This window comes from Roseicella aerolata (assembly GCF_020523605.1).
Classification (GTDB): domain Bacteria; phylum Pseudomonadota; class Alphaproteobacteria; order Acetobacterales; family Acetobacteraceae; genus Paracraurococcus; species Paracraurococcus aerolatus.
In genome coordinates, this window is sequence record NZ_JAJAQI010000006.1 from 1 (window position 1) to 53,408 (window position 53,408).

A 53,408-nucleotide genomic window follows, 5' to 3' on the forward strand; every position below is an offset into this window, starting at 1 on the left:
CGTCCACCGCCTGGAAAACCCAGGCATGATCCCGCTCACCCTCATCGAGGTCCAGTCCGGCGCCTATCTCGGCGAGGACGACATCGTCCGCATCGAGGATACCTACGGACGAACGTGAGCATCCATTCGTCAATACAACCATTGCGCGTAATTGCGGTGGACCTTTAAGGCGTTGTATGCGAGGATGATCACATTGAGGTGACGGAGTGGCAGGTGTTGCTGATCGGTGCCGCGAAGCCCGGGTGGATCCGCATCGCCATGGCAACGGCGCTTGCGCTGGGTACCCTGGGCACGATCGGCTGGCTGAGCATCAACGAGACGCCGGCCGCCCAGCGTGCCGCCGAGAAGATCAGGCCTTACGACCCGCTGCAGTAAGGGGCATCGCCTGACGCCCTGGGGCGGCCCTGATCAGCGGCCGTTGATGGTGACCCGTCAACGGCCCCAGGACGGGTGCCCATCCGGGCGCTTTCCCTGAATGGCACGGCCATGCCGCTGGCGTTGCGCGGCGGGATGGTCGGCCCTTTCACCGGGCCACCCGTCATCCCGGCTATTCCCGGCCGCGACATGCCCCGAGGCGGCCGAGAGCCTTCGGCCTGGACCTTGGGCGGTTCCTGCTGACGCGGCCCGGCTCTTCCCGGCCCGGCACACCGCTCCGGCGCCCATCCCCCATACCTGCGATCCCGGCCGGGATCGCAGGCCTGTTGTTGCGCGCATGTGGCGTGAAATAATACATGTGCGCATAGGAGTTCGCTTTTTTGTTGCGGGCGGAAACCACGCGATGTGATGCTGGATCATATCCGCCGGTCAGGGCCGCAGGATCCGCACCGGGGGCAGGCCGCCATGGCTGGGACAGGCAGGAGAATGTCCCGATGACCGCATTCGCCCGCCGCGCCCTGCCGGCCCTGGCCCTCGGCCTGGCCGGCGGCCCCGCCCTGGCGCAGCCGCGGCAACTCCTGAATGTCAGCTACGACCCCACGCGGGAGTTCTACCGGGAATTCAACGCGGCCTTCGCCCGCCATTGGCAGGAGCGCAGCGGCCAGGCCATCCGCATCAGCACCTCGCATGGCGGCTCCGGCCGGCAGGCCCGGGCGGTGATCGACGGGCTGGCTGCCGATGTCGTGACCCTTGCCCTGGCCTATGACATCGACGAGATCGCGGCGCGCGGCCTGCTGGCGCGGGACTGGCAGCAGCGCCTGCCGCACAACAGCGCACCCTATACCAGTACCATCGTCTTCCTGGTGCGGCAGGGGAACCCCAAGGGGATCCACGACTGGGGCGACCTGGCCAGGCCCGGCGTCGCGGTCATCACCCCGAATCCGAAGACCTCCGGCGGGGCGCGCTGGAACTACCTGGCCGCCTGGGCCTGGGCGCGGCGCCAGCCGGGCGGCAGCGACGGCAGCGCGGCGGAATTCGTGACGCGCCTCTATCGCAACGTCCCCGTCCTCGACACCGGCGCGCGCGGTTCCACCACCAGCTTCGTCCAGCGCGGCCAGGGCGACGTGCTGCTGACCTGGGAGAACGAGGCGCATCTGGCCCTGCAGGAATTCGCCGGGGCCCGGCTGGAGATCGTCACCCCCGGCCTGTCCATCCTGGCCGAGCCGCCGGTCGCGGTGGTGGATGCCCATGCCGACCGCCGCGGCACGCGGGCGGCGGCCGAGGCCTATCTGCAGCACCTCTACACGCCGGAGGGGCAGGGGCTGGCCGCGAAGCACCATTACCGCCCGCGCGACCCGGTGGCGCTCGCCGCCGCCCGGCCACGCTTCCCGGCGCTCGAATTCGTCACCGTGGATGCCGATTTCGGCGGCTGGCAGGCGGCGCAGCGGATGCATTTCGCCGATGGCGGCAGCTTCGACCGGATCTACCGTCCTGGCCGCTGAAGGATTCTTCCCGCGGCTCCGCCTGGCGCCGCGCAGCGCCATCCCCGGCTTCGGCCTGGGCTTCGGGATCACCCTGGCCTGGCTCTCCCTGCTGGTCCTCATCCCGCTGGCGGCGCTGGTGGCGCGGCCCTGGGAACTTGGTGTCGCGGGCGTCCTCGGCGTGGTGACGGAGCCGCGGGTGATGGCGGCGCTCCGCCTCTCCTTCGGCGCGGCGCTGCTGGCCGCCGCCATCGACCTGCCGGGCGGCCTGCTCACCGCCTGGGTCATCACCCGCTACCGCTTCCCGGGCCGGCGGCTGCTGGACGGCATGGTGGACCTGCCCTTCGCCCTGCCGACCGCGGTCGCGGGCATCGCGCTCACCGCGCTCTATGCACCGAATGGCTGGCTCGGCGCGCTGGTCGAGCCGCTCGGCCTGAAACTCGCCTTCGGCCCGGCCGGCATCGTCATCGCGCTCGCCTTCGTCGGGCTGCCCTTCATCGTCCGCACAGTGGAGCCGGTGCTGCGCGACCTCTCGCCGGCCGCCGAGGAGGCGGCGGCGACGCTCGGCGCCACGCGCCTGCAGACGGTCACGCGGGTGGTCCTGCCGCAGCTCGCGCCGGCGCTGCTCACCGGATTCGCCCTCGCCTTCGCCCGCGCGGTCGGGGAGTATGGCAGCGTCATCTTCATTGCCGGCAACATGCCGATGGTGAGCGAGATCGCCCCGCTGCTGATCACGGTGCGGCTGGAGCAGTTCGACTATGCCGGCGCGGCGGCGATCGGCCTCGCCATGCTGGTGATCGCCTTCCTGCTGCTGTCCCTGCTCGGCCTGCTGCACCGGCACATCCGCTGGGCCCGGCTCTGATGTCCGCCGCCACCGAGGACCCGCCCTGGCTGCGCCGCCTGCTGATCCTCGCGGTGGTCGGGCTGCTCGGCCTCTTCCTGCTGTTGCCGCTGGTCGCGGTCTTCACCGAGGCGCTCAGGCGCGGCTGGGCCGTGGCGCTGGCGGCGCTGGCGGACCCCGACGCGCTCTCGGCCATCCGGCTGACGCTGCTGGTCGCCGCCATCGCCGTGCCGGTGAACACGCTGGGCGGCATCGCCGCCGCTTGGTGCATCGCCAAATACGACTTCCCCGGCCGACGCCTGCTGACCGTACTGGTCGAACTGCCCTTCGCCGTCTCCCCCGTGATCTCCGGCCTGGTCTGGGTGCTGCTGTTCGGCGCGCAGGGGCTGTTCGGGCCCTGGCTGCAGCGGCATGGCATCGGGATCATCTTCGCCCTGCCGGGCCTGGTGCTGGCCACGATCTTCGTCACCTTCCCCTTCGTCGCCCGCACCCTGGTCCCCTTGATGCAGGCCCAGGGGCGGGAGGAGGAGGAGGCCGCCGCGACGCTCGGCGCCAGCGGCTGGCAGGTCTTCCGCCGCGTGACCCTGCCGAACATCCGCTGGGCGCTGCTCTCGGGCGTGCTGCTCTGCAATGCGCGGGCGATGGGAGAATTCGGCGCCGTCTCCGTCGTCTCCGGCCATGTGCGGGGGGAGACCAACACCATGCCGCTGCATGTCGAGATCCTCTACAACGAGTATCAATTCGCCGGCGCCTTCGCGGTCGCCGCGCTGCTCGCCCTGCTGGCGCTGGTGACGCTGGGCGCGAAGGCGCTGCTGGAACGGCTGGGCGGCCGGCGGATGGGAGGCGCGCTGTGAGCGGCATGGCGGAGGCGCCCGGGAGCATCCTGGTCGCGGGCGTGACACGGCGCTTCGGGCCCGGCGTCGCGGCGCTCGACCGGGTGGATCTCGCCATTGCGCCGGGCGAGTTCGTCGCCCTGCTCGGCCCCTCCGGCTCCGGCAAGACCACGCTGCTGCGCATCCTGGCGGGGCTGGAATTCGCCGATGCCGGGACGGTCGCGATCGGCGGCCGGGATATGGCGGGCGTCCCGGCACGGGAGCGCAACATCGGCTTCGTCTTCCAGAGCTATGCGCTGTTCCGCCACATGCGGGTGGCCGACAACGTCGCCTTCGGCCTGCGGGTGCGCCCGCGCCGGCTGCGCCCCCCGGCGGCCGAGATCCGCGAGCGGGTCGCGCAACTCCTCGCCCTGGTGCAACTGCCGGAACTGGCCGATCGCTGGCCGGAGCAGCTCTCGGGCGGGCAGCGGCAGCGGGTGGCCCTGGCCCGCGCCCTGGCGACCGAGCCGCGCCTGCTGCTGCTCGACGAACCTTTCGGCGCGCTGGATGCGCGGGTGCGCAAGGATCTCCGCCACTGGCTGCGCCGGCTGCATGACAGGCTGGGCATCACCACCGTCTTCGTCACCCATGACCAGGATGAGGCGATGGAGCTGTCGGACCGTATCGCCGTCATGCGCGCGGGACGGATCGTGCAATGCGCGCCGCCGGCCGAGCTGCTGGCGCGGCCGGCCGATGCCTTCGTCGCCGGCTTCCTGGGCGAGGCCATGAGCCTGCCCTGCCAGGTGCAGGATGGCCTGGCCGCGATCGAGGGCTTCGAGCCCGTGCCGGTGGCGGTGCCGCCGGGCCCGGCCATCGCCGTGCTGCGGCCGCATGAACTCGGCGTGCAGCGGCCGCCGCCGGGGGAGGCGGCGAACGGCACCATCCGCACGCTGCGCAGCCAGGGTGCGGCACTGCGGCTGGGCCTGGAGGTCGGCGGGCTGGCGCTGGAGGCGGAGGTGCCGGAGAGCGGCGACTTCATCCGAGGAGAGGCGGTGCGCGTCACCATCCGCACCCTGCGCCATGTCTTCCCGCAGCTCGAGGCCGGCAGCGAGGCGGGGCGGCCCCCGCCCGGTCCGGGCTGCCGCCTCGACCGGGACCCGGTGGCGGGGACCTGCGGCGCCGCCGGCCAGCGCGCGCCGGCCTGACATCCGGCTGACGCGCCGTGCCGGCGCCGGGCAGGGAAGGGGGCGGACGACACCCTGGCCACGCCGGTGCGGCGCAACCTCCGCGCCCGGGATTCGTTCTGTAGGCATTCCAGCCCGGGGGACGGAGGCCCATCCATGCCGCGAAGGCTGCCGGCATTCCTGCTCGCGACCATCCTGCTCGGCGCCTGCGGGCCGCAATTCCGCCTGCCCGATCCCGGCCAGACGGCCCTGGTCGCGGCGCAGCGCGAGATCGCCACGGCGCCGCCATTGCAGGAGCATGCGCGCGGCCCGGCCGAGCAGCGGGAGATGCTGCGCCGGGTGGCGACGCGAATCGCCGCTGCCGCGCAGGATATCTGCCGGGCGCAGCGCGGCGGGGATTGCGCCTTCCGGATCGGCTATGACCCATCCGGCGCGGTGAATGCCTATGCCTCGGGATCGGGGGATGTGGTGGTCACGGCCGGCCTGCTGCGGATCGTGGACAATGATGCCGAGCTGGCCGCAGTGGTGGCGCATGAATTCGCCCACCACATCGCCAACCATATCGGCCGGGCGCGGACGCGCACCACCATCGGTGCCCTCGCCGGGGCGGTGGTCGGCGCCTATTCCGGGCTCGGCGACCTCTCGGGCCTCGGCGCCCAGGCCGGGCGCCTGGTCTATTCCAAGTCGGATGAGCGGGAGGCGGACTACCTGGCCGCCTATATCACGGCCTGGGCCGGCTATGACCTCGACCGCGCCGGCGGCAACTGGGCCAAGCTCGCCGGGTCGGGCGACCGGCGGGTGACGGCCGGGCTGCTGGACACCCACCCCGCGGGGCCGGAGCGGCTGGCGGCCTGGGAACTGGCGAAGCAGGAGATCGCCGCCTCGCCGGAGCGGCGGCCGCAGCCGAGGGCGGTGCGCTGAGCCTGCGCGGGCGGGGCGGGAATGGTGCCGGGTGAGGGGATCGAACCCCCGACCTTCGGTTTACAAAACCGCTGCACTACCGCTGTGCTAACCCGGCTCAGAGCTGGAAGCGACGCGGAAGCCCAAGAAAACCATGGGATTCCGGACGCGCTGGTGTTTACCAGAGAGCGCCCAGTTTGCCCATACGTTCCCTCTACGTGGTCCACGGGTGGTCCACGGACCACGCCATGCCCGCCCGCACCCTTCGGCCGCTAGGCGGCGCCATGCCTGGTCTGGCAACACAGGCGAGGCCCTGTCACCAGGTGCCCTATACTCCACCAGACGCATCTCCAGCGCCCTGCCCTCAGCGAGTGGCAAGCGCCGGCGTTGCCAACGGGGGCGTATCTGCCCTACGCCACCCCCCTCCTGGCCCCCCCTTAGGGGCCTCGTGCGCCATCATCCGCGAAACGCGGACAATCGCGGATTGTTATGTTATAACATCCTCATGTCGCGCCGCTGCCACGCCTGCATCCATCCCCATCGCGCTGCCATCGACGGCCTGCTCGCCGCCGGCACCCCCGCCGGCCAGGTCGCCGAGCAGTTCGGCCTTGGGCCGGATGCCGTCGAGCGCCACGCGAAGAACCATCTGCGCCGGGCGCTGAACACCGTCCGCGCCGCCCTGGCCCCGCCCGCGCCCGCAGCCGAGGTCATCCCGCCTCTGCCGCTCGCCGGCCTGCTGACGGTGCATGGGCTGGCGCAGCGGCTGGGTGCCCTGGTGGGGCGGGCCGAGGCCCTGCTGGAGGATGCCGAGCGGGACGGCAACCTGGTGCTGCGGGGCGGCGCCATCCGGGAGTTGCGGGCGACCATCACCGACGCCCTGCGGGCCGCCACCATGCTCCAGCCCGAGGCGGCGGCGCCGGTCCAGGTTGCCGGCATCGACCCGAACACCCTGGCGGACCGGCTGCTGGCGGCGCTGCATGACCAGCCCGAGGCACGGGCCAAGGTCGCTGCTGCGTTGGCGGAGCTGGCGCAGTGATCCACCCCCTGCTTGAAGCGGCATACCGGCTGGACCCCGCGCTTTGGGCAGAGCGGGTGCTGGGCTTGCCGCTCGACCCCTGGCAGGCGCGGCTGGTGCGGGCCTCGCGGGGCGCGCGGGCCATCGCCCTGGTCCACCGCCAGGCCGGCAAGAGCACCGGCGCCTCGGTCGCGGTGGCGCATACCATGGCGCACCGGCCGGGCAGCACCAGCCTCGCCCTTGCGCCGACCCAGCGCCAATCGGCCGAGATCGTCCGCAAGGTCCGCGCCCATCTGAAGGCGGCCAGCGCCCGGCTGGCGGTGGACAACGCCTTCTCCGTCGAGATCGAGGGCGGCGCGCGGCTTCTGGCTATGCCGGGCAGCGACGATGCCTCGATCCGTGGTCTCTCGATTGACGGCGACCTGGTGGTGGACGAAGCGGCGCGTGTCGCCGATCCGCTCTATGCCGCCGCCCGCCCGATGCTGGCGCGGCACGCCGACAAGGGGCGGATGATCCTCGCCTCCACCGCCTGGGCACGGCGCGGCTTCTTCTACGAGACCTGGGCCGCCGAGGACCCGCTGTGGCTGCGGATCGAGGCCCGGCCGGAGGAGACTGGCCGCATCCCGGCCGACTTCCTCGCCGCCGAGCGGCGGGCGCTGGGCGAGCGGGCCTATGCCCGGGAGTACGAGAACAGCTTCGACGCGACGGACAGCGCTGCCTTCATGCTGGACGCCATCGAGGCCGCCTTCGCCCCCACCGATCCCCGCCCGGCGCCGCCGCCTTTGGTGGAAGGCGAAACCATCCTCCGGCGTGAGCCGGCCTTCGCCAGGATTTGAGCCATGACCGAGCGCCCCTACAGCCCCGAGGACCCCGCCACCTGGCCGCATGTCGCCGCCGACTGGATCGGCGTGGCGCACGACGTCGGCTACAGCCAGGACCACTCGACGATCATCGTCGGCGCCGAGCACATGGTGACGGGGGCGCGGCGCCTCGGGGTGATCCACATCGAGCGCCTGGCCCTCGGCACCGCACCGTCCCTGGTGCGCGAGCGGGTGGCGGAGGTCGCCCGGCAGTTCATCATCCCTCGCGCCACGCCTGTCATCGTCGTGGATGCCCGCTCGAACCCGTCGCACTTCCAGTCTCTGGTGGCCGAGGCGGCGTTGCCGGTAGTGGGCTTCTCGATGACGGCGGCCGAGGCGCATGCGCACCGCCCGGTGCCGCAACTCGTGCCGATCCCCGGCCGGCGGCCGGTGCCGGCGCTGGTCTGGGGCTTGAGCCGCAATGCTATGTTCTCGGAGGTGGAGGCGGCGCTGGACGCGCGGGAGCTGCGGATGGCTCGCGTCGGAGACTTCGACGCTCTGCGGGCCGAGCTGCGCGACTTGCAGCGCATCACCAGCGACGCGGGCCGGATGCGCTACGAACCGCCGCCGGGCGGGCATGACGACCTCGCGGTGACGCTGGCCGCGCTGGTCTGGGCCTGGCGGCACCTGCCGCGTCTGCGCCGTGTGGTGACGCCGCGTGTCGTGCCGCCATCGGTGCGGTCGTGGGCATAGATGCATCATTGCCGGGGGTCGGCCATAATGACCACCATGAAGCGCACACTGATCCTCGTCGCCTTGATGCTGCCGCTGTCCGTCTCAGGAGAGGAAGCGGACATCTGGAGTCGTGAGGCTGGACGGTGGAGGTGGTCGCTTACTCAAGGCGAGAGGGAGGTCATGTGTGTTGCCACTAATGGGGGGGGCAGCACCGGCTTTTTTGGTCTCCTTCATCAACATGCCGCCGCGAGAGGACTGGCTACTTATGCTTCGCGGCGCCGAGTGGCCCGTCGGCCGCTTACGGCAGGGTGACGCAATCAAGCTAGTCCTGAAGGACAAAGCACGTTCACTGTCAGTCTTCAGGGCCTGGAAGAGCAACGACGGCCATGCTGCCTTGGTCCGCATACCCCTAGATCGGATAGCAGCCGTAGAACTTGTCGTCGAGCTCATGGCCACTGACCGTGGCTTCCTGCACATGCCGGATGGCGCCGTATTGCCCTTCGAGACGTTTGGCCTAACGGGGGGTATGGCGGTTGACTGCGAGCGTCAGGCGACGACGCTCAACCGTGCCCGCCAGGGGCCCCCGCCGCCCGCCGAACCGGTCCGACCGCGCTCCAATCGTACCTGACGGACGGCCCCAACGGCGCGACGAGGGCGCCATCAGCCGATGATGCCCCGCCGCTCCAGCTCGCATGCCACCTCATTCATCGCCTTGGCGATCATGCGATCGTCGCCGACGCGGAGCATCGCCCAGTACGTATCCAGCTTGTCCCGCAGCAGCCAGGCGCGTTCGGCGGCGGCGCGCTCGGCGGGGTCCATCTCCGGCTCAGGCGGCGCGTAGCGGCCGATCTCGGGCCATTCATGGCCGGGCAGGCGGCCGTGCAGGACAAGCGGCGCCAGCTTCTCGATAGCCTCTTCGCGGCATCCGAAGCGCCGTGGAAACTTGTTGCCGCGCCGCCGCAGTACCGAGAGCACGATGCTGCCGTCCTCCTGATAGGTGCCGCGCCAGCACCGCGATCCGGCACCACACCGCCCCTGGGCCGTCACGATCAGGAAGGAGGGCAGGCCGTCGCCGGGCAGCAACGTGGCGTAGATGATGAGCTGCTCGCCCAGCCGGCGCCAAGGTGCCCAGCCAAGGGCCTCGACATCGGCGGCGGCTCCGGGGAATGCCACCGGCATCGTCTCGTACAGCAGGCCCCGGCCGATGACATGCGGATCGGGCAGGGTCGATGGCAGCAGGGGTTCGGTCATCGGAAGCTCCAGTGTTGTGGTCTGCCGTGCCCAATAGGGCGAGCGGCGTGATAGGCATGCCCCGCGCCGCCACTAGGATTCGCGCTGAGGCCGGCATGGCGTCGGAGGCTGGTAGGTAGCGCCGAGCACCGGCACCGCTGTCGGCGCGAAACCTGGTGGCGGTGCGGGCCATGTCGTCAGCTCCAGGCGCGCGGGTTCGGCGCCCGCTGCTTCAGGCGGCGCGTGCGACCCAGCAGCAGGTCATGCTCTGCCAGGGTGGCGGCGGTGCCGGCGGAAAGCACCACGGGCTGGCCGCGATGATCGACACCGTTGGTGGAGCCGAACCCCGGCAGGGTCAGCGCCTCGGGTGGCGCGGGTTCGGGTGGCTGGGTGGTTTGGTCATCGTCCATCGGAGTTGTCCTTCCTGGCCTCTGCGTCGTCGATCCTCACCCAGCGCGAGTAGCTGACGAACATGCCGCCTTCCCGGCGCCGGCGTTCGTCCTGGCGAACGCGCTCGTCCCACTCTTCTTTGGTGGGGTAGCGGTAGCCCGGCGGCGGGGATTTGAACTGGAGGGGCTGGCCGCGCCGCCGGGCGATGCCGCGCTTCACCTGCCAGAGAAACACCTCCGTCCACAGGGCGATCGGCAGGCGGGCAGCGAGGGTCGCGGGCAGCTCGCGCAGCCGGCGGAGCGCGCGGTGGGCCAGGCTGGGCTGCGGTGGCAGCAGCGGCGACCTGGTGCTGTCGGTCATGGTGGGCCTCCTGTTGCTCGGGGGGTAGTCATCATTCCACGGGTTACTTTTCTGAATGGCCAGTGCGCTCGGCCTGCGCTGCGCTCAACTCCCCCCACACCCCCCTGGCGCTGATGAGCGCGCCTCCAGGGGGAGGCGGCTCGCCCGCGCGCTTGATGCTCTCGATCTGCTCTCAAGCGGGTTGAGCGCATTGAGAGCAGGCAATGGAAATGCCGCCCGACTGCTCCAGGAGATACGCTCTGGAGCTGTGGCACGTTGACAGTTGAGGCGAAGAGGTGGCCGGGAGGCGCGGTCACGTCGTCGCCCCGCCATCGGGTTTGGCTGCATCCGGCCATAGGGTGCGGTCCCAGTGGACGACCAACCCCTGGCGGCCATTGGTGCCCCGGCCCTTCTTCGGCACCTGGACCGTCTCCTCCGTGATCCAGCCACGGCCCATCACATCGGCCAGCACCTCCTTCGCCAACTGCTTGTGCTGCTCCTCCGAGAACTGCCCGAAGAAGGGCGCGATTGCTGCGGCTATCACCGGCATGGCGCTGCGCTGCCCCGCGTTGCTGGACGGGCTGAGGGGCATCACCGGTCCACCTGCTGGACCAGGGCACCCGGCGGCGACGGCCCGCAGGACGGCCTGCCGCACGGCGTCGGTGAGCAGGCTGGCGGTAGGCTGCGGGGTGAAGCGCTCGACGGCCTGCACCTTGTCGCCCTCGTGGTAGCCGTTTGCCGGGTCGGCATTGGTGAGCTGCACCGAGACCAGGTGGAACCAGCGCCGCTCCGAGGGCGGGGCAAGGTTGGCCTTCAGGTTGTCGAGGCTGAAGTGGAGCCGTGCCAGGTCCGGCGGCACGCCCAACTTCAGCGCTTCCTCCGGGCGGAGCGTGGTGATGCCCAGTGCCACCCGGGCCGCCGCCACGATGGCGCTGCTGCCGCGCACAGCATCGGCTCCATCTGCGTCGGCGCGGGCACCCTTGCGGGTATGGTGGACAGCCAGCACCGCAACCCCGGCCTCGCTGGCGACCCGCGAGAGCGCCGCCATCAGCATGTCGGCGGCGGCTGCGTCATTCTCGGATGCTTCCGAGAAGCGTACCAGCGGGTCCAGCACCACCACATCCACGTCACGGGCCAGCGCTACCAGGTGATCCAGCGCCTGGACATTTACTGTCGGGGCGCGGGTCTGCGGGTCGATCACCACCAGCCGCAGGCGCAGCTTGTCGGCACCAGCCGGGAACAAGCGCCCGTGCAGCGCCGACATGGCTACCCGATGATGGATGGCGGCCGCCTGGACCCGTAGCAGCAGTTCGTTCGTCCCATCTTCGCCATTCACCAGCAGCACCCGCTGGGGCGAGTGTACCCAGTCGCCGAGTAGCGCCTGCCCTGTCGCCAGTGCCAGACCCGTGGAGATCGTCAGCGCGGTCTTGCCGGCGCCACCTGGAGCAGCCAGGACGGTCACATAACCCCGCACGAGGTCGGAGCCGTACAGCCATTGCCGCTTCGGCAGCACGGCCGGCATGGTTGCCACATCAAGCGCGGCCAGCGCCGGGAGCGCCGGCTGTTGCAAAAGCTGCGGCGGCTGCCAGCCCACCTGCTGCGCCATGTGGAAGAGAGTGGCGATGGTCTGCACTGTCTGGCCCTTGGCGCGGCGCGTCAGTGTGTCCTGCTTGAACCTATCGAACCGCTTGCGGTTTTCGGTGGCCTCGTACTTATCGGTCCCCGGCTGCTTCGAGACGTCATCCAGGATGGTGTACAGGTCCTCCTCGTGCTCCGGGTATTCTGCTGCCGCAGCCGCCAGCGTCATGGCCACATCGCACCACCGCTTTTCGTCGGCGAGTGGTCGGACCCCGTTGACAGGCTGGTTCACCGCCTCCGCAGCGGAGCGGATCTTCTCCAAGTCCGGCCGATCCTTGATGCCGCCGCCGAACTCGTCGGGACTGGGGGTCATCCCTTTGAACACCGCCGCCATCTGGCCAGCGATCTGTGCGACTGCCACCGGGAACCGTGGCAACGCCCCCTGAATAACTCCGGGAGTAATCCCGCCTGACGCACCATGGGGCGCCTTGATCTGTGGCTTCAGCGCCGCCGCGAGCGCGTCGAAGGCGTCTGCGGCCTCCTTCACCTCACCCACACCGTGGCCGGTGACGGTCAGGTAGCGGCCCGCCGTGTAGAGTTCGGCGCCACCGGCAGCAATCCCGCTGGGCAGGGGCCGGGCGTAGCAGAAGAGGCGGATGCCGGTGTTGGACGGGCTTTTCTCCCAGTAGGTGCCAACCCGCTTGATCCACTCCTTGGCATTGTCAGCCAGGCGATCACCATCCAACACTTTGTCGAAGTCGATGCCCGCCAGCACAAGGCCATTCGCGTCGGGCTTACCGTCGAGCGCGATCCCAATCCCGTCGAAACCGCCGTGCTTGTACGCCGCCATCACGGCATCGAAGCTGTTCCAGGTCGCCGGGTTAGTGCTCGACGCGTGCTTCCCGTTCGGCTGGAAGGGCACCTTATTCCACTTCGTGCCACGAAGAACGTACCGCCAGCACATCCAGGCATTGTGGTTCTTTAAGCACTTTGGGATTCCATGTTCCCGCACCTCCAGCGCCACGGGCTTGGTCGGAGCGGAAGACTTCCCTTCGTCCATCAGATTGCCGTAAGCCCATTGGCAACGCTGGGGCCCGGTGCCATATTGTGGTCCATACCTGTTGCGGTCCTCTTCAGCAGGTTGCCGCCCTCGTCCGGGGCGGGGAGTTACTTCCGGGGTAAGGATTCAAGCGGCGCAGGGGTGTCGGTCCCTGCGCCGCAACTATTCTGTCACTCCAGCAGCTTCTTCAGATCATCATCGAAGATGGGATCGCGCGGTCGGGACCAGACTGCCATCCAGAACCAATCGTCCACATCGCAGAGCGTTCGGGCTGTCGTGTCCTCATCAAGTTCGGGCGCCCCATCGAGCAGCCCGTCCGGCACCAGGATGTGGACCCACTCGCCGATGTCTCCCTTGCGAACGAGGACCGGAGTGCGGCCCGCATATGCGTCATCCGGGAGCGGCGACCGTCCTTTGCGGGTCCGGTCAAACTCATCCCGCGTGACGCGGCGGAAGCGATACGGATCAGGTATGATAGGCTCGAACGGCATGGTTCTTTCCTCCTAACGATTCCAGCGGCGCGCTCGCCATGCCTCGCCGCCATCGCGCAGGGCATCCAGCTCGGCATCGGTAAGGGCGTCGAGAACCGCTTTCGTCGCATGCATGCCGACGTCGAAGGCGCCGGCCTTGTCACCCTGGCGCAGCCGCTCGCGCATGCGAGCGAGGATGTCGCGGTCGTGGGCAGATAGCCGCCCCTCCGACTCCTGCCGCTTGTTCTCGGCGGTGACGACGCGCTCATGGCGGCGCGCCTGGCGACCAAGCGCGGTGTTGTCCGGCACCCAGACCCGTTCAGGGTACGGCGACTTGCCGTGCTGGACGATAACGTAGGCCATTAGCGGACTCCTTTCTTCGATGTCTGCGGCACGGCCAGCAGCTTGATCTTCCCCCGCCGCTCCAGATGCGCGAGCAGGGCAAACACGTCGCCAGCCGCTTCCTCTGCCTGGGTGAGCAGCCCTTCAGCCCGCTCGGGGTCCACGAGCGCGATGCCGATCAGGCCGGCACCGTTCTCGAAGATGGAGAGGGCGCCGTATGCCTCGGCCTCGGCGCGATGCAGCGGGTGCAGCCGGGCCACGTCATCTGTCATGGCCTGCGCCACAAGGAAGCGCCGATTCGGCCGCTCGGCGAAGAAGGCGGTCGCATCCAGGCCGCGCAGCGGGTCAGGCTGCGGCGGCCGGGCATGGGGATGCGGCTCGCGGTAGGTGCGCGTCGGGATGTGCGGATCGGCCATTATGCGACCTCCTGGGTGGCCTGCGCCGGCCGGCGGTGGGCCGAGCGCGCGCGCTTAGCCTGAAGGACGTTCGACAGGCGCCGGGACTCCAGCCATGCATTGAAGCGGTCGAGGTCGAACAGCACGCGGTCCCCCACCTTCACGATGGCATGGGCAAGTCCGTTGCCCTCGCAAACCTCGCCGCCAGCGTTGAGGCGGGGCTTTGCACGGGCTACGAGTCCACGCGCTGCGGCCGGCGTGCCGATCCATGGATGATGGCACTCGATGAGTTGGGAGATGTCGACCAGCCGGGGCTGCTGCCGGTCGCTGGCGGTATGATCGGGCATCGGCTCCTCCGTTTTGGTGCGCGCATGGCGCGCGAGGAGCCGCACAAATGGTCAGTGCGTTTGCCGATGATCTACTGTCCTAAAATCTCCGCTCCCGGCCCTCTCGAAATCGTTAGTCGAGCAACGAGGCTAGCTCATCAGCGAGCGGATCGTCGGGAGGTAGTTCTCCTATCTGAGCAGCGAGTTTCCATCCATAGCGCAGAGTAATCCCCAGCTTACGTGAAGCTTCCTCAACCTGCTGGGTGCGGCCTGAAATCCCAGTTTTCCGGGCTAGCCGCATTACCACGGCGAAGTTCTGCCGTGTATGCGCGCGTGTCGCTGGTCGTCCACGAGGGGCGGGTAGCAGTTCCCACCGCAACTCGCTCATCCATTCGTGGTGCAGTTCCTCTCGCTGCTCCGGTGTCAGATCCCCCTCGTTCAGGGATCGTAGCTCGAAGTCGTCGGTCGAGGGCGTCATGCCACGCGGCTCCGCCGGGCCGCCTTCTCCACCGCCTCCTTCAGGGTGCCCTCGACCAGATGCGTGTACCGCTTCGTGGTCTGCACCGAGCGGTGACCTAGCACCGCTCCAATGACGGGCAGGGATGCCCCCGCAGCAGCAAGGGCGCTGGCGGCACTGTGCCGCAGGTCATGGCGCTTGAAATCAGTGATGCGGGCACGCTTGAGTGCCGTTCGCCATGCACGACGGAGATCGGCGGGCTTCGCCGGATCGGATGTAGCCGGGAACACCAGTCCGGTGGGTAGCCGGGCGACACCATCACGGTCGCGCCATGCCTCAAGGACCGTCGCAGCGTCGGACGCCAGAGGCACGCGGCGGCTGTCGCCGTTCTTGGTGTCACGGAGCACGATTGCTCCGGCCCCGAGGTCCACGTCGCTCCAACGCAAACGCATCGCCTCCATCAGGCGCGCCCCAGTGCTCAACAGGACAGTAATGGCCGGGTGCAGGGCAGAGCTGTCAGATTCCTTACACGCTTCCAGCAGGCGTCCGCGCTCCGCGTCGCTAAGAAACCGCTCTCGTCCCTTTGACTCACGCCGCGCGGGCACATGCCGGGCAGCGTTGTGTGGCGCCCATCCACGGCGTCCAGCCCAGGTCAGGACTGCCGACAGGGAGTTCCGGTAGCGGTTCACCGTAGCCGGTGATCGGTAGCGGGGCGGCGCCCCCGGCTCGTCCGTTTTCGGAGCCTTCTTCGGCGGCAGAGGGCCCGCCTCTAGGATGTCGATGGCGTCGGCGACGACCATCTGAGTCAGGTCGCGCAGCCGCAGATGCCCAAGCTGCCGTGTCCACCAGCCTAGGTGCGTGGCGACGGTGTCAGGGTCGCGCAACTCAGGCAGTCGCTGGCGGCTGTATTCCGCGATGGCCTCGGCGAGGGTCCGTCCGGACCCTGCTGCGAAAATGCCGTCGTGCATATCGGTCTCGATCTTTCGAGCCCAGGCACGTGCTGCGGCCATGGTCTTGAATGTTCGGGTTGTCGATGGCTGGCCGCTGGATGCGGACCCGCGCACGGTAAGATACCTCACCGGATTTGGAGCGGCGTTTGTCGATGACGGCCATGGGACCTCCGAGGCGCCCCGGCCGCCTGTCAGCCGGGGCTATCGCCTGTGTCCGGAGCCGCTAATGGTCCTTGAGTGGTCCACGTCGTTCCTTCCAAACGCAAAGGCCAAGGTTTCCCTAGCCTTTCACTACCCGACCTTCGGTTTACAAAACCGCTGCACTACCGCTGTGCTAACCCGGCCTGCGCCGCCTCATACCGTACCGGCGCCGCGCGGTCCATCACGCCGCGCGGCCGCAGCGCCGCCGCGCCGGCCGCGACGGCGAGCACCGTCACCGGCCAGGTGATGCGGCTCTGGTAGCGCCCATGCACGGCCGAGAGCGCGCCGGCCAGGAAGGCATTGCCCAGCACCAGCGCCCCGCCGAGCACGGCCACGGCCAGCAGCGGCCCGCGCCGCGCCCGGGCGGCCAGCACCGCGACGCCGGCCAGCGCCAGCAGCGCGGCCCAGAACAGCGCCTGCTGCGTCCGGTCCTGCAGCCGCCGGTATGCGTCGAGCCGTGGGTCGCCCGTGCTCGCCCAGCTCCCGGCCGAGAGCCGGGCGGCGGGCTCGCCCATCTGGGCGACCAGCTCGCTGAAGCTGCGCAGCGGCGGCTCGGCCATGGCCGGGTCGATCCAGAGCGTCACCAGCTGCCGCGCGACATTCTCCAGGCTGCGGGCCGCCTGCTCGGCCGGGTGGTCGCGCAGCACGCGCCCGGTGATCTCGCGCGCCTCGGCCAGGAAGCGGTCGCGCTCCGCCCAGTGGCGCAGCCAGGGCGAATCCGGCTGCCACAGGAAGTGGTCCGAATGCAGCCGCCAGAATTCCGGCTGCTGGCAGAGCAGCCAGGGCGCGCCGGCCGGGCATTCCTTCTCCAGCACCCGCGCCGCCGTGCCATCCCCCACCATGCGCGCGAGCATGAAGAGCGGCGAGCTTTCCGAGAGCGTCGCCTTCTTGCCGAAGACCAGGTTGGTGCCGACCAGCCCCCCCGCCGCCAGCAGCAGCGTGGCGAGCGCGAGGCCCGCCCGCCGCCAGCGCAGCGGATCCCGCCCGCGCTCGATCAGCCAGCGCAGCCCGAGGCCGACCAGAGCGCCGCCGGCAGCCAGCGGCAGGTGGCTCAGATGGCTGCCGACCAGGAAGGCGCCGAGCAGGGCGAAGCCCGCCGCGCGCCAGGGGCTGCGCAGCCAGTCGCCGCCCACGACCAGCAGGGCGAGCCAGAGGGCGAGGCAGCCGGTCAGCACATCCGGCATGACCTGGCTGGCCAGCCAGGGCGCGGCGGAGCCGAGCAGGGCGATGGCCAGGGCCGCCCGCGCCCAGGCCGGCGGCGCCGGCCCGGCCAGCGCCCGCAGCAGCGCATCGGCCAGCAGCACCACCAGCAGCGCCTGGGCGAAGGGCAGCAGCAGCAGCGTGACGGGATGCGCGAAGGGCAGCAGCGCCAGGCTGTAGGGGGCGGGACGGAGGAAGAAGGGATTGCCCGAGAGCGCGACGGAAGGGCCGGCCTCCGGCGCCGCGGCGGGCGCGCTGCCGGCGCTGCCCGGCGCTGCCTCGCCGCCGCCGAAATGGCTGGGCATGTAGCCCCGGTACTGGCCGGCATCGGTCGAGAGCCGCCCCTGCGCCAGTTCCTGCGCGAAGGCGAAGGGCTTGCGCAGGTAATGGGCGCTGTCGTCGAAGAGCAGCGGGAAGCCGTTCAGCAGCGCCGGCAGGCAGAGCAACAGGGCCAGCGCCCCCAGGAAGAGCGGGCGGGACAGACCAGGCATGGGGCGCATCGACGGGACCTCCTGCGGGGGGCCGCGCAGGGGCGGCACCCCGGGGGCAGGTGCGCGGCGGCCCCGATCATCCGGAGCCGGGCAGGGCGCCACAACCGGGGGGAGGGGCCAATCCGATCATCATCGCGTGCCCCTCGCGCGATTGCGTCCGCTGGCGGGCGAGGCGCCCTCACGCACGGCCCACGGGGCCGAAGGCTTCCTGGTTGGTCGCCCGGATCACCGCGGCGAAGAGGCGGAGCGCATCCGGCCCGCCGCGGTCGGCGAGCGTCCCCTGGTCCATCTCGGCGGCCAGCACCTCGGCATGCTCGGCGAGCGTCTCGGCGGCGCGGCGCAGCGCCTCCCGCGAGAGGGCAAGCTGCTGATCATCGGTCAGGGTGGTCCAGTCGGCGTGCGGCATGGGGTTTCCAATGCGGCGCGCCATCCTGGCGGCGTGGTTCGGCGGGGGGAGGCCGCCCTGTCAGGCGGTCCCGCCATCATGGGCAGGAAGGGGTTAACGCCCGGCTGCCAGGGGGGGCGGCCCGGTGCAGGGTGGCGGTTCCCGCCCTCGCCGGCGCGAAGCCGCCCCGCCGCGGACCGGCGGGGAGGGCTGCCTTCCCGGGGGCCGAAGCCCCCGGCACCCCGTTCCGCCGGGCCGGATGACCCGTCCCTTCTGCACGCGGCCGCCACGCCCATGGGGGCGTCCAGCCCCGCGCGCCGGTACCCGAACCGGGGCACCGGCGCGGCCGTCACACGAAGCGCAGCCGCGCCGTCCCGAGCAGGTCGAATTCGGCGACCACCTCGCAGGGCCCCTCCAGCCAGATCGGCGGAGTGACGGAGCCGAGCCAGACCACCTGCCCGGCCTTCAGCCCGCCGAAGGCGCGCGCCGCGCCCGAGCCGGCGAGCCAGGCCAGCGCCTCCAGCGGATGGCCCAGCAGGTCCCGGCCATGGCCCGAGCCCACCACCCTGCCACCGACATGGAAGCTGCCCTTCGCGGCGCCGAGGTCGAGCGTGCGCCAGTCCCGGGCCGCCGCCCCCAGCACCCCCGCGGCGTGGAAGACCTGGTCGGCGATCAGGGTCGGCGTGCCGAGCAGCGCGAGGTCGCCATAGCGCTTCTCGACGATCTCGATCGCCGGGAAGACCTCAGCGACGGCCTCGGCGGCCTGCTCCCGCGTCGTCGGGCCGGCCGGCAGGTCGCGGCCCAGCCGGACGGCGATCTCGCATTCGACGCCGGGGTTGAGGAAATCCGCGAAGCGGAGCTCGGCGCCGTCCGGCCGGAGGCTCTCCTTCGGCACGAAGCCGGCAGCCGGGCCGGAGAGGCCGAGATAGTCCTGCATCTGCCTCGTGGTCGCGCCGATCTTGAAGCCGAAGGGCGGGATGGCGCCCTGGCGGCCGGCGATCTCATGCTGCACGGCATAGCCGGCCTCCGGCGTCGCCGGCGCCTCGGCGCCGAGCGGCGCGAGCACCCGCTTCTCCCTCCGCGCGGCGATGATGGCCTCGGCGGCTGCGCTCATGGTCGTTTCCTCCTCTGGACCGGTCGCGTCATGGCCGGGGCCGGCCCGGCCGGCAAGCCGCCGCGGGCCGGGGCCGCCTCAGCCCCGCGCCAGTTCGTAGAGCGCGACCGCCGCGGCGGCCGAGACGTTCAGGCTCTCCATCTCGGGCGCGATCGGCAGGCGGCAGAGCTCGTCGCAATTCTCCCGCGTCAGCCGGCGCATGCCCTCGCCCTCCGCGCCCAGCACCAGCGCCACGCGCCGGCCATGCAGGCCGGACTGCGCCAGCGTCACCGGTGCCTCGCCGGCCAGGCCGACCACCCAGAGCCCGGCCTTCTTCAGCGAATCGAGCGCCCGGGCCAGGTTCACCTCCCGCACCACCGGCACGATCTCCAGCGCGCCGGAGGCGGCGCGGGCCAGCGCCCCCGTCTCCGGCGGGGCGTGGCGGTCCTGCATCACGATGGCGGCGGCGCCGAAGGCGGCGGCCGAGCGCAGGATGGCGCCGACATTGCGCGGGTCGGTCACCTGGTCGAGGACCAGGACGGGCCCATGCCCGTGCTCCAGCGCGCGTTCCAGCGGCATGTCCGGCAGCGGCTCGGCCAGCAGGGCGACGCCCTGGTGCACCGAATCCTCCGGCAGGAAGGTGGCGAACCGGCCGCGCTCCACCCGCTCCGGCGTGATGCGCCAGGGCCCGGACAGGCGGGCGGCGAGCGCCGCCTCGGCCTCCTCCGTCACCAGCAGCCGTTTCAGCCGGCGGGCCGGGTTGGCCAGCGCCGCGGCCACCGGGTGCAGCCCGTGCAGCCAGACGCCGCCGGCCGGCGCCGGGGCGGGGCCGCGCGGCGCGGCGCGTTCCGCCCCCCCGCCGCGACGGGGCGGAGAGGAGGGGGAGCCGGCGGGCGGCGGGGGGGCGTGGCCGCCACGCGGCGGGTGAGGGGGGCCGCCACGCGGCGGATGATGGGTGCCGCTCCGCGGCGGTGCTCGGCGCATGGCTGCATCCTGCGCTTCGGCGCGCCGCTGTCCAGCGGCGGGAAAAGCACATGCGGGATCGATTCTTCTGCCGCCCCCACGTTGACAGGCCATGACGAAACCGGATAACCCGCGCCACCCGCCGGTCTGGGGCGATCAGGACCGCGGAGGGGTGCCCGAGTGGCTAAAGGGGACGGACTGTAAATCCGTTGGCTACGCCTACGTTGGTTCGAATCCAACCCCCTCCATATCTCCCAGCGCTGGCCGAGTTGCCGGCGCCCCCGGGGGCCTGTGCGTCTCGCCGGCGGCGCCTTGGGCGCGGGTGTAGCTCAATGGTAGAGCCCCAGCCTTCCAAGCTGGTTGTGCGGGTTCGATTCCCGTCACCCGCTCCAATGCGCGGGCTCGGTGGGGGCAGAACGCGGCCGGGCGTGATCGACCGGCGGCGCCACTCTGCTTCGACACCAGCGGAGCAGATCGCCCCTGGGCCGACCCGCCCGAAGGCGCCCTTCTGCTCCGAGATCAGAGGTTCAGGGCGGGATGCGCGGCGCAGCCGGCGCGGCTCGCTCCTGGGGTTTCGAGGAATGCCCTGGGACCGGTGGTCGGTCGCGCGGGCCAGATGGGGTAGCGGAGCCGGACATGGCGAAGGCGAAGTTTGAGCGGACGAAGCCGCACTGCAACATCGGGACGATCGGTCACGTGGACCATGGGAAGACGTCGCTGACGGCGGCGATCACCAAGGTTCTGGCGAAGGCCGGCGGCGCGACCTTCACGGCCTATGACCAGATTGACAAGGCGCCTGAGGAGAAGGCGCGCGGTATCACGATCTCGACCGCGCATGTGGAGTACGAGACGGCGAACCGGCACTACGCGCATGTGGACTGCCCGGGCCATGCCGACTACGTGAAGAACATGATCACCGGCGCGGCGCAGATGGACGGCGCGATCCTGGTGGTTTCGGCGGCCGACGGCCCGATGCCGCAGACGCGCGAGCACATCCTGCTGGCGCGGCAGGTTGGCGTTCCGGCGCTGGTGGTGTTCCTGAACAAGATGGACCTGGCGGATCCGGATCTGGTCGAACTGGTGGAGATGGAGGTGCGCGAGCTGCTCTCCTCCTACCAGTTCCCGGGGGACGACATCCCGATCATCCGCGGCTCGGCGGTGGCGGCGCTCGAGGACAAGACGCCCGAGATCGGCGAGCAGGCGATCCTGCAGCTGATGGAGGCGGTGGACGCCTACATCCCGCAGCCGGAGCGTCCGAAGGACCTGCCCTTCCTGATGCCGATCGAGGACGTGTTCTCGATCTCCGGCCGCGGCACGGTGGTGACGGGCCGGGTTGAGCGCGGCATCATCAAGGTGGGCGAGGAGGTCGAGATCGTTGGCCTGAAGCCGACGGTGAAGACCACGGTGACCGGCGTTGAGATGTTCCGCAAGCTGCTCGACAGCGGCGAGGCGGGCGACAACATCGGCGCGCTGCTGCGCGGCACCAATCGCGAGGACGTGGAGCGCGGCCAGGTGCTGGCCAAGCCCGGCTCGATCACGCCGCATACCGGCTTCAAGGCCGAGGCCTACATCCTGACCAAGGAAGAGGGCGGCCGGCACACGCCGTTCTTCACCAACTACCGGCCGCAGTTCTACTTCCGGACCACCGACGTGACCGGGATCGTGAAGCTGCCGGAAGGCGTCGAGATGGTGATGCCGGGCGACAACGTGACGATGGATGTCGAGCTGATCGCGCCGATCGCCATGGACCAGGGCCTGCGCTTCGCCATCCGCGAGGGCGGCCGCACCGTCGGCGCCGGCGTCGTCGCCTCCATCGTGAAGTAGGGCAGGGGCCACCGGCCTGTGCCTGGGATGCGGGTCGCGCGAGCGGCCCGCATTTCTTTTTTCCGGCCCCTGGACCCGGCCGCGAGGGGGGCGCCCATGTGTCGCTTCCGTGCCGCCCCGGGACCTGCCGGGAGACGCATGGCCGAGGCCCGCCGACATGCCTGAGTTGGATGACCTGGCGGCCAGCCTGCTGCGCCTCGTCCAGGCGGTGCTGCTGCCCCCGCATGCCGCGCCGGAGATAGCCCCGGATCTCGCCTCGGCCGCCTTCGCCGCCGCCCTTGGCCGCGTAGCGGACGGTTTCCGCTACATCGATGTCGAGGCGCCGGATGCCCGCATCCCGGCCGGGCTCGGGTTCGCGCCGGGATTCGTCCGGGCCATGGCCGCCGGGGCCGAGGCCTTGCAGGCGCAGCGACAGGCGGAAATCCTCCGCCGCTTCCCGACCTTGCCACCAGACGGGCTCCCAGCCCGCGGGCTCGATATCGCCTACGCCCTGTCCGCCCGGGCCAAGCTGGTGCTCTGCCCCTTCACCGGGGCCTGGGCCCATGCCGCCCGGGCGCTCGGCTACGAGACCTTCTGGCATGGCGCGGCCGGGCGGGTGTGCCTGGTCGCGCAATACACGGAGACGACGCAGACCGGACAGGACACGGTCTGGCTGTTCCCCGCGGAGAAGGTCGCGCTGTATTTCGGCTCGCGGGTCACGCTGCCGATCCTGCGCCACTTCCTGCAGGAGTGCCTGCTGGGCCTGCTCTGCGCCCCGGCGGCGGTCGCGGCGCATCTGCGCCGGCCGGCGCCCTCCGCCGCGCTGGCGCTGGTCGAGATGTCGGCGCCGCATTTCGGGCATGCCCTGTGGAATGCGAGCAGCGCCTGGGCGCGGCTTTTCGCCCTCCCCGGCCTGCCCCGGCCCGATCGCTACGTGACCTGGCACGAGAGCAATTTCCTCCCGCCCGTCACCGAGCTCTATCCGGAGGAGGCCGGGCGTCCCCTGCTCCGGCTGCACCGCCCGGCGGAGCTGGTGCGAGTCATCGCCGAGACCGACTCGCTGGCGCTGGTGGCGAAGGATCACTGGATCACCGAGGCGCTGGCGCGTCGGGTGATCGACCACGCCTGGCGCCATGCCGCGCCCGAGGCGCTGGCCGCGCTGCGCGCCCTGCGCCGGACGGCGATGCCGTTGGTGCTGCTGGGCCTGCGGCTGGGCAACCGGGTCTGGCTCGAGCAGGAAGAGGGCCTAGCGAATCTCGCGGCGGCGCTGCAGGCCCGCTTCGGGGCGGTCGGCTTCATCATCGACGGGCTGAATGCCGGCACCACCATGGGCTGGACCCATGAGTTGATGTCGTTGCCGGAGGAGATGCGGCTGGCCGGGCGCCTTGCCGACCGGATCGGGCGGCATGCGCCCTGCCTCGTCACCGTGGGGCGGAGCATGGCGGAAAGCCTCGTCGCCTCCGCGCTCTGCGACGTCTTCGTCGCGCCGGCGGGCTCCGGCCTCGCGAAGTACCAGTGGCTCGCCAACAAGCCGGGCGTGGTGGTCTCGAACAGCGTGATCCTCGATCCGGGCAATCCGCTCGGCTGGTCCTGCCGCGTCTTCGACGGGTTCCGCGACGGGGCGCGCCCGGCGCTGCGGCCGGACCACCGCCTGGTCCGGGATGTCGGATCGGCACAGCGCCCCGGCCCGATGCATGCCGATGTCAGCCTGGACTGGCGCGCCCTCCTCCCCTCCGTCATCGGGTTGGCGGAGGAGGCGATACGCCTTCGGCGCGCATAGTGGCGCCCTGCCTCTCGACACCACCCCCGGCGTCGCCTATAGGCGGTCTCCCGCATCGGCGGGGCCCTGCAGGGGCGTAGCTCAATTGGCTAGAGCGCCGGTCTCCAAAACCGGAGGTTGGGGGTTCGAGACCCTCCGCCCCTGCCACTTCCCCGGCCCGCCCGGGGCATTCGGTGTCCTGCTCCCCTGGAGCCCGCTGCGCCTGCGGTGAGCGGAAGGGGCCGGCAGGCCACCACCCACATCTTTACGTGGGTGGCGCCTTTCCCCATCCTCCCTGGGGGCGGGCGACCGCCCGCGAAGCGTTCACCACAGCCCAGGAAGGTTCGTCGCCTTGGCCAAGCTGGATCCCGCGCAGTATGTCCGGGACGTGCGGACGGAGGTGGCCAAGGTCACCTGGCCGACCCGCAAGGAGACCCTGATCACGACCGGCCTCGTGCTGGCGATGTCCGCGCTCGCGGCGGTCTTCTTTCTGATCGTCGATCAGCTGATCGCGCTCGCCATGCGCGGCGTCTTCGGGCTGGGCTAAGGGGTACGGAACGATGGCCAAGCGCTGGTACGTGGTGCATGTCTATTCGGGCTTCGAGAAGAAGATCGCCCAGCAGATCAAGGAACAGGCCGCCCAGAAGGGGCTGGGCGACCAGTTCGACGAGATCCTGGTCCCTTCCGAGGAGGTGACCGAGGTCCGCCGCGGCCAGAAGGTCAATTCCGAGCGGAAATTCTTCCCCGGCTATGTGCTGGTGAAGATGGAGATGTCGGATGAGGCCTGGCACCTGGTGAAGGACACGCCGAAGGTCACCGGCTTCCTCGGCAACAAGAACAAGCCGAGCCCGATCACCGAGGCCGAGGCCCAGCGCATCGTCAACCAGGTGAAGGAAGGCGTGGAGAAGCCGCGCAAGCCCGCCGTGGTGTTCGAGGTGGGCGAGCAGATCCGCGTCGCCGACGGGCCTTTCACCAGCTTCATGGGCACGGTGGAGGAGGTGGACGAGGAGCGTGGCCGGGTGAAGGTCAGCGTCTCCATCTTCGGCCGCTCCACCCCGGTCGAGCTGGAATACGGCCAGGTCGAGAAGGCCTGAGCCGGCCCGCGGGGCGGCGGGGCGCCTTCGGTGGCGCCCCCGTCCCGCGTCGTGCCACCTCTCCGGGCGGCCGGACGCGGCCGGCCCCGATATCGTGCCCGACATGGCTCCGCCCCCGCGCCGGCGGCTTGCCGTCAGCGCCGGGCGCCAGGCCGCCGGTCTTCATTCCGCGCATGGCGCCCTCACTTTTCCGGGCGTTCACGCGGGTCCGTGATCTGCATTAGGCTTCCTCCCCATGGGGGAAGCGGGCGAGGGATCCCGGATGGCAACGACGCGACGGGCGGCGCTCGCGGCCGCCGCAATGCTGGCCGGGCAGGGCCATGCCCGGGCGCAGGATTTTCCGAACCGAACCATCACCTGGATCGTCCCTGGCGGGCCCGGCGCCGTGCTCGATGTCGCGGCCCGGCTGATCGCCACCAAGCTGTCGCCTCGCCTCGGCCAAAGCGTGGTGATCGAGAACCGCCTGGGCGCCGGCGGGACAGCGGCCGCGGAAGCCGCGGCGCGCGCCGCGCCCGACGGCCACACGCTGTTCTTCGGCAATTTCGCCACCTTCGCCATCGCGCCGCTGCTGATCCCGAACCTGCGCTATGATGCGCGGCGGGACTTCGCCCCGGTCCATGGCGTCGGCGGCTCGCCGAATATCCTCGTCACCGGCATGGGTCGGCCCTGGCGTGGCATCCCCGAGCTCATCGCCCATGCCCGGGCGAATCCGGGCAAGGTGACCTATGCCGCCGCCGTCGCCTCCGGCCAGCATGTCGCCGCCACGCTTTTCGCCGAGGTGGCGGGGCTCGATCTGGCCCTGATCCCCTACAACAATTTCAGCCAGGCGCTGAACGACCTCGCCGCCGGCCGGGTGGATCTCTGTTTCGACTACCCCCTCAGCAGCCTGCCCTATGTGCGGGACGGGCGGCTGCGGGCGCTCGCGATCAATGCCGGGCAGCGGCTGGCGATCGCGCCGGAGGTGCCGACGCTGGCCGAGGCGGGGCTGCCGGGGGCGGAACTGCTCGGCTGGTCCGGCATCTATGTCCCGGTGCGGACGCCCCCGGCCGTGATCGCGCGGCTGGCGACGGCGATCCGGGGGGCGCTGCGCGAGCCGGAGGTGAAGGCGCTGTTCGACAATACCGGCACCTTCCTGTGGGACCAGGTGGATGCCTCGCGGCTTGCCCAGGCGCTGGAGGAGGAGATCCCCCGCATGCAGCGCCTGATCGGGCAGACCATTCCGAGGAAGGGGTGAAGGGGTTCGCAGGAGTCCGGGACGGACCGGCGCATGGAGCCGTATCGGCACCGGCGCCGTATCTCCTGTCCTGGGACGGCATGCTGCCGGGCCACCGGGCCAACCAGGCGACCGCCCCGTCTATTCCATCGGATAGGCTCGCGAAATCAAGAGGGAGTACGGCCGGTGCGGTCCGGGCGGCGGGCGGCGAACTTTCGCCTTGACTCCCGCGTCGCCTGCGCCCATACGCCCCCGCTCACTTCATCGGGACGCGGGAGGCGCTCCGGACCCATGCCGTTGAGGCAAGGGTCCGGCGCCGTCGGCACCGCGGCTCCCTGACCTCAGGGATGTGCAATGGCGAAGAAGATCGTCGGCTATATCAAGCTGCAGATTCCCGCGGGCAAGGCGAATCCCTCGCCGCCCGTCGGCCCCGCGCTCGGCCAGCGCGGCCTGAACATCATGCAGTTCGTGAAGGAGTTCAACGCGGCCACCCAGCAGATGGAGCCGGGCACCCCGACGCCGGTGGTGATCACGGCCTATTCGGACCGCACCTTCTCCTTCATCACCAAGACCCCGCCCAACACCTACTTCCTGCTGAAGGCGGCGAAGGTGGAGAAGGGCAGCACGACGCCGGGCAAGGGCGGCAATGTGGGCCGCGTGACCAAGACCCAGCTGCGCGAGATCGCTGCGACCAAGATGAAGGACATGAACGCCAACGACGTGGAGGCGGCGGTGCGCATGCTCGCCGGGTCCGCCCGTTCGATGGGCCTTGCGGTGGTGGAGGGCTGATCCGATGGCCAAGCAGGGCAAGCGCCTGAAGGCGATCTACGCCGGTCTCGACCGTGACGCGCTGGTTCCGCTGCAGCAGGCGATCGGCCTGGTGAAGGCGAACGCCAAGGCGAAGTTCGACGAGACCATCGAGATCTCGATGAATCTTGGCATCGACCCGCGCCATGCCGACCAGATGGTCCGCGGCGTGGTCGGCCTGCCGAACGGCACCGGCAAGACGGTGCGCGTGGGCGTCTTCGCCCGCGGCGCGAAGGCCGAGGAGGCGCTGGCCGCCGGCGCCGATGTCGTGGGCGCGGACGAGTTGGCCGCCGCGGTGCAGGAAGGCAAGATCGAGTTCGACCGCTGCATCGCCACTCCGGACATGATGGGTCTGGTCGGGCGGCTTGGTAAGATCCTCGGCCCGCGCGGCCTGATGCCGAACCCCCGCCTCGGCACCGTCACCATGGACGTCAAGGGCGCGGTCACCGCGGCCAAGGCCGGGCAGGTGGAGTTCCGGGCGGAAAAGGCCGGCATCGTGCATGCCGGCATCGGCAAGGCCTCCTTCGAGGAGGGCAAGCTGCTGGAGAATGCCCGCGCCTTCATCGAGGCGATCCAGCGCGCCAAGCCGACGGGTGCCAAGGGCACCTATGTGAAGAAGGTTGCCGTCAGCTCCTCCATGGGGCCGGGCGTGCGGGTGGACATCGCCTCGCTGGCGGCGGCCTCCTAACCAGATACGCCCGCCGCAAGGCGGGCGGGCAGGGGAGGGCCCAGCCCTCCCCGAACCTGTCCGAGACCGCAGGTAGCCCCTGGGGATATGTCCCCGGGGCTTTGATGGGGCGATCCGCTCCGCCGGCGATAGACGGGGTGCCGAGAGATTCGCATCCACCGGGGCCAGGCCCTGGCGGGGCGCATGGCTTGGTGGTCCGGCTCAGACAGGCGAACCAGGGTCGGCCGCGGCAGGTGCCGCGGCGGGCCTGCGTGTGAACCGGCCGGTGCCCCTCCATCAGGCACCGGTCATCGTTGGAGACGGGATTTGGACCGCACGGAAAAGCGCGAGTTCATCGCCCAGCTCTCTGCGGTGTTCGCCGATACCTCCTTCGTGCTCGTCGCCCAGAACAAGGGTCTGACGGTCGCGGATGTGAGCGATCTGCGGCGCCGCATGCGGGGCGCTGGTGCGACGTACAAGGTCGCGAAGAACCGGCTGGCCACCCTCGCCCTCGACGGCACCCGCTTCCAGGGCGTCCAGCCGCTGCTGAAGGGTCCGACCGCGCTCGCGTGGTCGAAGGATCCGGTGGCGGTGGCGAAGACCGCCGTGGAGTTCGCCAGGGGTAACGACAAGTTCGTGATCCTGGGCGGGGCGCTCGGTACCCAGACCCTCACCCCCGATGGGGTGAAGGCACTGTCCGAGCTGCCCTCGCTCGAGACGCTCCGCGCGCAGCTCCTGGGTCTTATCCAGACCCCGGCGACGCGCATCGCGGGCGTGCTGCAGGCCCCTGGCTCGCAGCTGGCGCGGGTGTTCAGTGCCTTCGCGAAGAAGGACGAGGCCGAGGCCGCCTGACCGGACCGAGGATGTAACCGGGTCCAGCGCTTCGAAACACGAAGCGTCGAGCCTGGGTGTTGCAAACGGCAAGCCAAGCCATTAGATCATAGGGTACACAGACATGGCCGATCTCGCAAAGCTGGTTGACGAGCTCTCCAGCCTGACCGTCCTGGAGGCCGCCGAGCTCTCCAAGATGCTGGAGGAGAAGTGGGGCGTTTCCGCTGCGGCTCCGGTCGCGGTGGCGGCGGCGCCGGCTGCTGGCGGCGGCGCCGCGGCGGCTGCCCCGGCTGAGGAGCAGACGGAGTTCACCGTCACCCTGGCCGCTTCCGGCGACAAGAAGATCAACGTCATCAAGGAGATCCGCACCATCACCGGCCTGGGCCTGAAGGAGGCCAAGGACCTGGTCGAGGGCGCTCCGAAGGTGGTGAAGGAAGGCGTCTCGAAGGACGAGGCCCAGAAGATCAAAAAGGTTCTGGAAGAGAACGGGGCGACCGTCGAGGTCAAGTAAGGTCGCCTTCACGCTATCCCCCGGGTTCGGCCGTCCGTCGTCGGGCCCGGGGACCAGACTGCGAAAGTGCGGGCGGGAACCCCTTGGGTTGCCGTCCGTGCTGCCGTTTCTGCGCCCAGCGGCCCCTGCCGCCGGCGGGAGGCGGAAGAGGGGCGGGCATCAGGTTGGCGCCGGGCCAGCGGGCCAGGGCGAGAGGGACACGGGACAGGCATGAACGCTATCACGAAGTCGTTCACCGGGCGCAAGCGCATCCGCAAGAGCTTCGGACGGCTGCCCGAGGTGGCGCCGATGCCGAATCTCATCGATGTGCAGCGGGCCTCCTACGAGGCTTTCCTCCAGATGGAGGTGCACCCCGATGCGCGGCTTCATGCCGGGTTGCAGGAAGTTTTCAAGTCCGTCTTCCCGATCGACGACTTCGCCGGCCGCGGAAGGCTGGAATTCGTCCAGTACGAGCTGGAAGAGCCGAAATACGATGTCGAGGAGTGCATCCAGCGCGGCCTGACCTTCGCCGCGCCGCTCAAGGTGCGCCTCCGGCTCATTGTGTGGGATGTGGATGAGGACACGGGTTCTCGTTCCGTGCGCGATATCAAGGAGCAGGATGTCTACATGGGCGACATGCCGCTCATGACGGACAACGGCACCTTCATCATCAACGGCACCGAGCGCGTCATCGTCTCCCAGATGCACCGCAGCCCGGGCGTGTTCTTCGACCACGACAAGGGCAAGACCCACAGCAGCGGCAAGTACCTGTTCGCCGCGCGCGTCATTCCCTATCGCGGCTCCTGGCTCGACTTCGAATTCGACGCCAAGGACATCTGCTATGTCCGCATCGACCGGAAGCGCAAGCTGCCGGCCTCGACGCTGCTGCTCGCGCTCGATTCCGCCTGGACCGAGAAGCTTCGGGCCGAGAAGGGCACGAACCTCGAGCCGAACGAGATCCGCGGCATGGATGCCGAGGAGATCCTGAACGAGTTCTACGGCCAGGTCGTCTTCATCCGCGGCCCCAAGGGCTGGTCGCGCCCCTTCGATCCGGAGGCCTTCCGCGGCGTGAAGCTGCAGGAGCCGCTGATCGACGCGAAGACCGGCCAGGTGGTGGCCGAGAAGGACGCCAAGCTGACCCCGCGCGCCGCGCGGAAGATCGCCGAGGGCGGCACGACCGAGGTGCTGGTCGGCCGCACCGACCTGCTCGGCCGCTTCGTCGCGGAAGACCTCGTCGACATGAACACCGGCGAGATCTGGGCCGAGGCCGGCGACGAGCTGACCGAGCCGAAGCTCGCCGCCATCGAGAATGCGGGCATCGAGCGCCTGCCGACACTGGCCATCGACCAGTCGGTCGGCCCCTGGATGCGCAACACGCTGGTGGTGGACAAGAACACCAACCGCGACGAGGCGCTGATGGACATCTACCGGGTCATGCGCCCGGGCGAGCCGCCGACGCCGGAAACCGCTGAGACCCTGTTCCGCGGCCTGTTCTTCGACCCGGAGCGCTACGACCTCTCCTCGGTCGGCCGCGTCAAGATGAACATGCGCCTCGGCTTCTCGGCCGAGGAAGTGGCGGATACCGTCCGGACGCTCCGCAAGCAGGACATCATCGCCACCGTCCGCGTGCTGCTGGACCTGAAGGACGGCCGCGGGCAGATCGACGACATCGACAATCTCGGCAACCGCCGGGTGCGCTCGGTCGGCGAGCTGATGGAGAACCAGTACCGCGTCGGCCTGCTGCGCATGGAGCGCGCGATCAAGGAGCGCATGGGGTCGGTCGATATCGACACCGTCATGCCGCATGACCTGATCAACGCGAAGCCGGCGGCGGCCGCGGTGCGGGAGTTCTTCGGCTCCTCGCAGCTGTCCCAGTTCATGGACCAGACCAACCCGCTCTCCGAGGTGACGCACAAGCGTCGCCTCTCGGCGCTGGGTCCGGGCGGCCTGACGCGCGAGCGCGCCGGCTTCGAGGTGCGCGACGTGCACCCGACGCATTACGGCCGCATCTGCCCGATCGAGACGCCGGAAGGCCCGAATATCGGCCTGATCAACAGCCTTGCCACCTTCGCCAAGGTGAACAAGTACGGCTTCATCGAGACGCCCTACCGCCTGGTGCGGGACGGCAAGATCGTCGGCGAGCCGCGCTACCTCTCCGCCATGGAGGAGGAGCGGCTGGTGGTCGCCCAGGCGGATGCCGAGGTCGATGCCGAGACGGGCGAGTTCAGGTCCGAGCTGGTCTCGGTCCGCCAGGGCGGTGACTTCCGCCTGGTGAAGCCCGAGGAGGTGACGGCGATCGACGTCTCGCCAAAGCAGCTCGTCTCGGTGGCCGCGGCGCTCATTCCGTTCCTCGAGAACGACGACGCCAACCGCGCGCTCATGGGCTCGAACATGCAGCGTCAGGCGGTGCCGCTGGTCCGCGCCGATGCGCCGCTGGTCGGCACCGGCATGGAGGCGGCGGTCGCGCGTGACTCCGGCGCGACCATCGTCGCCCGCCGCGATGGCGTGGTGGACAGCATCGACGGCGCGCGCATCGTCGTGCGCGCGACGGGCGATGACGGCACCACCCGCGGCGTCGACATCTACCGCCTGCGCAAGTTCCAGCGGAGCAACCAGTCCACCTGCATCAACCAGCGCCCGCTGGTGAAGGTGGGGGACCAGGTGCTGGCCGGCGACATCATCGCCGACGGCCCCTCGACCGAGCTTGGCGAGCTGGCGCTCGGCCGCAACGTCCTCGTCGCCTTCATGCCCTGGAACGGCTACAACTTCGAGGACTCCATCCTGATCAGCGAGCGCATTGCGCGCGATGACGTCTTCACCTCGATCCATATCGAGGAGTTCGAGGTCATGGCCCGCGACACCAAGCTGGGCCAGGAGGAGATCACCCGCGACATCCCGAACGTGGGTGAGGAGGCGCTGCGCAACCTCGACGAGGCGGGCATCGTCTATATCGGCGCCGAGGTGCAGCCGGGCGACATCCTGGTCGGCAAGGTGACGCCGAAGGGCGAGAGCCCGATGACGCCGGAGGAGAAGCTGCTCCGCGCCATCTTCGGCGAGAAGGCCTCCGACGTGCGCGACACCTCGCTCCGGCTGCCGCCGGGCGTGGCGGGCACCATCGTGGACGTGCGCGTCTTCTCCCGCCGCGGCGTGGACAAGGATGAGCGCGCCATGGCGATCGAGCGCGCCGAGATCGAGCGCCTCGCCAAGGACCGCGACGACGAGAAGGCGATCCAGGAGCGCTCCTTCCACAGCCGGCTGCGCGAGCGGCTGCTGAACCGGAAGGCTTCGGGCGGCTTCCGTGGCGTGAAGGCGGGCACGGTCATCACCGATGAGGTGCTGGACCAGTTCGCCAAGGCGACCTGGCGCCAGATCGGCGTGCAGGACGACGCGGCGATGGCCGAGATCGAGGCGCTGAAGCGCGAGTTCGACGCCGCCGTCGAGCGCCTGCAGAAGCGCTTCGAGAGCAAGGTCGAGAAGCTGCAGCGCGGCGACGAGCTGCCGCCCGGCGTGATGAAGATGGTCAAGGTCTTCGTCGCGGTGAAGCGCAAGCTGCAGCCGGGCGACAAGATGGCCGGCCGCCACGGCAACAAGGGCGTGGTCTCCCGCGTCGTGCCGGTGGAGGACATGCCCTTCCTCGAGGACGGCACCTCGGTCGACCTGGTGCTCAACCCGCTGGGCGTGCCGTCCCGCATGAATGTCGGGCAGATCCTCGAGACCCATCTCGGCTGGGCCTGCGCCAATCTCGGCAAGCAGGTGGGCGAACTGGTCGAGGACTACCGCCGCACCGGCGCCATGCGCGAGGAACTGCTGGAGCATCTGCGCCAGACCTATGGCGAGGAGGTCTTCCAGCGCGACATCGCGCCGATGAACGACGACCAGCTGATCGAGCTCGCGGAGAACCTGAAGAAGGGCATCCCGATCGCGACGCCGGTCTTCGACGGTGCCCGCATGTCGGATATCGAGGGCATGCTGGAGCGCGCCGGGCTCGACAGCTCCGGCCAGGTCTGGCTGACCGATGGCCGCACCGGCGAGATCTTCGAGCGCAAGGTGACGGTCGGCTACATCTACATGCTGAAGCTGCACCACCTGGTGGACGACAAGATCCACGCCCGCTCCATCGGCCCCTACTCGCTCGTCACCCAGCAGCCGCTGGGCGGCAAGGCGCAGTTCGGCGGCCAGCGCTTCGGCGAGATGGAGGTCTGGGCGCTGGAAGCCTATGGCGCCGCCTACACCCTGCAGGAGATGCTGACGGTGAAGTCCGACGACGTCTCCGGCCGCACCAAGGTCTATGAGGCGATCGTCCGTGACCAGGACAATTTCGAGGCCGGCATCCCGGAGAGCTTCAACGTGCTCGTCAAGGAGCTGAAGTCGCTCGGCCTCAACGTCGATCTCGAGAACCGCGGCAGCTGACCGCGACGCCCCGGGGCCGCCGCCCCGGGGCAGACCCCTTACGGATGCACCGCCGCCCGCGCCCATCAGGTGTCCCACGGGCGGCAGGCTGGACCACAAGGAAGGCCGCATGAACGAGCTGATGAAGATCCTGGGCCAGACCGGCCAGGCCGTGACCTTCGACCAGATCAAGATCTCGATCGCCTCGCCGGAGCAGATCCGCTCCTGGTCCTATGGCGAGATCAAGAAGCCCGAGACCATCAACTACCGCACCTTCAAGCCGGAGCGGGACGGGCTGTTCTGCGCCCGGATCTTCGGGCCGATCAAGGACTACGAGTGCCTCTGCGGCAAGTACAAGCGGATGAAGTTCCGCGGCATCATCTGCGAGAAGTGCGGCGTCGAGGTGACCCTGGCCAAGGTGCGCCGCGAGCGCATGGGCCATATCGAGCTGGCGTCACCGGTCGCGCATATCTGGTTCATGAAGTCGCTGCCCTCGCGCGTCGGCCTGATGGTCGACATGTCGCTGAAGGAGCTGGAGAAGGTCCTCTACTTCGAATCCTATGTCGTCCTGGAGCCGGGGCTGACGGACCTCAAGCTGCACCAGCTGCTGACCGAGGACCAGTACCAGGCGAAGATGGACGAGTTCGGCGAGGACGCCTTCTCCGTCGGCATTGGTGCCGAGGCGGTGAAGGGCATGCTCACCGGCATCGACTGCGACAAGGAAGCGACCCGGCTGCGCGCCGAGCTGAAGGAGACGACCTCCGAGGCGAAGCGCAAGAAGCTGGTCAAGCGCCTGAAGCTGATCGAGGCCTTCGCCGAGTCCGGCGCGCGTCCGGACTGGATGATCCTGGGCGTCATCCCGGTGATCCCGCCCGAGCTGCGCCCGCTGGTGCCGCTGGACGGTGGCCGCTTCGCGACCTCCGACCTGAATGACCTCTATCGCCGCGTGATCAACCGGAACAACCGGCTGAAGCGCCTGATCGAGCTGCGTGCCCCGGACATCATCGTCCGGAACGAGAAGCGCATGCTGCAGGAGGCGGTGGACGCGCTGTTCGACAACGGCCGCCGCGGCCGCGCCATCACGGGCGCGAACAAGCGGCCGCTGAAGTCGCTCTCCGACATGCTGAAGGGCAAGCAGGGCCGGTTCCGGCAGAACCTGCTCGGCAAGCGCGTCGACTATTCCGGCCGCTCGGTCATCGTGGTCGGGCCGGAGATGAAGCTGCACCAGTGCGGGCTGCCGAAGAAGATGGCGCTCGAGCTGTTCAAGCCCTTCATCTACTCCAAGCTCGAGAAGTACGGCCACGCCACCACCATCAAGGCCGCCAAGCGGATGGTGGAGAAGGAGCGGCCGGAGGTCTGGGACATCCTCGAGGAGGTGATCCGCGAGCACCCGGTCCTGCTGAACCGCGCGCCGACCCTGCACCGCCTGGGCATCCAGGCCTTCGAGCCGGTGCTGGTCGAGGGCAAGGCGATCCAGCTGCACCCGCTGGTCTGCACCGCCTTCAACGCCGACTTCGACGGCGACCAAATGGCCGTGCACGTCCCGCTGTCGCTTGAGGCGCAGCTGGAAGCGCGCGTGCTCATGATGTCGACGAACAACATCCTGAGCCCGGCGAACGGCAAGCCGATCATCGTGCCGAGCCAGGACATCGTGCTCGGCCTCTACTACCTGTCGCTGGAGACGCCGGAATTCGTCGCGGCCGCCAAGCGGGTGGAGGAGGTGAAGGCGCTGATCGCCGGCGCCGATGCCAAGGGCGGCAAGGACCTGACGGCCGAGGAGCTGGAGGCGCTCAGCTTCCGCCCGCATGTCTATCGTGGCCTGGGTGAGGTGGAGCAGGCGCTGGCCGCCGGCGCCATCAACCTGCACACGGCAATCCATGTCCGCGTGCCGGCACCCCGGGAGCCCGGCGACAAGGCGATGCAGACGGTGCTGACCACGGCCGGCCGCCTGATGATGGGCGCCCTGCTGCCGGTCGACCCGCGCACGCCCTACAGCCTGGTCAACCGCCAGCTGACGAAGAAGTCGATCTCCGACGTCATCGATGCGGTCTATCGGCATTGCGGCCAGAAGGAGAGCGTGATCTTCGCCGACCGGCTGATGGGACTCGGCTTCCGCCAGGCGGCGAAGGCCGGCATCTCCTTCGGCAAGGACGACATGGTCATCCCGGACAGCAAGCCGGAGATGATCGCCAAGACCAAGGCCGAGGTGAAGGAGTTCGAGCAGCAGTATCTCGACGGCCTGATCACGGCCGGTGAGCGCTACAACAAGGTGGTCGACGCCTGGTCGCGCTGCACCGAGGAAGTCGCCCAGGCGATGATGAAGGAGATCTCGAAGCAGGAGGCGGGCAAGCCCACCAATTCGGTGTGGATGATGTCCCATTCCGGCGCCCGCGGCTCGCCCGCGCAGATGCGCCAGCTGGCCGGCATGCGCGGCCTGATGGCCAAGCCGAGCGGCGAGATCATCGAGCAGCCGATCATCAACTGCTTCAAGGAAGGCCTGACCGTCCTCGAGTACTTCAACTCGACTCACGGCGCCCGCAAGGGCCTGGCCGACACGGCGCTGAAGACGGCGAATTCGGGCTATCTGACGCGGCGTCTGGTCGACGTGGCGCAGGACTGCATCATCGTCGAGAACGACTGCGGCACGGAGCGCGGCATCACGGTGCGCGCCGTGATGGATGGCGGCGAGGTGATCTCCTCGCTCTCCGAGCGGATCCTCGGCCGCACGGCGCAGCGTGACGTGACCGACCCGGTCACGGGCGAGGTGCTGCTCGCGCGGAACACGCTGATCGAGGAGCCGGATGCCGAGCGCATCGAGAAGGCGGGGGTGGAGGAGGTCTATATCCGCTCCGTTCTCACCTGCGATGCGCGCACGGGCGTCTGCGGCCATTGCTACGGCCGCGACCTCGCGCGTGGCACGCCGGTGAATGTCGGCGAGGCGGTCGGTGTCATCGCGGCGCAGTCCATCGGCGAGCCGGGCACGCAGCTGACGATGCGCACCTTCCATATCGGCGGTGCGGCGCAGCGGGGCGCCGAGCAGTCGGCGGTCGAGGCGACCTCCGATGGCACGGTGAAGATCGCCAACCGCAACGTGGTGGCGAACAGCGCTGGCGCGCCGGTGGTGATGAGCCGCAACTGCGAGATCATCCTGAGCGACGCCCAGGGGCGGGAGCGCGCGCGCTACCGCGTGCCCTACGGCGCCCGGCTGCTGACCGAGGAGGGGGCGGCGGTCACGCGCGGCCAGAAGCTGGCGGAGTGGGACCCCTTCACCCTGCCGATCATCACCGAGCGAGCGGGTACGCTGGAATTCGCCGACCTGATCGAAGGCGTCACGCTCTACGAGGAAACCGACCCGGTGACGGGCCTGTCCTCCAAGGTGGTGCGCGAGCCGGTGGACAAGGCGAAGAACGCCAACCTGCGTCCGCGGCTGCTGCTGCGTTCGGAGGATGGCCAGACCCAGCAGTACTTCCTGCAGCCGGCCTCGGTTCTCAACGTGGAGAACGGCGGCACGGTGAAGGCCGGCGACGTGCTGGCGCGCCTGCCGCGCGAGAGCTCGAAGACCCGCGACATCACCGGTGGTCTGCCGCGTGTCGCGGAGCTCTTCGAGGCACGGCGGCCGAAGGACCACGCGATCATCTCTGACATCGACGGCCGCGTGGAGTTCGGCAAGGACTACAAGGCGAAGCGCCGCATCCTGGTCGTGCCCGACCAGGTGGGCGACGAGCCGCCGGTGCCGCGCGAGTACCTGGTGCCGAAGGGCAAGCACGTCTCGGTGCAGGAGGGCGACTATGTGAAGGCTGGCGATCCGCTGGTCGACGGCCCCCGCGTGCCGCATGACATCCTGCGCGTCCTGGGCGTCGAGGCGCTGGCGAACTACCTGGTAAATGAAATCCAGGATGTCTATCGACTTCAGGGCGTGAAGATCAACGACAAGCATATCGAGGTCATCGTCCGGCAGATGCTGCAGAAGGTGGAGATCCTGGACCCGGGCGACACCACCTTCCTGATCGGCGAGCAGGTGGACCGCATCGAGTTCGACATCGAGAACGAGAAGCGGCTGGCGGCGAAGGAGCGGCCCGCGCGGGCCGAGCCGGTGCTGCAGGGCATCACCAAGGCCTCGCTGCAGACCACCAGCTTCATCAGCGCCGCCTCCTTCCAGGAGACGACGCGGGTGCTGACCGAGGCGGCGACGGCCGGCAAGGTCGATACGCTGGCCGGCCTGAAGGAGAACGTCATCGTCGGGCGGTTGATCCCGGCGGGCACGGGCTCCGTCATGAACCGCCTGCGGGCCCTGGCGGCGCAGCGCGACCGCACGCGCCTGCCCTCCGCCCCGGCCCTGCCGGAGCCGGCGGGACGCCAGGCGGCGGAGTAGATCGCTTATCTCGCCACGGAAATGGGCCGGGTTCCGCAAGGAGCCCGGCCTTTTTCATGTTGGCGGCCCCGATCGCTTGACTCTCGGCGGGGGGGCGCGTAGGTAGCGGCCCCTTGGCACGGCTGAGCGCATTGGCGCACAGGCTGCCAGGTGTTTGGTCCACAACGCTGCGCGTTCGGCACCGCGGCCTCCAGTTTGGGGCTGCTTCAGGTCGAGGGCAGGTCAGGGCGCCTGCGGGGGAGCATCTTCTCTCCCCGCGGGCATGTTGGCTTTTCGCGGCCGCGGGACGGACGGACGGGATTCTGAAGGGGCGTCATGCCGACCATCAACCAGCTCATCGCCCAGGGGCGCGAGCCGAACGCGAAGCGGAACAAGGTCCCCGCGCTGCAGGCCTGCCCTCAGAAGCGCGGCGTCTGCACGCGCGTCTATACGACCACGCCGAAGAAGCCGAACTCGGCGCTTCGTAAGGTCGCCAAGGTCCGCCTGACCAATGGCTACGAGGTGGTGAGCTACATCCCCGGCGAGGGCCACAACCTGCAGGAGCACTCGGTGGTGCTGATCCGTGGCGGGCGCGTGAAGGACCTTCCGGGCGTGCGCTACCACATCCTGCGCGGCGTGCTGGACACCCAGGGCATTGCGAAGCGTCGTCAGCGCCGGTCGCTGTACGGCGCGAAGCGGCCGAAGTAAGGAGAGGCACGGATGTCTCGCCGCCATAGCGCGCAGAAGCGCGAAGTCCTGCCGGACCCGAAGTTCGGCGATCTGGTGCTCAGCCGGTTCATGAACGTGCTCATGTACGACGGCAAGAAGAGCACCGCGGAGCGGATCGTCTATGCCGCCATGGATACGCTGAAGCGGCGCGTCGGCCCGAACGGCGACCCGCTGCGGCTGTTCCATGAGGCCATGGACAACGTGAAGCCGGCCGTCGAGGTCCGCAGCCGCCGCGTCGGCGGCGCGACCTACCAGGTGCCGGTCGAGGTCCGTCCGGAGCGTCGCCAGGCCCTGGCGATCCGCTGGCTGATCGAGGCCTCGCGCAAGCGCGGCGAGAACACGATGGAAGAGCGCCTTTCTGCGGAGCTGATGGACGCGGCGAACAACCGCGGCACGGCTGTGAAGAAGCGCGAGGACACGCACCGGATGGCGGAGGCGAACAAGGCCTTCAGCCACTACCGCTGGTAATCCGGACCCGATCGAGGAACGACGACGATGGCGAAGGCGAAGTTTGAGCGGACGAAGCCGCACTGCAACATCGGGACGATCGGTCACGTGGACCATGGGAAGACGTCGCTGACGGCGGCGATCACCAAGGTTCTGGCGAAGGCCGGCGGCGCGACCTTCACGGCCTATGACCAGATTGACAAGGCGCCTGAGGAGAAGGCGCGCGGTATCACGATCTCGACCGCGCATGTGGAGTACGAGACGGCGAACCGGCACTACGCGCATGTGGACTGCCCGGGCCATGCCGACTACGTGAAGAACATGATCACCGGCGCGGCGCAGATGGACGGCGCGATCCTGGTGGTTTCGGCGGCCGACGGCCCGATGCCGCAGACGCGCGAGCACATCCTGCTGGCGCGGCAGGTTGGCGTTCCGGCGCTGGTGGTGTTCCTGAACAAGATGGACCTGGCGGATCCGGATCTGGTCGAACTGGTGGAGATGGAGGTGCGCGAGCTGCTCTCCTCCTACCAGTTCCCGGGGGACGACATCCCGATCATCCGCGGCTCGGCGGTGGCGGCGCTCGAGGACAAGACGCCCGAGATCGGCGAGCAGGCGATCCTGCAGCTGATGGAGGCGGTGGACGCCTACATCCCGCAGCCGGAGCGTCCGAAGGACCTGCCCTTCCTGATGCCGATCGAGGACGTGTTCTCGATCTCCGGCCGCGGCACGGTGGTGACGGGCCGGGTTGAGCGCGGCATCATCAAGGTGGGCGAGGAGGTCGAGATCGTTGGCCTGAAGCCGACGGTGAAGACCACGGTGACCGGCGTTGAGATGTTCCGCAAGCTGCTCGACAGCGGCGAGGCGGGCGACAACATCGGCGCGCTGCTGCGCGGCACCAAGCGCGAGGACGTGGAGCGCGGCCAGGTGCTGGCCAAGCCCGGCTCGATCACGCCGCATACCGGCTTCAAGGCCGAGGCCTACATCCTGACCAAGGAAGAGGGCGGCCGGCACACGCCGTTCTTCACCAACTACCGGCCGCAGTTCTACTTCCGGACCACCGACGTGACCGGGATCGTGAAGCTGCCGGAAGGCGTCGAGATGGTGATGCCGGGCGACAACGTGACGATGGATGTCGAGCTGATCGCGCCGATCGCCATGGACCAGGGCCTGCGCTTCGCCATCCGCGAGGGCGGCCGCACCGTCGGCGCCGGCGTCGTCGCCTCCATCGTGAAGTAAGCATCGAACGTAAGGTTGGGTCCGTCTCCCATGGACAGCCAGAATATTCGCATCCGCCTCAAGGCGTTCGATCACCGCGTGCTGGATGGCAGCACGCGGGAGATCGTCAACACCGCGAAGCGGACCGGCGCACGGGTGCGCGGGCCCATCCCGCTGCCGACGGAGATCGAGCGTTTCACCGTCAACCGCTCGCCGCACGTCGATAAGAAGTCGCGCGAGCAGTTCGAGATCCGCACGCATCGCCGCCTGCTGGACATCGTCGACCCCACCCCGCAGACCGTGGACGCGCTGATGAAGCTCGACCTGGCCGCGGGTGTGGACGTCGAGATCAAGCTCTGAGCGGCTGGGGGAGTTACTAGCCATGGCCGCCAAGACCGGCCGCACCGGCCTGATCGCCAGGAAGCTGGGCATGACCCGGCTGTTCAATGACGATGGCAGCACGGTGCCCGTTACCGTCCTGCATCTGGACGAGGTGCGCGTGATCGCCCGCCGCAATGCCGAGAAGGATGGCTACGATGCCCTCCAGCTCGGCATCGGCAAGGCCAAGCCCAAGAACGTGACCCGCGCGAACCGCGGCCACTTCGCCAAGGCCGGCGTCGAGGCGCCGATGAAGGTCGTCGAGTTCCGCGTCGGTGCCGATGCGGCGGTCGACCCGGGCGCGAAGCTGACCGCGGCGCATTTCGCCAAGGGCCAGAAGGTGGATGTCACCGGCATCACCAAGGGCAAGGGCTTCGCCGGCGCGATGAAGCGCTGGAACTTCGCGGGCCTCGAGGCCTCGCACGGCGTCTCCATCAGCCACCGCTCGCACGGCTCCACGGGCAACCGCCAGGACCCGGGCAAGACCTTCAAGAACAAGAAGATGGCTGGCCATCTCGGCGTCGAGCGCGTCACCACCCAGAATCTGGAAGTGGCCGGGCATGACCTCGAGAAGGGCCTGCTGCTGATCAAGGGGGCCATTCCGGGCTCCAAGGGCGGCTATGTGCTGGTGCGGGACGCGGTGAAGCGCGCGCGCCACGCCGATGCGCCGTTCCCCGCCGGTCTGGCCTGAGGATAGAGAACGATGCAGGTTCCGGTCATCACGCTGGATAACGGCTCGGCAGGCGAGATCGAGCTGCCGGAGGCGCTGTTCGCCGCTTCGCCTCGCCCCGACATCATGGCGCGCGTCGTGCATTGGCAGCTTGCGAAGCGCCGTGCCGGCACGCACAAGGTCAAGGGCATGGGCGAGGTCTCCGGCACGACCAAGAAGCCCTATCGCCAGAAGGGCACCGGCAATGCCCGCCAGGGCTCGCTGCGCGCGCCGCAGTTCCGCACCGGCGGCGTCGTGCACGGCCCGGTCGTGCGCGACCATGGCTATTCGCTGAACAAGAAGGTCCGGCGCCTCGGCCTGATCTCCGCCCTCAGCCAGAAGGCCGCCGAGGGCAAGCTGGTGGTGCTCGACACGGCCTCGGCCGGCGAGACGCCGAAGACCGGCGCGGTCGCCAGGCAGATCAAGGCGCTCGGCTGGAAGAGCGCGCTGGTGGTCGATGCGCAGGTCGATGAGAAGTTCGGCCGCGTCGTCCGCAACCTGCCGAATGTGCAGGTGCTGCCGACCATCGGCGCCAATGTCTACGACATCCTCAAGCACGACGTGCTCGCGGTGACGCGCGCCGGCGTTGAGGCCCTGAAGGAGCGCCTGGCATGAGCGAGGCCGCCGCGAAGCCGCTTCTCTCGAAGGAGCGGATGTATCAGACCATCCTGGCGCCGCTGGTGACGGAGAAGGCGACTGCCCTTTCCGAGCAGAACCAGGTGGTCTTCCGCGTGCCGCTCGAGGCGAAGAAGCCCGAGATCAAGGCCGCGGTCGAGGGCCTGTTCGGCGTGAAGGTGCTGGCGGTCAACACCCTGGTGGTGAAGGGCAAGACCAAGCGCTTCAAGGGCCGGCCCGGCCAGCGTTCGGACTGGAAGAAGGCGATGGTGAAGCTGGCCGAGGGCCAGAGCATCGACCTCACGACGGGACTCGCGTGACGCCATGGCGCTGAAGAATTTCAACCCGGTCACCCCGAGCCTGCGCGGCACCATCCTGGTGAAGCGCGACGAGCTCTGGAAGGGCTCGCCGGTCAAGCAGCTGACCGAGGGCAAGCATTCCTCGGGCGGCCGCAACAACCATGGCCGCACCACGGTCCGGTTCCGCGGCGGCGGACACAAGCAGACCTACCGCATCGTCGACTTCAAGCGTCGCGCCAAGTTCGGCGTGCCCGCTACGGTCGAGCGGCTGGAGTATGACCCGAACCGCACCGCCTGGATCGCCCTGCTGAAGTACCAGGATGGCGAGCTGGCCTATATCATCGCGCCGCAGCGGCTGAAGGCCGGCGACACGGTGGTGGCCGGTGAGCGCGCGGACATCAAGCCGGGCAATGCCATGCCCATGGCCGCCATCCCGGTCGGCACCATCATCCACAATGTGGAGATGAAGCCGGGCGCGGGCGGCAAGATCGCGCGCTCCGCGGGCACCTATGTCCAGCTGGTCGGCAAGGACGCCGGCTATGCGCAGATCAAGCTGATGTCCGGTGAGCTCCGCACGGTGCGCGCCGAGTGCATGGCGACCATCGGCGCGGTGTCCAACCCGGACAACAGCAACCAGCAGATCGGCAAGGCCGGTCGCTCGCGCTGGCTGGGCCGCCGCCCGCACAACCGCGGCGTCGTCATGAACCCGGTCGACCATCCGCATGGCGGTGGCGAGGGCCGGACCAGCGGTGGCCGTCACCCGGTCACGCCGTGGGGCAAGCCGACCAAGGGTGCGAAGACGCGCAACAACAAGCGGACCGACCGGCTCATCGTCCGGCGCCGCCACGCGACGAAGGGCTGATCGCGATGCCGCGCAGCGTATGGAAGGGGCCGTTCGTCGACGGCTACCTGCTCAACAAGGCGGAGGCCGCCCGCGCTTCGACGCGCAACGAGATCATCAAGATCTGGTCGCGCCGCAGCACGATCCTGCCGCAGTTCGTCGGCCTGACCTTCGGGGTCTACAACGGGAAGAAGTTCATCCCGGTGCAGGTCTCGGAGAACATGGTCGGCCACAAGTTCGGCGAGTTCTCGCCGACGCGCACCTTCTCCGGGCATTCCTCGGACAAGAAGGCGAAGCGGGGCTGATCCGATGAGCAAGCCGAAGCACGAGCGCTCGCTCGCCGAGACCGAGGCGCAGGCGGTGACGCGGAACATCCGCGTCTCCCCGCGCAAGCTGAGCCTGGCCGCGGGCCTGATCCGTGGCCGCCGCGCGCAGGATGCGATCGCGACGCTGACCTTCAGCAAGCGCCGCATCGCGCAGACCGTGAAGAAGACGTTGGAGAGCGCGATCGCCAACGCGGAGAACAACCACCAGCTGGACGTCGACCAGCTCGTGGTGGCCCGCGTCGAGGTCGGCCGGTCCCAGGTGATGAAGCGCTTCCACGCCCGCGGCCGCGGCCGCGCCGCCCGCGTCGAGAAGTGGTTCAGCCACCTGACGATCGTCGTGGCCGAGCAGCAGGCGACCGCTCCGGCCCAGCAGGAGGCCGCGTAACATGGGTCACAAAGTCAATCCGATCGGCTTCCGTCTGGGCATCAACCGGACCTGGGACAGCCGCTGGTTCGCCGATGCGGACTATTCGAAGCTGCTGCATGAGGACATCAAGCTCCGCGACAAGCTGCGCACCCGCCTGAAGGGCGCCGGTGTCAGCCGCGTGGTGATCGAGCGCCCGGCGAAGAAGCCGCGCGTGACGATCCACGCCGCGCGGCCTGGCGTCGTCATCGGCAAGAAGGGCGCCGACATCGAGGTGCTGCGCAAGGACCTGGCGAAGCTCGCCGGGGCCGAGGTCTCGCTGAACATCGTCGAGATCCGCAAGCCCGAGATCGACGCGACGCTGGTGGCCGAGAACATCGCCCAGCAGCTGGAGCGCCGGGTGGCGTTCCGCCGCGCCATGAAGCGCGCGGTGCAGAGCGCCATGCGCCTCGGCGCGGGCGGCATCCGGATCAACTGCGGCGGCCGCCTGGGCGGCGCCGAGATCGCCCGGATGGAATGGTACCGCGAGGGGCGCGTGCCGCTGCACACGCTGCGCGCGGATATCGACTACGGCACGGCGACCGCGAAGACCACCTACGGCACCTGTGGCGTGAAGGTCTGGATCTTCAAGGGCGAGATCCTGGCGCATGACCCGATGGCGCAGGACCGCCTCGCTGCCGAGCAGGCGCCGCAGCGCTGAGGGATGATGTGAGATGCTGCAACCCAAGCGCACGAAATTCCGCAAGGCCCACAAGGGCCGCATCCATGGCATCGCCAAGGGCGGATTCACTCTCTCCTTCGGCGGCTACGGGCTGAAGGCGCTGGAGCCGGAGCGGGTGACCGCCCGGCAGATCGAGGCGGCTCGCCGCGCGATCACCCGCGCCATGAAGCGGCAGGGCCGCGTCTGGATCCGCATCTTCCCGGACGTTCCGGTCTCGACCAAGCCGGCCGAGGTCCGGATGGGCTCCGGCAAGGGCTCGCCCGAATACTGGGTGGCGCGGATCAAGCCGGGCCGCATCATGTTCGAAATCGACGGCGTGTCCAACGACACGGCGCGCGAGGCGCTGGCGCTCGGCGCGGCGAAGCTGCCGATCAAGACCAAGATCGTGCAGCGCCTCGGCGCGGAGGCTTGAAATTATGACCAAGATCGCGGATATCCGCGCGAAGACGGTGGATGAGCTGCAGGCGCAGCTCCTCGACCTCCGCAAGGAGCAGTTCAACCTGCGCTTCCAGCGCGCGACCGGCCAGCTTGAGGCGACCGGCCGGGTGCGGGTGGTGCGGCGCGACATTGCGCGTATCAAATTCGTCCTGTCCGAGCGTCGCCGCTCGGCAGCCCAGCAATCCAAGGCTTAAGGGGAGACCGGCGGCTATGCCGAAGCGAGTCCTCACGGGCCGGGTGGTCAGCGACAAGATGGACAAGACGGTCACCGTTCTTGTCGAGCGTCGCGTGATGCATCCGCTCTACAAGAAGTTCATCCGGCGTTCCAAGAAGTACGCCGCGCACGACGAAGCCAACCTGTGCAAGGAAGGCGATGTGGTGCAGATCGAGGAATGCGCGCCGATCAGCAAGCGCAAGGCCTGGACGGTGGTGGAGCGCAACGGCCAGCCCCTGGCGGCCGCGGCTGAGGCGGTGTCGGCATGATCGGCGTTGAAGCGAACCTCGACGTCGCGGACAACTCCGGCGCGCGCCGCGTCCAGTGCATCAAGGTGCTGGGCGGCTCCAAGCGGAAGACCGCATCCGTGGGTGACGTGATCGTCGTCTCCGTGAAGGAGGCGATCCCGCGCGCCAAGGTGAAGAAGGGCGAGGTGCATCGCGCCGTCATCGTCCGCACCGCCTATCCGGTGCGGCGCATCGACGGCACGGCGATCCGCTTCGACAACAACGCCGCGGTGCTGATCAACAAGCAGGGCGAGCCGATCGGCACCCGCATCTTCGGTCCGGTGGTGCGTGAGCTGCGGGCGCGGAAGTACATGAAGATCATCTCGCTGGCGCCGGAGGTCCTGTAAGGCCATGGCCGCGAAGATCAAGAAGGGCGACCGGGTCCAGGTCCTGACCGGGCGCGACAAGGGCAAGCGCGGCGAGGTCATCGCCGTGAACCCGACCGAGAACCGCGCCCTGGTGCAGGGCGTGAACATGGTGAAGCGCCACCGGAAGCCGCAGGGGATGAACCAGCCCGGCGGCATCCAGGAGAAGGAGGCGCCGATCCACTTGTCCAACCTGGCGCTGATCGACCCGAAGTCCGACAAGCCGACCCGCGTGGGGTTCAGGCTGCTCGAGGACGGGAAGAAGGTGCGCGTGGCGAAGCCCTCGGGCGAGGTGCTTGACGCATGAGCGATTCGAAGAAGAAGGCCGGCGGCAAGGCCGAGGCCCCGAAGAAGTCTGAGGGCGGCGAGGGCCGCGTGCAGGCGGTTGCGGCCAAGGCCGGCAAGGCTGCCGCTTCGCCGGCCGAGAAGCCGCGCCTTTCGGTCCACTACAGCGAGGTCGTCCGGCAGCAGCTCATCCAGGAGTTCGGCTACAAGAACCCCATGGAAGTGCCGAAGCTGGAGAAGATCGTCATCAACATGGGCGTGGGCGAGGCGGCGGGCGACCAGAAGAAGCTCGACGCGGCGGTCGCGGACCTGACGGCGATTGCCGGCCAGAAGCCGGTGCGGACCAAGGCGAAGAAGGCGATCGCGGGCTTCAAGATCCGCGAGGGCCAGGCCATCGGCTGCAAGGTGACGCTGCGCAAGGCGCGGATGTACGAGTTCCTGGACCGGCTGGTGACCATCGCCCTGCCGCGCGTCCGGGACTTCCGCGGCATCCCGGGCAACCGGGGCTTCGATGGCCGGGGCAACTACGCCATGGGCCTGAAGGAGCAGATCGTGTTCCCGGAGATCAACTACGACCGGGTCGACACGGTGCGCGGGATGGACATCCAGTTCGTCACCACGGCGAAGACCGACAAGGAAGCGAAGGCGCTGCTGAAGGCGTTCCAGCTTCCTTTCCAGAACTGATCTTGGAAGACCGCCCGCGGCGCGCCGCGGGAGCAGGTTCCGGAGGATAGAACCGCATGGCCAAGACTTCGGCAGTCGAGAAGAACAAGCGTCGCGCGCAGCTCGCCGCGACGCATGCTTCGAAGCGTGCCACGCTGAAGGGGATCATCATGGACCGCACCCTCCCGGTGGAGGAGCGGTTCGATGCGACCCTGAAGCTCGCCCAGCTGCCCCGCAACGGCGCCAAGGTTCGCGTGCGCCTGCGTTGCGAGCTGACCGGCCGCCCGCGCGGCAATTACCGCAAGTTCAAGCTCAGCCGGAACATGCTGCGGGACCTGGCCAATAATGGCCAGATCCCCGGTCTGACCAAGGCGAGCTGGTAAGGAGGGCAGGCCATGTCGCTGTCCGATCCTCTCGGGGATATGCTCACCCGCATCCGCAATGCCCAGCGGGCCCGGCAGACGCGTTGCGTCGCCCCGGCCAGCCGGCTGCGGACCGATGTCCTGGATGTGCTGAAGCGCGAGGGCTACATCCGCGCCTGGCGCGTCGAGGAGCTGCGCCCCGGCGTCCGCAACATCGAGATCGAGCTCAAGTATTCCGAGGGCGAGCCCGCCATCAAGGAGATCACCCGCGTCTCCAAGCCCGGCCGGCGCGTCTACTCGAAGATCAAGGAGCTGCCGAAGTTCTACAACGGCCTCGGCATCTCCATCCTGTCCACGCCCCGCGGCGTGATGAGCGACAACGAGGCCCGCGCTGCCAATGTCGGCGGCGAGGTCCTCTGCCGCGTGTTCTGAGGGAGGGACAGGCGATGTCGCGCGTTGGCAAGTATCCCGTTCCGGTCCCGGCCGGCGTCCAGGTGGCGCTGCAGGGCCGTACCGTGGTGGCCAAGGGCAAGAATGGCGAGCTGAAGCTCGACCTGACCGATGAGGTCGATGTGGAGATCGGGGCGGGCGAGGTGGCGGTGAAGCCGCGCCGCGACGACCGCCGTTCCCGCACCATGTGGGGCACCACCCGCAGCCTGATCAACGGCATGGTCACGGGCGTCTCCACCGGCTTCACCAAGTCGATGGAGATCACCGGCACCGGCTACCGTGCTGCGGTGCAGGGCAAGGACCTGGTCCTGTCGCTCGGCTTCAGCCACGAGGTGCGCTATCCGATCCCGGCCGGGATCACCATCGTCTGCGAGCGCCCGACCGCCGTGAAGGTGAGCGGGGCGGACAAGCAGCGGGTGGGCCAGGTGGCCGCCGAGATCCGGGCCTATCGCGGCCCCGAGCCCTACAAGGGCAAGGGTGTCCGTTACACCGACGAGCAGATCCTCCGGAAGGAGGGTAAGAAGAAGTAATGGCCGACAAGCTCGCATTGCAGCAGCGCCGCCGTTCGCGGCTGCGCTACCAGCTGAAGATCAAGTCGGGCGGGCGTCCCCGCCTCTCGGTCTTCCGTTCGGGCAAGCACATCTATGCGCAGGTGATCGACGACGCGCAGGGCCGCACCCTGGCTGCCGCCTCGACGCTCGAGAAGGAGCTGCGCGACAGCCTGAAGACCGGGGCGGACAAGGATGCCGCCGTGGTCGTCGGCAAGCGCGTGGCCGAGCGGGCGCTGGCCGCCGGTGTCACCGCGGTCGTCTTCGACCGTGGGCCCTACCTTTACCATGGCCGGGTCAAGGCCCTGGCCGACGCCGCCCGCGAGGGCGGGCTGTCGTTCTGAGGATCGCAGAATATGGCACGTGAACCGAGGGGCGGTGGCGGCGGCGAGGGCGGCGATCGTCGCCGCGGCCGTGGCCGGGACCGGGACCGCGACAACCGGCAGGAGCGGCAGGAAGGCGACGAGCTGAAGGACAAGCTCGTCACCATCAACCGCGTTGCCAAGGTGGTGAAGGGTGGTCGTCGCTTCAGCTTCGCGGCCCTGGTCGTCGTTGGCGACCAGAAGGGCCGGGTCGGCTGGGGCGCGGGCAAGGCCCGCGAGGTGCCGGAGGCGATCCGCAAGGCGACCGAGCAGGCGAAGCGGACCATGATCCGCGTGCCGATGCGGGAAGGCCGGACGCTGCACCACGACGTGATCGGCGAGTTCGGCGCTGGCCGCGTGATCCTGCGCTCGGCCCCGGCCGGCACGGGCATCATCGCCGGCGGCCCGATGCGCGCGGTGTTCGAGACGCTGGGCATGGGCGACGTGGTCGCCAAGTGCACCGGCTCGACCAACCCGCACAACATGATCAAGGCGACCTTCGCGGCGCTCACGCGCTCGACCAGCCCGCGGGCGGTCGCTTCCCGGCGCGGCAAGAAGGTCTCCGACCTGCTCGGCCCGCGCAAGGACCAGGCGCCGGCCGAGACCTCGGCGGCGGAGGCCCCGAATGTCTGAAACGAAGAAGACCGTGAAGGTGACCCAGATCGGGTCGCCCATCGGCCGCAAGCCCGGTCAGCGCGAGACGCTGATCGGCCTCGGCCTCAACAAGATGCACCGCTCGCGGGAGCTGGAGGACACCCCCTCCGTCCGCGGCATGATCCGCAAGGTCGCCCACCTGGTGAAGGTGGAAGGCTGAGCCGCCGTCCGATCGCCGGAGGGCTGCCCGTCATCCCGGGCGGCCCGGAGGCGTGAATCGGCCGGCGACGCACGAGGGCTAAGGCAATGAAGCTCAACGAACTGCGCGACAATCCGGGCGCGCGCTACAAGTCGAAGCGGCTCGGCCGCGGCATCGGCTCGGGCAAGGGCAAGACCTCCGGCAAGGGCGTGAAGGGCCAGAAGGCCCGCGAAGGCGTGTCGCTGAACGGGTTCGAGGGCGGTCAGCTCCCGATCTACCGGCGGCTCCCGAAGCGCGGCTTCGTCAACCCGTTCCGCAAGGAATACGCCCCGCTCAATCTCGGCGCGCTCGACAAGGCGATCGAGGCCGGTCGGCTGCCGGCCGGCGAGCCGATCGACGAGGCGAAACTGCGCGAGTCAGGCGTGGTCCGCACCGGCGCCAAGCTGGCGGGCATCCGCCTGCTGGCGCATGGCGAGATCACCCGGGCGGTGACCATCACCGTCTCCGGCGCCTCCGCTGCCGCCGTCGCGGCGGTGCAGGCGGCGGGCGGGTCCGTCACGCTGCTGAACGCCCCGGCCGAGGCCGCCGCGGAGGGCTGATGCCTGCCGCCCGGCAGGGTGGCGGCTCGGTCGGATTGAGCCTGCGCGCGGCGGTCCGGGTGTTCCCCTCGGGGCCGATCGCAGGCTAGACAAGGTATCGTGGCTGCGGCGCCACGGCCGGGGGAGCCTCCCCCGGTTGTCGGCGCCGCGGTCGTGTGGAGGGTTTGCAATCCCATGGCCTCCGCCGCCGAACAGCTCGCGGCCAATCTGAATCTCGGTGTCCTCTCCAAGGCCACCGAGCTCAAGAAGCGCATCTGGTTCACGCTGGGCGCGCTGATCGTCTACCGGTTCGGCACCTATGTGCCGGTGCCGGGCGTGGATGCCGCCGTGATGGGCGAGATCCTGGCCCAGCACGGGGGCGGCATCCTCGGCATGTTCGACATGTTCACCGGTGGTGCGCTCGGGCGCATGACGGTGTTCGCGCTGAACATCATGCCCTACATCTCGGCCAGCATCATCATCCAGCTGATGACGGCCGCCGTCCCGACGCTCGAGGCCCTGAAGAAGGAAGGCGAGGCGGGGCGGAAGAAGCTCAACCAGTACACCCGCTACCTCACGGTCCTGATCGCCATCTTCCAGGCCTGGGGCATCGCCATCGGGCTTGAGAGCATGCGGGGCAGCTTCGGCTCGGCGGTGCTCGACCCCGGCTGGTTCTTCCGCATCTCCTGCGTCATCACGCTGGTCGGCGGGACCATGTTCCTGATGTGGCTGGGCGAGCAGATCACCGCCCGCGGCGTCGGCAACGGCATCTCGCTCATCATCTTCGCCGGCATCGTGGCCAACCTGCCCTCCGCCCTGGTTTCCACCCTGGAACTCGGCCGGACCGGCGCGCTCTCGACCTTCTTCATCATCTTCTTCCTGGTCGCGGCGCTCGCGGTCGTCGCCCTGGTCGTCTTCGTCGAGCGGGCGCAGCGCCGGATCCCGGTGCAGTACCCGAAGCGCCAGGTCGGCAACCGCATGTTCGGCGGCGAATCGACGCATCTGCCGCTCAAGCTGAACACTGCCGGCGTGATCCCGCCGATCTTCGCCTCCTCCCTGCTGCTGCTGCCGGCCACGGTCGCGGGCTTCAGCACGGACCCGACGTCGGAGGGCTGGCTACAGACCATCGCCAATGCGCTCGCACACGGGCAGCCGCTCTACATGGCGCTCTATACGGCGCTGATCATCTTCTTCGCCTTCTTCTACACCGCCGTGGTGTTCAACCCGGTGGAGACGGCGGACAACCTGAAGAAGTATGGCGGCTTCGTGCCGGGCATCCGCCCCGGCCAGAACACCGCGGATTATTTCGACCGGGTGCTCACCCGGCTGACCGCGGTGGGCGCGCTTTATCTCAGCCTGGTCTGCATCCTGCCGGAACTGCTGATCAGCAACTATGGCGTGCCTTTCTACTTCGGCGGCACTTCCCTGCTCATCATCGTCTCTGTCACCATGGACACGGTGGCGCAGGTCCAGTCGCATCTCTTCGCCCACCAGTACGAAGGCCTGATCCGGAAGGCCAGGCTGGGCGGCCGCGGGGCGCCGCGCGGGCGTTGACCGGGCGCTGGGCGGCGCTCCGGACGTGACTAGGCGCGGGCGCCCGGGCGGCCGCGGAACGGATGGGGGATGACGGGTATGAACCTGATCCTGCTTGGCCCGCCTGGGGCCGGCAAAGGCACCCAGGCGAAACGCCTGGAGGACCGATACGGCCTCAGGCAGATCTCGACCGGTGACATGCTGCGGGCCGAGGTGAAGTCCGGCAGCGAGATCGGCCTGCAGGCCAAGGCGATCATGGAGCGGGGCGAACTCGTCCCGGATGCCATCATCATCGCCATGCTGGCCGCGCGCGTCTCGGCGCCCGATCTGGCGCAGGGCTTCATCCTGGACGGCTTTCCCCGCACGGTCCCGCAGGCCGAGGCGCTGGACGTGGTCCTGAAGGAGAAGGCCATGCCGCTCCACCATGTCATCGAGCTGCAGGTGGACGACGCGGCGCTGGTCGAGCGGATTTCCGGCCGTTTCACCTGCGCGAAGTGCGGGGAGGGCTACCACGACAGCTTCAAGCAGCCGAAGCAGGCCGGGGTCTGCGATGTCTGCGGGGGGACGGAGTTCACCCGCCGGGCGGATGACAACGCCACGACGGTCGCCTCGCGGCTGGAGGCCTATCACCGCCAGACCGCGCCGTTGCTGCCCTATTATGCCTCCAAGGGCATCCTGCGGGTGGTGGACGGCATGGCCGAGATGGACGAGGTTGCGCGGCAGATCGAGGGCATCCTCGGACCTCTGCCGCAAAAGGGTTGACGGCAGGGGGGCGTCGACTATAGTCCGCGCCTCCCGCGGACTGGGTGGCCTCTGGGCCGCCACGGCCGCGCTTAGCCGTTCGTAAGTTTAACGAAGATCACCTCGCCGGCAGGGCGCAGGGGCCAGGGTGGCCCCGGTCCGGCCGGTGTCGAGCAGGAGCGACAGGCTCCAGGAGCTGAGCAGTGGCGCGCATCGCCGGTGTCAACATTCCCACGAACAAGCGCGTGCCGATTTCGCTGCGCTATATTTATGGCATCGGGCCGAAGAACGCGCTCGATATCTGCCATGCGCTCGGCATCCCCGAGGAGCGTCGGGTCAACCAGCTGACGGATGAGGAAATCCTCAAGATCCGTGAGCTGATCGACCGCGAATACCGGGTCGAGGGTGATCTTCGCCGCGAAGTGGCGATGAACATCAAGCGCCTGATGGACATGGCCTGCTACCGTGGCCTCCGTCACCGCAAGGGCCTGCCGGTCCGCGGCCAGCGCACCCATACAAATGCCCGGACCCGCAAGGGCAAGGCCGTGCCGATCGCCGGCAAGAAGAAGGTGACGAAGTAAGATGGCTCGCGAACCCCGCGGCGGCTCCCGCGCTCCGCGCAAGAAGGAGCGCAAGAACATCGCCACCGGCGTGGCGCATGTGCTGGCCTCCTTCAACAACACCATCGTCACGATCACGGACGCCCAGGGCAACGCGATCGCCTGGTCCTCCTCCGGCAGCCAGGGCTTCAAGGGCAGCCGGAAGTCCACCCCCTATGCGGCGCAGGTCGCCGCCGAGGATGCCGGGCGCAAGGCGCGCGAGCACGGGATGGAGCAGCTGGAAATCATGGTGAGCGGCCCGGGTTCGGGGCGCGAGTCGGCGCTGCGCGCGCTGCAGGCGGTCGGCTTCTATGTCACGGCGATCCGTGACGTGACGCCGATCCCGCATAACGGCTGCCGCCCCCGCAAGCGCCGGCGCGTCTGAGACGCGCCGTTTCGGGGGAAGGTGCCGCAAGGAGATGCTCGTGATCGAGAGGAATTGGCGGTCGCTGATTCGCCCGGAGAAGCTGGGCGTCGAGGTTGGGTCGGACCCGGACCGCGTTGCGACCATCGTGGCCGAGCCGCTGGAGCGCGGCTTTGGCATGACGCTCGGCAATGCGCTGCGCCGCGTGCTGCTGTCCTCGCTGCAGGGCGCGGCCGTGACCGCGCTCCGCATCGACGGCGTGCTGCATGAGTTCAGCAGCATCCAAGGCGTGCGGGAGGACGTGACCGACCTCGTCCTCAACGTGAAGCAGCTTGCCATCCGGATGCAGGGCGAGGGGCCGAAGCGCCTCCAGCTCACCGCGAACGGCCCGGGCGAGGTGACGGCCGGCCAGATCCAGACCACCGGGGATATCGAGATCTCGAACCCCGACCTGGTGATCTGCACGCTTGATGACGGCGCCAAGCTGTCCATGGAGCTGACAGTCAACACCGGCAAGGGCTATGTCCCGGCCGCCCAGAACCGCCCCGAGGATGCGCCGATCGGCCTGATCCCGGTGGATGCGATCTACTCCCCGGTGCGCCGCGTGGCCTACCGCGTGGAGCCGACCCGCGTCGGTCAGGTGACGGACTACGACAAGCTCGTCCTGAACGTCGAGACCGACGGCACGGTGGCACCGGAGGACGCGGTGGCGCTGGCCGCCCGCATCCTGCAGGACCAGCTGCAGCTCTTCATCAACTTCGACGA

General features: G+C 69.3%; 63 protein-coding genes and 4 tRNA genes (1 of these 67 running past the window's edge). 53 read left to right on the top strand and 14 right to left on the bottom strand.

What is annotated here, in order from left to right; all coding sequences use genetic code 11:
* From LHA35_RS05345 to LHA35_RS05375, 7 genes are all read left to right on the top strand, one after another.
* Window positions 1–118 (top strand): cupin domain-containing protein (locus tag LHA35_RS05345; RefSeq protein ID WP_226605833.1); only part of this gene is annotated, 118 nt, incomplete at its 5' end.
* An 80-nt stretch (window positions 119–198) separates the two neighbouring features.
* Window positions 199–375, top strand: coding sequence for a hypothetical protein (locus LHA35_RS05350; protein WP_226605488.1), 177 nt, complete (start codon window positions 199–201; stop codon window positions 373–375).
* A 494-nt stretch (window positions 376–869) separates the two neighbouring features.
* Window positions 870–1,877, top strand: a complete 1,008-nt coding sequence (locus LHA35_RS05355; RefSeq protein WP_226605490.1) for a sulfate ABC transporter substrate-binding protein — start codon at window positions 870–872, stop codon at window positions 1,875–1,877.
* Window positions 1,837–2,718 carry a sulfate ABC transporter permease subunit CysT gene (gene cysT / locus LHA35_RS05360; protein WP_226605492.1) on the top strand — a complete coding sequence of 294 codons (882 nt, stop codon included), beginning with the start codon at window positions 1,837–1,839 and terminating at the stop codon, window positions 2,716–2,718. Before LHA35_RS05355 ends, cysT begins: the two co-directional genes overlap by 41 nt.
* The gene (cysW, locus tag LHA35_RS05365) at window positions 2,718–3,551 is read left to right on the top strand and encodes a sulfate ABC transporter permease subunit CysW (RefSeq protein WP_226605493.1); all 834 of its coding nucleotides are present in this window, start codon (window positions 2,718–2,720) and stop codon (window positions 3,549–3,551) included. Before cysT ends, cysW begins: the two co-directional genes overlap by 1 nt.
* Window positions 3,552–3,556: 5 nt before the next feature.
* Window positions 3,557–4,714, top strand: a complete 1,158-nt coding sequence (locus tag LHA35_RS05370; RefSeq protein WP_226605835.1) for a sulfate/molybdate ABC transporter ATP-binding protein — start codon at window positions 3,557–3,559, stop codon at window positions 4,712–4,714.
* A 135-nt stretch (window positions 4,715–4,849) separates the two neighbouring features.
* Window positions 4,850–5,614, top strand: a complete 765-nt coding sequence (locus LHA35_RS05375; RefSeq protein ID WP_226605495.1) for a M48 family metalloprotease — start codon at window positions 4,850–4,852, stop codon at window positions 5,612–5,614.
* A 22-nt stretch (window positions 5,615–5,636) separates the two neighbouring features.
* Here LHA35_RS05375 and LHA35_RS05380 read toward each other — a convergent pair.
* Window positions 5,637–5,711, bottom strand: a tRNA-Thr gene (locus LHA35_RS05380).
* 387 nt (window positions 5,712–6,098) lie between these two features.
* Here LHA35_RS05380 and LHA35_RS05385 point away from each other — a divergent pair.
* The 3 genes from LHA35_RS05385 to LHA35_RS05395 are packed head-to-tail and all read left to right on the top strand — an operon-like array spanning window position 6,099 to window position 8,161.
* Window positions 6,099–6,629: a hypothetical protein gene (locus tag LHA35_RS05385; RefSeq protein ID WP_226605497.1), complete on the top strand. Its 531-nt coding sequence runs from the start codon at window positions 6,099–6,101 to the stop codon at window positions 6,627–6,629.
* A complete protein-coding gene (locus LHA35_RS05390) occupies window positions 6,626–7,444 on the top strand; it encodes a hypothetical protein (protein WP_226605499.1) in 819 nt (272 codons plus the stop codon). The genes LHA35_RS05385 and LHA35_RS05390 overlap by 4 nt, the downstream gene beginning before the upstream one ends.
* 3 nt (window positions 7,445–7,447) lie before the next feature.
* Window positions 7,448–8,161: a hypothetical protein gene (locus LHA35_RS05395; RefSeq protein WP_226605501.1), complete on the top strand. Its 714-nt coding sequence runs from the start codon at window positions 7,448–7,450 to the stop codon at window positions 8,159–8,161.
* 642 nt (window positions 8,162–8,803) lie between these two features.
* Here the strand turns inward: LHA35_RS05395 and LHA35_RS05400 are convergent.
* The 13 genes from LHA35_RS05400 to rlmB form a co-directional block, all read right to left on the bottom strand.
* The gene (locus tag LHA35_RS05400; RefSeq protein WP_226605503.1) at window positions 8,804–9,394 is read right to left on the bottom strand and encodes a hypothetical protein; all 591 of its coding nucleotides are present in this window, start codon (window positions 9,392–9,394) and stop codon (window positions 8,804–8,806) included.
* Between the two features lie 176 nt (window positions 9,395–9,570).
* A complete protein-coding gene (locus LHA35_RS05405) occupies window positions 9,571–9,783 on the bottom strand; it encodes a hypothetical protein (RefSeq protein WP_226605506.1) in 213 nt (70 codons plus the stop codon).
* Window positions 9,773–10,123 (bottom strand): hypothetical protein, encoded by a 351-nt coding sequence (locus LHA35_RS05410; RefSeq protein WP_226605508.1) that lies wholly within the window; start codon window positions 10,121–10,123, stop codon window positions 9,773–9,775. Before LHA35_RS05410 ends, LHA35_RS05405 begins: the two co-directional genes overlap by 11 nt.
* A 292-nt stretch (window positions 10,124–10,415) precedes the next feature.
* Window positions 10,416–12,740, bottom strand: a complete 2,325-nt coding sequence (locus LHA35_RS05415; RefSeq protein WP_226605511.1) for an AAA family ATPase — start codon at window positions 12,738–12,740, stop codon at window positions 10,416–10,418.
* A gap of 170 nt (window positions 12,741–12,910) precedes the next feature.
* Window positions 12,911–13,231, bottom strand: coding sequence for a hypothetical protein (locus LHA35_RS05420; RefSeq protein ID WP_226605517.1), 321 nt, complete (start codon window positions 13,229–13,231; stop codon window positions 12,911–12,913).
* 12 nt (window positions 13,232–13,243) lie between these two features.
* Window positions 13,244–13,573 carry a hypothetical protein gene (locus tag LHA35_RS05425; RefSeq protein ID WP_226605520.1) on the bottom strand — a complete coding sequence of 110 codons (330 nt, stop codon included), beginning with the start codon at window positions 13,571–13,573 and terminating at the stop codon, window positions 13,244–13,246.
* Window positions 13,573–13,968, bottom strand: a complete 396-nt coding sequence (locus tag LHA35_RS05430) for a hypothetical protein (protein WP_226605523.1) — start codon at window positions 13,966–13,968, stop codon at window positions 13,573–13,575. Before LHA35_RS05430 ends, LHA35_RS05425 begins: the two co-directional genes overlap by 1 nt.
* Window positions 13,968–14,294: a hypothetical protein gene (locus LHA35_RS05435; protein ID WP_226605525.1), complete on the bottom strand. Its 327-nt coding sequence runs from the start codon at window positions 14,292–14,294 to the stop codon at window positions 13,968–13,970. Before LHA35_RS05435 ends, LHA35_RS05430 begins: the two co-directional genes overlap by 1 nt.
* Before the next feature lie 453 nt (window positions 14,295–14,747).
* Entirely contained in the window at window positions 14,748–15,740 is a 993-nt protein-coding gene (locus tag LHA35_RS05440) for a tyrosine-type recombinase/integrase (protein ID WP_226605528.1), read from the bottom strand.
* A gap of 263 nt (window positions 15,741–16,003) precedes the next feature.
* Complete coding sequence (locus tag LHA35_RS05445) at window positions 16,004–17,581, bottom strand: hypothetical protein (protein WP_226605532.1); 1,578 nt, start codon at window positions 17,579–17,581, stop codon at window positions 16,004–16,006.
* Window positions 17,582–17,750: 169 nt separating this feature from the next.
* Window positions 17,751–17,978 carry a hypothetical protein gene (locus tag LHA35_RS05450; protein ID WP_226605535.1) on the bottom strand — a complete coding sequence of 76 codons (228 nt, stop codon included), beginning with the start codon at window positions 17,976–17,978 and terminating at the stop codon, window positions 17,751–17,753.
* A gap of 328 nt (window positions 17,979–18,306) precedes the next feature.
* Window positions 18,307–19,071 (bottom strand): 2-keto-4-pentenoate hydratase, encoded by a 765-nt coding sequence (locus LHA35_RS05455; RefSeq protein WP_226605537.1) that lies wholly within the window; start codon window positions 19,069–19,071, stop codon window positions 18,307–18,309.
* Between the two features lie 78 nt (window positions 19,072–19,149).
* Window positions 19,150–20,034 (bottom strand): 23S rRNA (guanosine(2251)-2'-O)-methyltransferase RlmB, encoded by an 885-nt coding sequence (gene rlmB, locus LHA35_RS05460; RefSeq protein ID WP_226605539.1) that lies wholly within the window; start codon window positions 20,032–20,034, stop codon window positions 19,150–19,152.
* A gap of 145 nt (window positions 20,035–20,179) precedes the next feature.
* On the opposite strand from rlmB, the gene LHA35_RS05465 reads away from it, so the two are divergent.
* The 43 genes from LHA35_RS05465 to LHA35_RS05675 form a co-directional block, all read left to right on the top strand.
* Window positions 20,180–20,261: transfer RNA gene (locus LHA35_RS05465), tRNA-Tyr, on the top strand.
* 70 nt (window positions 20,262–20,331) lie between these two features.
* Window positions 20,332–20,405 (top strand) — tRNA-Gly (locus LHA35_RS05470).
* A 244-nt stretch (window positions 20,406–20,649) separates the two neighbouring features.
* Window positions 20,650–21,837, top strand: a complete 1,188-nt coding sequence (tuf, locus tag LHA35_RS05475) for an elongation factor Tu (protein WP_226605541.1) — start codon at window positions 20,650–20,652, stop codon at window positions 21,835–21,837.
* Window positions 21,838–21,994: 157 nt separating this feature from the next.
* Window positions 21,995–23,596, top strand: coding sequence for a hypothetical protein (locus tag LHA35_RS05480; protein ID WP_226605543.1), 1,602 nt, complete (start codon window positions 21,995–21,997; stop codon window positions 23,594–23,596).
* Between the two features lie 70 nt (window positions 23,597–23,666).
* A tRNA-Trp gene (locus LHA35_RS05485) sits at window positions 23,667–23,743 on the top strand.
* 184 nt (window positions 23,744–23,927) lie between these two features.
* Window positions 23,928–24,122 (top strand): preprotein translocase subunit SecE, encoded by a 195-nt coding sequence (gene secE, locus LHA35_RS05490; RefSeq protein ID WP_226605545.1) that lies wholly within the window; start codon window positions 23,928–23,930, stop codon window positions 24,120–24,122.
* Window positions 24,123–24,135: 13 nt separating this feature from the next.
* A complete protein-coding gene (gene nusG, locus LHA35_RS05495) occupies window positions 24,136–24,669 on the top strand; it encodes a transcription termination/antitermination protein NusG (protein WP_226605547.1) in 534 nt (177 codons plus the stop codon).
* A gap of 262 nt (window positions 24,670–24,931) precedes the next feature.
* Complete coding sequence (locus tag LHA35_RS05500; RefSeq protein ID WP_226605550.1) at window positions 24,932–25,903, top strand: Bug family tripartite tricarboxylate transporter substrate binding protein; 972 nt, start codon at window positions 24,932–24,934, stop codon at window positions 25,901–25,903.
* Between the two features lie 333 nt (window positions 25,904–26,236).
* Window positions 26,237–26,671: a 50S ribosomal protein L11 gene (gene rplK / locus LHA35_RS05505; RefSeq protein ID WP_226605554.1), complete on the top strand. Its 435-nt coding sequence runs from the start codon at window positions 26,237–26,239 to the stop codon at window positions 26,669–26,671.
* 4 nt (window positions 26,672–26,675) lie between these two features.
* A complete protein-coding gene (gene rplA, locus LHA35_RS05510; RefSeq protein ID WP_226605557.1) occupies window positions 26,676–27,377 on the top strand; it encodes a 50S ribosomal protein L1 in 702 nt (233 codons plus the stop codon).
* A 306-nt stretch (window positions 27,378–27,683) separates the two neighbouring features.
* Entirely contained in the window at window positions 27,684–28,208 is a 525-nt protein-coding gene (gene rplJ / locus LHA35_RS05515; RefSeq protein WP_226605561.1) for a 50S ribosomal protein L10, read from the top strand.
* A gap of 103 nt (window positions 28,209–28,311) precedes the next feature.
* On the top strand, window positions 28,312–28,698 hold the full coding sequence (gene rplL / locus LHA35_RS05520; protein WP_226605562.1) for a 50S ribosomal protein L7/L12: 387 nt from the start codon (window positions 28,312–28,314) through the stop codon (window positions 28,696–28,698).
* A gap of 210 nt (window positions 28,699–28,908) precedes the next feature.
* The gene (gene rpoB / locus LHA35_RS05525) at window positions 28,909–33,087 is read left to right on the top strand and encodes a DNA-directed RNA polymerase subunit beta (RefSeq protein WP_226605564.1); all 4,179 of its coding nucleotides are present in this window, start codon (window positions 28,909–28,911) and stop codon (window positions 33,085–33,087) included.
* 109 nt (window positions 33,088–33,196) lie between these two features.
* A complete protein-coding gene (gene rpoC, locus LHA35_RS05530; RefSeq protein WP_226605566.1) occupies window positions 33,197–37,438 on the top strand; it encodes a DNA-directed RNA polymerase subunit beta' in 4,242 nt (1,413 codons plus the stop codon).
* Window positions 37,439–37,753: 315 nt separating this feature from the next.
* On the top strand, window positions 37,754–38,125 hold the full coding sequence (rpsL, locus tag LHA35_RS05535) for a 30S ribosomal protein S12 (protein WP_111472698.1): 372 nt from the start codon (window positions 37,754–37,756) through the stop codon (window positions 38,123–38,125).
* 12 nt (window positions 38,126–38,137) lie between these two features.
* Window positions 38,138–38,614 (top strand): 30S ribosomal protein S7, encoded by a 477-nt coding sequence (rpsG, locus tag LHA35_RS05540; protein ID WP_226605568.1) that lies wholly within the window; start codon window positions 38,138–38,140, stop codon window positions 38,612–38,614.
* A 27-nt stretch (window positions 38,615–38,641) separates the two neighbouring features.
* Window positions 38,642–39,829, top strand: a complete 1,188-nt coding sequence (tuf, locus tag LHA35_RS05545) for an elongation factor Tu (RefSeq protein ID WP_226605569.1) — start codon at window positions 38,642–38,644, stop codon at window positions 39,827–39,829.
* 30 nt (window positions 39,830–39,859) lie between these two features.
* A complete protein-coding gene (gene rpsJ / locus LHA35_RS05550) occupies window positions 39,860–40,168 on the top strand; it encodes a 30S ribosomal protein S10 (RefSeq protein WP_007004401.1) in 309 nt (102 codons plus the stop codon).
* A gap of 22 nt (window positions 40,169–40,190) precedes the next feature.
* The gene (gene rplC / locus LHA35_RS05555) at window positions 40,191–40,877 is read left to right on the top strand and encodes a 50S ribosomal protein L3 (protein WP_226605571.1); all 687 of its coding nucleotides are present in this window, start codon (window positions 40,191–40,193) and stop codon (window positions 40,875–40,877) included.
* Window positions 40,878–40,889: 12 nt separating this feature from the next.
* On the top strand, window positions 40,890–41,510 hold the full coding sequence (gene rplD, locus LHA35_RS05560; RefSeq protein WP_226605574.1) for a 50S ribosomal protein L4: 621 nt from the start codon (window positions 40,890–40,892) through the stop codon (window positions 41,508–41,510).
* Window positions 41,507–41,830, top strand: coding sequence for a 50S ribosomal protein L23 (locus LHA35_RS05565; RefSeq protein ID WP_226605577.1), 324 nt, complete (start codon window positions 41,507–41,509; stop codon window positions 41,828–41,830). The genes rplD and LHA35_RS05565 overlap by 4 nt, the downstream gene beginning before the upstream one ends.
* A 4-nt stretch (window positions 41,831–41,834) precedes the next feature.
* Window positions 41,835–42,671: a 50S ribosomal protein L2 gene (gene rplB / locus LHA35_RS05570; protein ID WP_226605579.1), complete on the top strand. Its 837-nt coding sequence runs from the start codon at window positions 41,835–41,837 to the stop codon at window positions 42,669–42,671.
* A 5-nt stretch (window positions 42,672–42,676) separates the two neighbouring features.
* A complete protein-coding gene (gene rpsS, locus LHA35_RS05575) occupies window positions 42,677–42,955 on the top strand; it encodes a 30S ribosomal protein S19 (protein ID WP_226605581.1) in 279 nt (92 codons plus the stop codon).
* 4 nt (window positions 42,956–42,959) lie between these two features.
* Window positions 42,960–43,361: a 50S ribosomal protein L22 gene (gene rplV / locus LHA35_RS05580; RefSeq protein WP_226605583.1), complete on the top strand. Its 402-nt coding sequence runs from the start codon at window positions 42,960–42,962 to the stop codon at window positions 43,359–43,361.
* Window position 43,362: 1 nt separating this feature from the next.
* On the top strand, window positions 43,363–44,040 hold the full coding sequence (gene rpsC / locus LHA35_RS05585; protein WP_226605586.1) for a 30S ribosomal protein S3: 678 nt from the start codon (window positions 43,363–43,365) through the stop codon (window positions 44,038–44,040).
* A 13-nt stretch (window positions 44,041–44,053) separates the two neighbouring features.
* On the top strand, window positions 44,054–44,473 hold the full coding sequence (gene rplP, locus LHA35_RS05590; protein ID WP_226605588.1) for a 50S ribosomal protein L16: 420 nt from the start codon (window positions 44,054–44,056) through the stop codon (window positions 44,471–44,473).
* 4 nt (window positions 44,474–44,477) lie between these two features.
* Window positions 44,478–44,693 (top strand): 50S ribosomal protein L29, encoded by a 216-nt coding sequence (gene rpmC / locus LHA35_RS05595; protein ID WP_226605591.1) that lies wholly within the window; start codon window positions 44,478–44,480, stop codon window positions 44,691–44,693.
* A gap of 16 nt (window positions 44,694–44,709) precedes the next feature.
* Entirely contained in the window at window positions 44,710–44,982 is a 273-nt protein-coding gene (gene rpsQ / locus LHA35_RS05600; RefSeq protein WP_226605595.1) for a 30S ribosomal protein S17, read from the top strand.
* Window positions 44,979–45,347: a 50S ribosomal protein L14 gene (gene rplN / locus LHA35_RS05605; RefSeq protein WP_043364848.1), complete on the top strand. Its 369-nt coding sequence runs from the start codon at window positions 44,979–44,981 to the stop codon at window positions 45,345–45,347. The genes rpsQ and rplN overlap by 4 nt, the downstream gene beginning before the upstream one ends.
* A gap of 4 nt (window positions 45,348–45,351) precedes the next feature.
* A complete protein-coding gene (rplX, locus tag LHA35_RS05610) occupies window positions 45,352–45,672 on the top strand; it encodes a 50S ribosomal protein L24 (RefSeq protein WP_226605598.1) in 321 nt (106 codons plus the stop codon).
* Window positions 45,669–46,334: a 50S ribosomal protein L5 gene (gene rplE / locus LHA35_RS05615; protein ID WP_226605602.1), complete on the top strand. Its 666-nt coding sequence runs from the start codon at window positions 45,669–45,671 to the stop codon at window positions 46,332–46,334. Before rplX ends, rplE begins: the two co-directional genes overlap by 4 nt.
* Before the next feature lie 56 nt (window positions 46,335–46,390).
* Window positions 46,391–46,696, top strand: a complete 306-nt coding sequence (gene rpsN, locus LHA35_RS05620; RefSeq protein ID WP_226605604.1) for a 30S ribosomal protein S14 — start codon at window positions 46,391–46,393, stop codon at window positions 46,694–46,696.
* A gap of 12 nt (window positions 46,697–46,708) precedes the next feature.
* On the top strand, window positions 46,709–47,107 hold the full coding sequence (gene rpsH, locus LHA35_RS05625) for a 30S ribosomal protein S8 (protein WP_132288366.1): 399 nt from the start codon (window positions 46,709–46,711) through the stop codon (window positions 47,105–47,107).
* A 14-nt stretch (window positions 47,108–47,121) separates the two neighbouring features.
* The gene (gene rplF, locus LHA35_RS05630) at window positions 47,122–47,655 is read left to right on the top strand and encodes a 50S ribosomal protein L6 (RefSeq protein WP_226605606.1); all 534 of its coding nucleotides are present in this window, start codon (window positions 47,122–47,124) and stop codon (window positions 47,653–47,655) included.
* Entirely contained in the window at window positions 47,655–48,017 is a 363-nt protein-coding gene (rplR, locus tag LHA35_RS05635; RefSeq protein WP_226605609.1) for a 50S ribosomal protein L18, read from the top strand. The genes rplF and rplR overlap by 1 nt, the downstream gene beginning before the upstream one ends.
* Window positions 48,018–48,029: 12 nt before the next feature.
* Window positions 48,030–48,668, top strand: coding sequence for a 30S ribosomal protein S5 (gene rpsE, locus LHA35_RS05640; RefSeq protein WP_226605611.1), 639 nt, complete (start codon window positions 48,030–48,032; stop codon window positions 48,666–48,668).
* Window positions 48,661–48,849, top strand: coding sequence for a 50S ribosomal protein L30 (gene rpmD / locus LHA35_RS05645; protein WP_226605614.1), 189 nt, complete (start codon window positions 48,661–48,663; stop codon window positions 48,847–48,849). Before rpsE ends, rpmD begins: the two co-directional genes overlap by 8 nt.
* An 86-nt stretch (window positions 48,850–48,935) precedes the next feature.
* Window positions 48,936–49,427 (top strand): 50S ribosomal protein L15, encoded by a 492-nt coding sequence (gene rplO, locus LHA35_RS05650; protein ID WP_226605617.1) that lies wholly within the window; start codon window positions 48,936–48,938, stop codon window positions 49,425–49,427.
* 174 nt (window positions 49,428–49,601) lie between these two features.
* On the top strand, window positions 49,602–50,960 hold the full coding sequence (gene secY / locus LHA35_RS05655) for a preprotein translocase subunit SecY (RefSeq protein WP_226605620.1): 1,359 nt from the start codon (window positions 49,602–49,604) through the stop codon (window positions 50,958–50,960).
* Between the two features lie 78 nt (window positions 50,961–51,038).
* Window positions 51,039–51,701, top strand: coding sequence for an adenylate kinase (locus LHA35_RS05660; RefSeq protein ID WP_226605623.1), 663 nt, complete (start codon window positions 51,039–51,041; stop codon window positions 51,699–51,701).
* Window positions 51,702–51,883: 182 nt separating this feature from the next.
* Window positions 51,884–52,261 carry a 30S ribosomal protein S13 gene (gene rpsM, locus LHA35_RS05665; RefSeq protein ID WP_226605625.1) on the top strand — a complete coding sequence of 126 codons (378 nt, stop codon included), beginning with the start codon at window positions 51,884–51,886 and terminating at the stop codon, window positions 52,259–52,261.
* 1 nt (window position 52,262) lies between these two features.
* A complete protein-coding gene (rpsK, locus tag LHA35_RS05670) occupies window positions 52,263–52,664 on the top strand; it encodes a 30S ribosomal protein S11 (RefSeq protein ID WP_111470088.1) in 402 nt (133 codons plus the stop codon).
* 34 nt (window positions 52,665–52,698) lie between these two features.
* Window positions 52,699–53,408 carry the 5' portion of a DNA-directed RNA polymerase subunit alpha gene (locus LHA35_RS05675; RefSeq protein WP_226605628.1) on the top strand. The gene runs 313 nt beyond the window's last position, so only the first 710 of its 1,023 coding nucleotides appear in the window; it begins with the start codon at window positions 52,699–52,701; its stop codon lies beyond the right edge, outside the window.

What these genes read in the sequence shown, in the direction of transcription:
- LHA35_RS05355 (WP_226605490.1), top strand. Translation starts at nt 870, where the DNA reads ATGACCGCATTCGCCCGCCGCGCCCTGCCGGCCCTGGCCCTCGGCCTG.
- cysT (WP_226605492.1), top strand. Translation starts at nt 1,837, where the DNA reads ATGGCGGCAGCTTCGACCGGATCTACCGTCCTGGCCGCTGAAGGATTC.
- cysW (WP_226605493.1), top strand. Translation starts at nt 2,718, where the DNA reads ATGTCCGCCGCCACCGAGGACCCGCCCTGGCTGCGCCGCCTGCTGATC.
- LHA35_RS05370 (WP_226605835.1), top strand. Translation starts at nt 3,557, where the DNA reads ATGGCGGAGGCGCCCGGGAGCATCCTGGTCGCGGGCGTGACACGGCGC.
- LHA35_RS05375 (WP_226605495.1), top strand. Translation starts at nt 4,850, where the DNA reads ATGCCGCGAAGGCTGCCGGCATTCCTGCTCGCGACCATCCTGCTCGGC.
- LHA35_RS05385 (WP_226605497.1), top strand. Translation starts at nt 6,099, where the DNA reads ATGTCGCGCCGCTGCCACGCCTGCATCCATCCCCATCGCGCTGCCATC.
- LHA35_RS05395 (WP_226605501.1), top strand. Translation starts at nt 7,448, where the DNA reads ATGACCGAGCGCCCCTACAGCCCCGAGGACCCCGCCACCTGGCCGCAT.
- LHA35_RS05400 (WP_226605503.1), bottom strand. Translation starts at nt 9,394, where the DNA reads ATGACCGAACCCCTGCTGCCATCGACCCTGCCCGATCCGCATGTCATC.
- LHA35_RS05405 (WP_226605506.1), bottom strand. Translation starts at nt 9,783, where the DNA reads ATGGACGATGACCAAACCACCCAGCCACCCGAACCCGCGCCACCCGAG.
- LHA35_RS05410 (WP_226605508.1), bottom strand. Translation starts at nt 10,123, where the DNA reads ATGACCGACAGCACCAGGTCGCCGCTGCTGCCACCGCAGCCCAGCCTG.
- LHA35_RS05415 (WP_226605511.1), bottom strand. Translation starts at nt 12,740, where the DNA reads ATGGACGAAGGGAAGTCTTCCGCTCCGACCAAGCCCGTGGCGCTGGAG.
- LHA35_RS05420 (WP_226605517.1), bottom strand. Translation starts at nt 13,231, where the DNA reads ATGCCGTTCGAGCCTATCATACCTGATCCGTATCGCTTCCGCCGCGTC.
- LHA35_RS05425 (WP_226605520.1), bottom strand. Translation starts at nt 13,573, where the DNA reads ATGGCCTACGTTATCGTCCAGCACGGCAAGTCGCCGTACCCTGAACGG.
- LHA35_RS05430 (WP_226605523.1), bottom strand. Translation starts at nt 13,968, where the DNA reads ATGGCCGATCCGCACATCCCGACGCGCACCTACCGCGAGCCGCATCCC.
- LHA35_RS05435 (WP_226605525.1), bottom strand. Translation starts at nt 14,294, where the DNA reads ATGCCCGATCATACCGCCAGCGACCGGCAGCAGCCCCGGCTGGTCGAC.
- LHA35_RS05440 (WP_226605528.1), bottom strand. Translation starts at nt 15,740, where the DNA reads ATGGCCGCAGCACGTGCCTGGGCTCGAAAGATCGAGACCGATATGCAC.
- LHA35_RS05445 (WP_226605532.1), bottom strand. Translation starts at nt 17,581, where the DNA reads ATGCGCCCCATGCCTGGTCTGTCCCGCCCGCTCTTCCTGGGGGCGCTG.
- LHA35_RS05450 (WP_226605535.1), bottom strand. Translation starts at nt 17,978, where the DNA reads ATGCCGCACGCCGACTGGACCACCCTGACCGATGATCAGCAGCTTGCC.
- LHA35_RS05455 (WP_226605537.1), bottom strand. Translation starts at nt 19,071, where the DNA reads ATGAGCGCAGCCGCCGAGGCCATCATCGCCGCGCGGAGGGAGAAGCGG.
- rlmB (WP_226605539.1), bottom strand. Translation starts at nt 20,034, where the DNA reads ATGCGCCGAGCACCGCCGCGGAGCGGCACCCATCATCCGCCGCGTGGC.
- tuf (WP_226605541.1), top strand. Translation starts at nt 20,650, where the DNA reads ATGGCGAAGGCGAAGTTTGAGCGGACGAAGCCGCACTGCAACATCGGG.
- LHA35_RS05480 (WP_226605543.1), top strand. Translation starts at nt 21,995, where the DNA reads ATGCCTGAGTTGGATGACCTGGCGGCCAGCCTGCTGCGCCTCGTCCAG.
- nusG (WP_226605547.1), top strand. Translation starts at nt 24,136, where the DNA reads ATGGCCAAGCGCTGGTACGTGGTGCATGTCTATTCGGGCTTCGAGAAG.
- LHA35_RS05500 (WP_226605550.1), top strand. Translation starts at nt 24,932, where the DNA reads ATGGCAACGACGCGACGGGCGGCGCTCGCGGCCGCCGCAATGCTGGCC.
- rplK (WP_226605554.1), top strand. Translation starts at nt 26,237, where the DNA reads ATGGCGAAGAAGATCGTCGGCTATATCAAGCTGCAGATTCCCGCGGGC.
- rplA (WP_226605557.1), top strand. Translation starts at nt 26,676, where the DNA reads ATGGCCAAGCAGGGCAAGCGCCTGAAGGCGATCTACGCCGGTCTCGAC.
- rplL (WP_226605562.1), top strand. Translation starts at nt 28,312, where the DNA reads ATGGCCGATCTCGCAAAGCTGGTTGACGAGCTCTCCAGCCTGACCGTC.
- rpoB (WP_226605564.1), top strand. Translation starts at nt 28,909, where the DNA reads ATGAACGCTATCACGAAGTCGTTCACCGGGCGCAAGCGCATCCGCAAG.
- rpoC (WP_226605566.1), top strand. Translation starts at nt 33,197, where the DNA reads ATGAACGAGCTGATGAAGATCCTGGGCCAGACCGGCCAGGCCGTGACC.
- rpsL (WP_111472698.1), top strand. Translation starts at nt 37,754, where the DNA reads ATGCCGACCATCAACCAGCTCATCGCCCAGGGGCGCGAGCCGAACGCG.
- rpsG (WP_226605568.1), top strand. Translation starts at nt 38,138, where the DNA reads ATGTCTCGCCGCCATAGCGCGCAGAAGCGCGAAGTCCTGCCGGACCCG.
- tuf (WP_226605569.1), top strand. Translation starts at nt 38,642, where the DNA reads ATGGCGAAGGCGAAGTTTGAGCGGACGAAGCCGCACTGCAACATCGGG.
- rpsJ (WP_007004401.1), top strand. Translation starts at nt 39,860, where the DNA reads ATGGACAGCCAGAATATTCGCATCCGCCTCAAGGCGTTCGATCACCGC.
- rplC (WP_226605571.1), top strand. Translation starts at nt 40,191, where the DNA reads ATGGCCGCCAAGACCGGCCGCACCGGCCTGATCGCCAGGAAGCTGGGC.
- rplD (WP_226605574.1), top strand. Translation starts at nt 40,890, where the DNA reads ATGCAGGTTCCGGTCATCACGCTGGATAACGGCTCGGCAGGCGAGATC.
- LHA35_RS05565 (WP_226605577.1), top strand. Translation starts at nt 41,507, where the DNA reads ATGAGCGAGGCCGCCGCGAAGCCGCTTCTCTCGAAGGAGCGGATGTAT.
- rplB (WP_226605579.1), top strand. Translation starts at nt 41,835, where the DNA reads ATGGCGCTGAAGAATTTCAACCCGGTCACCCCGAGCCTGCGCGGCACC.
- rpsS (WP_226605581.1), top strand. Translation starts at nt 42,677, where the DNA reads ATGCCGCGCAGCGTATGGAAGGGGCCGTTCGTCGACGGCTACCTGCTC.
- rplV (WP_226605583.1), top strand. Translation starts at nt 42,960, where the DNA reads ATGAGCAAGCCGAAGCACGAGCGCTCGCTCGCCGAGACCGAGGCGCAG.
- rpsC (WP_226605586.1), top strand. Translation starts at nt 43,363, where the DNA reads ATGGGTCACAAAGTCAATCCGATCGGCTTCCGTCTGGGCATCAACCGG.
- rplP (WP_226605588.1), top strand. Translation starts at nt 44,054, where the DNA reads ATGCTGCAACCCAAGCGCACGAAATTCCGCAAGGCCCACAAGGGCCGC.
- rpmC (WP_226605591.1), top strand. Translation starts at nt 44,478, where the DNA reads ATGACCAAGATCGCGGATATCCGCGCGAAGACGGTGGATGAGCTGCAG.
- rpsQ (WP_226605595.1), top strand. Translation starts at nt 44,710, where the DNA reads ATGCCGAAGCGAGTCCTCACGGGCCGGGTGGTCAGCGACAAGATGGAC.
- rplN (WP_043364848.1), top strand. Translation starts at nt 44,979, where the DNA reads ATGATCGGCGTTGAAGCGAACCTCGACGTCGCGGACAACTCCGGCGCG.
- rplX (WP_226605598.1), top strand. Translation starts at nt 45,352, where the DNA reads ATGGCCGCGAAGATCAAGAAGGGCGACCGGGTCCAGGTCCTGACCGGG.
- rplE (WP_226605602.1), top strand. Translation starts at nt 45,669, where the DNA reads ATGAGCGATTCGAAGAAGAAGGCCGGCGGCAAGGCCGAGGCCCCGAAG.
- rpsN (WP_226605604.1), top strand. Translation starts at nt 46,391, where the DNA reads ATGGCCAAGACTTCGGCAGTCGAGAAGAACAAGCGTCGCGCGCAGCTC.
- rpsH (WP_132288366.1), top strand. Translation starts at nt 46,709, where the DNA reads ATGTCGCTGTCCGATCCTCTCGGGGATATGCTCACCCGCATCCGCAAT.
- rplF (WP_226605606.1), top strand. Translation starts at nt 47,122, where the DNA reads ATGTCGCGCGTTGGCAAGTATCCCGTTCCGGTCCCGGCCGGCGTCCAG.
- rplR (WP_226605609.1), top strand. Translation starts at nt 47,655, where the DNA reads ATGGCCGACAAGCTCGCATTGCAGCAGCGCCGCCGTTCGCGGCTGCGC.
- rpsE (WP_226605611.1), top strand. Translation starts at nt 48,030, where the DNA reads ATGGCACGTGAACCGAGGGGCGGTGGCGGCGGCGAGGGCGGCGATCGT.
- rpmD (WP_226605614.1), top strand. Translation starts at nt 48,661, where the DNA reads ATGTCTGAAACGAAGAAGACCGTGAAGGTGACCCAGATCGGGTCGCCC.
- rplO (WP_226605617.1), top strand. Translation starts at nt 48,936, where the DNA reads ATGAAGCTCAACGAACTGCGCGACAATCCGGGCGCGCGCTACAAGTCG.
- secY (WP_226605620.1), top strand. Translation starts at nt 49,602, where the DNA reads ATGGCCTCCGCCGCCGAACAGCTCGCGGCCAATCTGAATCTCGGTGTC.
- LHA35_RS05660 (WP_226605623.1), top strand. Translation starts at nt 51,039, where the DNA reads ATGAACCTGATCCTGCTTGGCCCGCCTGGGGCCGGCAAAGGCACCCAG.
- rpsK (WP_111470088.1), top strand. Translation starts at nt 52,263, where the DNA reads ATGGCTCGCGAACCCCGCGGCGGCTCCCGCGCTCCGCGCAAGAAGGAG.